24 protein-coding genes and 5 pseudogenes are annotated in these 44010 nt (G+C 67.4%); 13 read left to right on the top strand and 16 right to left on the bottom strand.

The genetic code is table 11. The features are described from left to right. Positions 1 to 14345: 14345 nt before the first annotated feature. The 14 genes and pseudogenes from ABD794_RS09385 to ABD794_RS09330 form a co-directional block, all read right to left on the bottom strand. On the bottom strand, positions 14346 to 15650 hold the full coding sequence (locus tag ABD794_RS09385) for an FAD-dependent oxidoreductase (protein ID WP_344962302.1): 1305 nt from the start codon (positions 15648 to 15650) through the stop codon (positions 14346 to 14348). Then, complete coding sequence (locus ABD794_RS09380) at positions 15643 to 19998, bottom strand: non-ribosomal peptide synthetase family protein (RefSeq protein WP_344962300.1); 4356 nt, start codon at positions 19996 to 19998, stop codon at positions 15643 to 15645. Before ABD794_RS09380 ends, ABD794_RS09385 begins: the two co-directional genes overlap by 8 nt. Before the next feature lies 1 nt (position 19999). Further along, on the bottom strand, positions 20000 to 20332 hold the full coding sequence (locus ABD794_RS18765; RefSeq protein ID WP_425585975.1) for an acyl carrier protein: 333 nt from the start codon (positions 20330 to 20332) through the stop codon (positions 20000 to 20002). Next, positions 20316 to 21440, bottom strand: a pseudogene (locus ABD794_RS09375) (AMP-binding protein); the annotation flags it as partial. The pseudogene ABD794_RS09375 and the gene ABD794_RS18765, both read right to left, overlap by 17 nt. An 85-nt stretch (positions 21441 to 21525) precedes the next feature. After that, a pseudogene (locus ABD794_RS18760) lies at positions 21526 to 21828 on the bottom strand (AMP-binding protein); the annotation flags it as partial. Positions 21829 to 21847: 19 nt separating this feature from the next. Continuing rightward, positions 21848 to 22702 (bottom strand): alpha/beta hydrolase, encoded by an 855-nt coding sequence (locus ABD794_RS09370; RefSeq protein ID WP_344962296.1) that lies wholly within the window; start codon positions 22700 to 22702, stop codon positions 21848 to 21850. Continuing rightward, positions 22695 to 23738 carry a methyltransferase gene (locus tag ABD794_RS09365; protein WP_344962293.1) on the bottom strand — a complete coding sequence of 348 codons (1044 nt, stop codon included), beginning with the start codon at positions 23736 to 23738 and terminating at the stop codon, positions 22695 to 22697. Before ABD794_RS09365 ends, ABD794_RS09370 begins: the two co-directional genes overlap by 8 nt. Before the next feature lie 125 nt (positions 23739 to 23863). Next, entirely contained in the window at positions 23864 to 24526 is a 663-nt protein-coding gene (locus ABD794_RS09360; RefSeq protein ID WP_344962308.1) for a tryptophan 2,3-dioxygenase family protein, read from the bottom strand. Between the two features lie 118 nt (positions 24527 to 24644). Next, complete coding sequence (locus ABD794_RS09355; protein ID WP_344962291.1) at positions 24645 to 25892, bottom strand: aminotransferase class V-fold PLP-dependent enzyme; 1248 nt, start codon at positions 25890 to 25892, stop codon at positions 24645 to 24647. Next, positions 25889 to 26485 carry a hypothetical protein gene (locus tag ABD794_RS09350; RefSeq protein WP_344962289.1) on the bottom strand — a complete coding sequence of 199 codons (597 nt, stop codon included), beginning with the start codon at positions 26483 to 26485 and terminating at the stop codon, positions 25889 to 25891. The genes ABD794_RS09355 and ABD794_RS09350 overlap by 4 nt, the downstream gene beginning before the upstream one ends. A gap of 238 nt (positions 26486 to 26723) precedes the next feature. Continuing rightward, positions 26724 to 26909 (bottom strand): hypothetical protein, encoded by a 186-nt coding sequence (locus tag ABD794_RS09345; protein WP_344962287.1) that lies wholly within the window; start codon positions 26907 to 26909, stop codon positions 26724 to 26726. Further along, positions 26851 to 27510, bottom strand: coding sequence for an LLM class flavin-dependent oxidoreductase (locus ABD794_RS09340; protein ID WP_425585974.1), 660 nt, complete (start codon positions 27508 to 27510; stop codon positions 26851 to 26853). Before ABD794_RS09340 ends, ABD794_RS09345 begins: the two co-directional genes overlap by 59 nt. A 105-nt stretch (positions 27511 to 27615) precedes the next feature. Next, entirely contained in the window at positions 27616 to 28404 is a 789-nt protein-coding gene (locus tag ABD794_RS09335; protein ID WP_344962283.1) for a hypothetical protein, read from the bottom strand. A gap of 112 nt (positions 28405 to 28516) precedes the next feature. After that, positions 28517 to 28990 (bottom strand): VOC family protein, encoded by a 474-nt coding sequence (locus ABD794_RS09330; RefSeq protein WP_344962281.1) that lies wholly within the window; start codon positions 28988 to 28990, stop codon positions 28517 to 28519. Positions 28991 to 29517: 527 nt separating this feature from the next. Here ABD794_RS09330 and ABD794_RS09325 point away from each other — a divergent pair. From ABD794_RS09325 to ABD794_RS09260, 12 genes and pseudogenes are all read left to right on the top strand, one after another. Further along, on the top strand, positions 29518 to 30201 hold the full coding sequence (locus tag ABD794_RS09325; RefSeq protein WP_344962279.1) for an FAD-binding oxidoreductase: 684 nt from the start codon (positions 29518 to 29520) through the stop codon (positions 30199 to 30201). Continuing rightward, positions 30198 to 30995 carry a hypothetical protein gene (locus ABD794_RS09320; RefSeq protein WP_344962277.1) on the top strand — a complete coding sequence of 266 codons (798 nt, stop codon included), beginning with the start codon at positions 30198 to 30200 and terminating at the stop codon, positions 30993 to 30995. The genes ABD794_RS09325 and ABD794_RS09320 overlap by 4 nt, the downstream gene beginning before the upstream one ends. A gap of 66 nt (positions 30996 to 31061) precedes the next feature. Beyond that, the gene (locus tag ABD794_RS18755; protein WP_425585972.1) at positions 31062 to 32207 is read left to right on the top strand and encodes a gamma-glutamyltransferase; all 1146 of its coding nucleotides are present in this window, start codon (positions 31062 to 31064) and stop codon (positions 32205 to 32207) included. A gap of 16 nt (positions 32208 to 32223) precedes the next feature. Next, positions 32224 to 32862, top strand: a complete 639-nt coding sequence (locus ABD794_RS09300) for a gamma-glutamyltransferase (protein WP_344962274.1) — start codon at positions 32224 to 32226, stop codon at positions 32860 to 32862. A gap of 141 nt (positions 32863 to 33003) precedes the next feature. Then, complete coding sequence (locus ABD794_RS09295; RefSeq protein WP_344962272.1) at positions 33004 to 33273, top strand: hypothetical protein; 270 nt, start codon at positions 33004 to 33006, stop codon at positions 33271 to 33273. Between the two features lie 118 nt (positions 33274 to 33391). Beyond that, positions 33392 to 33688 carry an SAM-dependent methyltransferase gene (locus tag ABD794_RS09290; RefSeq protein ID WP_344962270.1) on the top strand — a complete coding sequence of 99 codons (297 nt, stop codon included), beginning with the start codon at positions 33392 to 33394 and terminating at the stop codon, positions 33686 to 33688. 356 nt (positions 33689 to 34044) lie between these two features. Then, positions 34045 to 35235 carry a cytochrome P450 gene (locus tag ABD794_RS09285; protein WP_344962267.1) on the top strand — a complete coding sequence of 397 codons (1191 nt, stop codon included), beginning with the start codon at positions 34045 to 34047 and terminating at the stop codon, positions 35233 to 35235. Positions 35236 to 35305: 70 nt separating this feature from the next. Beyond that, the gene (gene asnB, locus ABD794_RS09280; RefSeq protein ID WP_344962265.1) at positions 35306 to 37174 is read left to right on the top strand and encodes an asparagine synthase (glutamine-hydrolyzing); all 1869 of its coding nucleotides are present in this window, start codon (positions 35306 to 35308) and stop codon (positions 37172 to 37174) included. A 406-nt stretch (positions 37175 to 37580) separates the two neighbouring features. After that, on the top strand, positions 37581 to 39446 hold the full coding sequence (locus ABD794_RS09275) for an MFS transporter (RefSeq protein WP_344962263.1): 1866 nt from the start codon (positions 37581 to 37583) through the stop codon (positions 39444 to 39446). Positions 39447 to 39507: 61 nt separating this feature from the next. After that, the gene (thiO, locus tag ABD794_RS09270; protein ID WP_344962261.1) at positions 39508 to 40731 is read left to right on the top strand and encodes a glycine oxidase ThiO; all 1224 of its coding nucleotides are present in this window, start codon (positions 39508 to 39510) and stop codon (positions 40729 to 40731) included. 111 nt (positions 40732 to 40842) lie between these two features. Further along, positions 40843 to 41277 (top strand): annotated as a pseudogene (locus ABD794_RS09265) (FAD-dependent oxidoreductase); the annotation flags it as partial. A 598-nt stretch (positions 41278 to 41875) separates the two neighbouring features. Then, entirely contained in the window at positions 41876 to 42286 is a 411-nt protein-coding gene (locus ABD794_RS09260; protein WP_344962259.1) for an FAD-dependent oxidoreductase, read from the top strand. Here ABD794_RS09260 and ABD794_RS09255 read toward each other — a convergent pair. After that, a pseudogene (locus ABD794_RS09255) lies at positions 42264 to 42782 on the bottom strand (helix-turn-helix transcriptional regulator); the annotation flags it as partial. The gene ABD794_RS09260 and the pseudogene ABD794_RS09255 overlap by 23 nt on opposite strands. A 51-nt stretch (positions 42783 to 42833) precedes the next feature. Beyond that, on the bottom strand, positions 42834 to 43259 hold the full coding sequence (locus tag ABD794_RS18750; RefSeq protein WP_425585973.1) for a helix-turn-helix transcriptional regulator: 426 nt from the start codon (positions 43257 to 43259) through the stop codon (positions 42834 to 42836). A 74-nt stretch (positions 43260 to 43333) separates the two neighbouring features. On the opposite strand from ABD794_RS18750, the pseudogene ABD794_RS09250 reads away from it, so the two are divergent. Continuing rightward, a pseudogene (locus ABD794_RS09250) lies at positions 43334 to 44010 on the top strand (excinuclease ABC subunit UvrA); the annotation flags it as partial.

Below are 44010 nucleotides of genomic sequence, written 5' to 3'. Positions count from 1 at the left end.
GTACAACAGGGGAGAGATAGACGACGGCACCGACCGGTTATTACTCCGGTGGGCGCCGACGACCGCGAACCCCTTCATCTGGCCAGAAGAAGTTCTTCGGTCCAGCAACCTGGTCAGCTGCCCTCCCACACGGGCCCACGCGGTGCACTGTGCCGGTAGGCCAGAAACCTTCCGGACCCTACGCACCAAATGATCGGACGCACCGCGTTGCTCTTAGTATCCATGCCCACGTGGGGCGGGCGCACCCGGCACCGGAGAGGAGAGCTCTTCTCACGACCGGGCTGGCCAGACTGATCCGGCGGAAGACACCGGGGTCGAGATTACCGACAATGGCGTTTCGGTTGGTGTACTCCACCGGGGATTCATGCACCGCCGCGCCGCGCGTTTGTGTGTTTTCACTGGTGTTGGTGGGTGTTCGCGAAGTTTGATGTGCGGCGCCGGCCGTTGGTACACGCTCGCTCCGCGTAACACGCTCCCTGCGCCCCGTTCTTCGTACTCGTCCACCGAGGCCGAAACCGTGGCCGGGATTTGAGAGTCATCTGCGGTGACCATCTCGACTATTCGTGGGTTCTGATCCGAGGCGTCGAGTGCGAATCTTTCGGAACGGGGTGACCGCTGCGCAGCGGGCCCGCGCGGATGTTGACATCTCTTCCGGTCCCGTGCACTTTACGGTCGATTTCGCTATTCGTGATTGTTCGCCGTGGCGGCGGGATGGTATGCGTCGGATACATCTACTATGCTGGGTGCTGTGTGTGGGATTGGGCTCCCGGATGCGCGGGGGGGGCGAGAGCTTTGACGGTTCGTAGACACCTTGAACAATTGGTCTGCCGACCCTGATTATAGGTGGTTTATTCCTCGGGGTCGTGTCAGGCTCCGTGTCAGGTGTGGTCTTTGATTTTCCGTTATCCTGTGTGCCGGGCTCGTTATGCGTCCCGCCCGCCGGGCGGGGCCGCATTCCGCGCAATACCATTGTTTTGGTTGTGGTACAGGCGAGGTATCATTTCAGTGCCAGCGGTGCCTGCGTTGTACCGTTGCGTAGATTGATGAGATTCTGGCATGTGTTGTTTTGTTGGGAGCTCGAGGTCCTCGTTAAATAGCTCCGGTGCGTGTGCACATTTGCGTGTCTGGTGCGGACTCATTGCGCTCAGCAGCGCCGCGTTCTCTCGTGATGGCCGAAGTGACTCCCACACGTGGTCAGGCGCTGGCCGCGGCAGACGGCTAGTGTGCGGGTCTTGGTGTGTCTTCAAGCGCCAGGACAGTCTAGTGACAGGGGGAGGGATTTTGATATGTTGTATAGTCCTAGCGCGGCCCGCCCTGTTGCGACAGAATTCGACATGGCAGTGGGGCGGCCGGTGCACGAGGGAACCTTGTGAGGCGCAGCAGTGGTTGTCTGTCCCGATTTGAGCCTGTGTCTACGGGGGTGCGATCGGTCCATCGGACAGTGGTCCGTTCCGTCAGCTGGACGGGGTCAGCCGCCGTTCAGCGCAAAAACGGAAGGGTGGATGCACGCGTGCCATCATTGTGCCTCCAGCGGTCGCCGAAGTGTTGCGGTTCTTTCCCAGGTTTCGGGCGGTCAGCGTGGTGAACTTGGCTGCCTGAACGCGGGTGATCCGCCGGGGGTAGGTCGATGTTGAGGTTGGCGCAATTAGGTGCAGGCACGAAAAGGGTTTCGCAGAGGCGGTCTCGGACGCCAGTGCACCGGCGGCAGTGGTCTGCGCGCGCTGCGGCGAGACGCGGAGTGCAGTTAACGATGTCGGCTACGGAAGCCGGAGCTCGGAACGGCGATGACGTGCCGTACCGCGGTCCACCGGCCAGCTCGTCCCGCTCCAGCGGCCGGCCTCCTTCGCCTCACGGGCACGGGGGGAGGACGGGCTCGAAGCGCGGTACCGTCAGTATCTGTCAAGGAACAGTGGGTTCGGTTCACCTTTCCGGTCCGTGCGGTAGATGCATGCCGGCCCATATAGAACCGTTCCATGCACCAGTATAACCGGAGGTCACCAGGTTCGGTAATCAAATCAGGCTGTCCCCTGGACGATAACGGGTCGGGCCCACATGGCTCCGCCGTTGTCCGCGTCGCGGCGTAGCCCGATTTGCCCGGGACGAGACCACCGGGTCGACCGTCGACGACACACTACTCCGCCCTCCTACTCAGTCCGAACGTGAAGCGCGCGTGCGCCGCATCGTGACGGGAATGTGGCGGAGTGTGGTAGTGCGAGCTATACGCCATACGTGACAAGGAGGACCGTGGCTGTGACCTACCCTGGGGGTTGCCGATCGACGGAACAGTGGGGGCGGTGCCAGGCGAATTGGTCGTGGTCCGTGGTCGGGAGCAGTCCGCGTGGTCGCAGCGCTATCAGACTATGGTGGTGGGCCCCGGACGGGCCATACGGTATGGCGGTTGTAGTCAGGCGGGTCTCGGGGGTTTCGGCGGCGGCGATACAAGTCTCTGAGCGGAGGTGTCCTGCGTGGTCACCTGTACTCTGTAGGCCGTTTCTACCGTGAGCTGGTACAAAACCTCGCTCAGATCCGGGGATGGTCCACCGGGATGGGTGCAACGGTTAAGCGCAGGTGCAAATGGTCGGGCGAAGCATGTTCGGCGGAGCGTCGACGTAGGGAAAGGTGAGGGCGGTCACTAGCTTCGCAATCCTTTGCTGTGTCTTTGTGGACTGCGGAGTGGTTAGTTATAACCCAACGTGCCTCCGGGTGTGGCTAGGTGCATGGTGGGGTCCCTGGAATGAGACGGGCGTTCCAAGGGTTAAGACTCCGAATGTGCCGGGGCATGTATGGATGGGTTCATGGCCTCGGCCGGAGAGAGAGATCGTCCATAGGTCCTTGGTTGCGGACAGCCGATTGCCGTAGTGTGTCATCTGCTTCATGTTGATATGGAAGGTGCACACAGGGCCCGTTGTGGGCCGTGCCCCGGTTCGTAGGTCCTGGGAGGTGTAACGTTTCGGAGGGCGCCTGTGCCCCGGGTATGACTTGCGCGTCCCGCCGTGGTGCCGTGTGGCCGCCCCGGTGGTGCTGGGCCCCCGTGTGGAGCGCGTCATGGAGTAGACTGGCGGTGAGGCTGTTGGTGTTAGGTGGGGATGGACGGCTAATGGTGTTCCACGCCGCCAATGTCGATTGGCGGCCGATGGAGGACACGCAGGAGTGCTCAGGTGTGGCCGGCCAGTCGGTGCAAGGTGTGGTTGGATAGCTCACGGACGCTCGCGTTTCGTCGTGCGCTGGATTACGGCGTCGGAGTAGCGTGTATTGTAGGCCGGTTGGTGCTAGGGGGGCTGCGTCGAGACCTTTATCTTCGTATGGCCACATAGGGGTGATTTACCTGATGGTACTCGGATCACAGGCGTACGGTATCTGTGGGTGACTGCGTGGGCAGGGGTTGACCGGGGGGGAGGTCGGAGCGACGGGGGGCGAATGGGCCGTCGCGGACCGAGGCCCCTGGTCCTGGCTAATGGCCTGCCTAGGGCCGCAGGCTGTCCCGTCCGTGGCCAGCTCTGGCGTATTGTGAGTCGCGTCGTCGCACGGCTCCGATCGCGCGCACGAATCGATGCCGGGGGCAGCAGTGTTGGGGGTTGTGTCCGGTGAGGGAGTTACGGCTGCCCGTATGGTGAACAGGTTGCGCCGGCAGGTCGTCGAATACGGGCCTGCCAAGGGGGCTGCGGGGGGGTGTAGGCGAGTCGGTGGTCCGGGGGGGCGTGCGATGGGTGTACTCTTATACTGGGCCGAGGCGTGACCGGTGCGTTTCGCGTCGCTGCCTCGTCAGGGGCACGGTGTCGGCAGGCGCAGTTGGTCTGTCAGGACCCGGTTGGTGTGGTCCGGTGCTGTGGCAGATAGGTCGTCATCGACCACGATTGTGTATCCAGCATAGGGTGGCGCCTGGGCGAGGTGGGGGCGTGACGGAGGGCCTGGGACTGCGCCGGGTCGGCCTTGCGGCCGACATGTGCTCGACAGCGACTCAGCGTGGTAGGTGTGTTCCGGGGGAGCGTCTCGTCCACCACGGAGTCGCACAGGGCCGATACTGTGCCCGGCCGGGCACGTGGTGTTACTTCAGGATGTCCGGGCGGCCCCCCTACGTGCGGGCAGGGGTGCGAGAGCCGTGGCGGTGTGCGAAGCCGTACGGCAGGTAGTCACGGGTGATCCATGGGTATTGAACGTAGGGATCGTGGGATCGGCGCCGCGAGTTCGGTGCCGTGGATGCACGTAGGTCGGCCTGATCGCCACCAGAGAGGGGCGCTCCAGCGGGTGGTGCGGTTGTCGGGGCAAGTGCCCTTTGCGCAGACGCGTACCTGGCATGTGGTGGGGTCCTGTGACTAAGGCGCGGCAGGAGGCACGATTCCACGCAACGGAGTGCGCATACGGCCGGGTCAACGGTGCCGGGGTGGGCACAAACGGTGTTGAGTGATATGAGCCTCGGCAAGCCTCGAGCATCAATCCGTCGTCCCGACGGTTGACCGGTTAATGCCCAGTGAGTACAGGTCGTCTCTGGTCGGTGGGTGCTGGCCTGTTCAGATGCTAAGACACGGTGAGGCCGAAGAGCGTATAACAAGAAAACATGGGGCCTAGGTTGGTGCGGGTGATGGTGCAGGCGTCCTACCAGCTGGGCGAACTACTGGCCGCTGAGACCGCAGTGGTGGAGGGGTTTACAGTTGTCTCATTCATCCGTCGGGGCATCGATGGCGGAGGTGTTAACCGATTAGAGGAAGTGAGGGTACGGGGGACGGATTGGGCTGCCGCCTCTGCCCTCGTGCGAGGTGTGAAATGTAAGATTGCACGAGCGTAGTGTCTTTGAGGTGGGTCCTAAGTTGTTGTATTCGGGTAGGAGCCGGGCCAGCGTTCTGGCCGACCAGTGGTCAGGTTACCCCGGTCAAGGAAGACTGTGGTCACCGCTTAGACCAGTGGGCGTGGAGGCATCACACAGCGGGTTTTGTCGCCGTGGGCCGGCCACGGGCCGGGGTTCGGCGCCATGGAACATGCCGTCTCAGCGGTGTAGGGCCTGCATTTCATGGAGATTGCGGAGGTAGGGGGGACTTGAGAGAGGACAATGGCGGTCCGAAGGACAGATGTGAGGTGTGATTGTTGAAAAATCGGCGGCAGCACGTGCCTCGGGCCCCAGGGCGGCGTAGGCGTGGAGGGTGGTGCCGGGGGGTGAGGCAGCACAGTAATCACGGCGTAGGAGTGCCCGCTATGTCAGGTGCGAATGGAGCGGGGGTGGCCGGCGACTTCCGTCACCTGCTACGGGGCCAACCGACGAGGCTCTTTGCGAGGAGGTCGGCAGATGACCGGGGTGTTGTGCGGCGGCACCTTCGTGACAGGGATTGCGGGGGATCGGAAGTACGCCTAGTTGCACGATTCTGGGCTGAATGTGAGGTCGCCGGGACAGCTGGGGGGGGTCCAGGGCTCGGAAGGGTGGTGGTGCGCAGGCGGCGGAAGGTGCGTCGCGGCGGTGCAGGGGCGGTGGCTGTCCGAGCGGCGGGGCGTGTGACGAAAGAGGCAGGGAGTAGATGTGTGGTTGAAGCCAGCGTACCATTTACCGAGGGGGAGAGGTGCCGTATAGGGGCGCAGTGTGCGACAGGTAGCTTGGGGTGTGTTAAGGCCGTGGTAGGGTCGCGTTGGCCCGGAATTGGCTCGTGCGAACCATGGATGCCGTTGGAGCTGGGGCCGGGTGGGGACTGGACAAGGGATGGAGACGCTGTCCGGGGGTCCCCGATCGTGGAGTTCGCTGGCTTGGAGCCGGTCGATCTCAGACACTCTGGACCAGGAAAGTCGTGCCTGTGGTGTGGGGGGCGGGTATCATTGTCGGCGAGCAACCAGCCGAGGCTGTAAACGAGGTGAGATATGCCACACTTGAGGGTGATTCGGTCTCAAACAACAACAGACATGCGGTAGGGAAGTGGTGAGTGGGTCGGAGTATGGGATCAGTGATCTCACTCACTGTGAGTTATAGATATCACGCGCGCGGTGTTCAGCGCCGACCGTTGATTCCGCACCAAGGGGTCGAGTCTGTGCGATAGCGGACATCCTCACTAACCGAGCGGACCATCGCGGATCGGGGCGGAGCGTATCCCTGCGGTGATCCCACCCGGCCCGGATCGCGCAATCTGGTTCGCGAGCATCTCGCGGGAAAGGGTCGGACCCCCGACCGCCTACAACCATGCCCTTGTGCTAGGCGGGGGTGGCGCCGACAGGGGCGTACCGGCTTGGGACGCACACCGCTGCTCGTCGCCGGGCGCCTGGGATGCATAGAGGCACCAGATGCAGAAGAGGGGCCGGGGGCGAAGCACGTCCGCGCTGCGCACGGGGTCAACGGCTGCGAACGCTGGACGCCCCGTGGGCGACTCGGTCAGCCCGATCGATAAGCACGGCGTCGTCGGGATCTCGATCTGTCGTGAGGAGTAGACGCGATAACACGACTAGAAGAATGGAGAAACGAGGGGGGGGGTGGGACCGGTACCGGAGACCCAGATGAGCTGTGGTGGACGTGCAACGTAGGGTCAGGGGGTGATGGAACGTGGTTATGTCGTCGTGCGGCTACAACATCCTGATCGTGGACCTCAATATGCGGGACTCGTTCTGCTCTGTGGTGCGTGGGGGCAACCACGGTTAGTCAAAAACGGGCCTCGAGCTCGGACTCGCCGTGGGCGCGGTGACGACGTGTGCATTGGTGTTTTAACATCCGACGCACAGACTGTCGTTGCGGCGATCGGTGATGTAGCCTTGCAAGCCCTAGCCTCCTGTGCGCGATACGTCTGAAGGGCGGCCTACAACCGCGCTGGCGGGATTCGCGCGACCGCCTGTGCGGGCCCACCGTCGCCAAGTGCTAGTGATGCTACGCCCCACTGGTCCAAGGCGTGGACCAGGTGCCTGGGTTAGCCTGACCACTGTCGGATGCAAGAACAGTCTGGCGGGACGGCCCCTCTCAGCCCTCCCCGAGTCGGTCGTTTCCGCGGCGAGGCCGGGCGCGCCAAAGTTGAACGGGCCGGCAACAGATCGCCTCGAGATGGGCCGTGGCTGTCGGAAGCGAGGTTAAAAGGGAGGCGAGTTCTTGCCGGCGTGAGGGATTCCCAGGTGTCACCGACCTGATAGCATGGGTGTCGTTCGGGGAGGCTTCTCGGCTTCGTTCTGCTGCACATGCAACCCCTGCCAGGGACGCTGTTAATAGACTGACCTGGGCATGGGGGCCCGTGTCACCGTGCGGTGGACGAGCGGTGAGTAGATGCTGAGGGTTGTACGGGCGAGTCTCTAACCACGACCGTTGTGCTCTCGGGCACACGTTTGGATCCGCCGATGGCGGACGCGGTGGGGGCGGGTATGTCCCTCGGGGCAGGAGTAAACTTGCGCGCGAGTCGTGAGGAGTTCAGGTCCTCGGGGCCTTGCAGACAACCGGTGCACACCACCGCTGGGGGCGGGTTGGTGTGGCCGTACCTCACGTGCATCGCGCACCGTGACAATGCTCGGCGTGGGCGCCGTGACGGGACCTGTTTTTCATAGTAACCGATGAATCAGCCCGTGAGTGGCGTGGGGTTCCGGGCTCGGGCGACCTTGCTTTAGCGGGACTGCGGCGTGTGAGTGGGGGCGACGTGTGGGACACCGTGGGAGGGAAGGGCGGAGGCGGTGCCGGGATCGAGGCCAAAGTGAACCGAACCTGGCGATCGTGTGTGGAGGCGAGACGCGGCGTGGGGGTGACGCGACTACACGGGCTGGTCGGATGCGAGCACGATAGATCGGGGCCTGACAGCCGACGGCACTAGGTGGGCTGTCACCGGGCGGCCACCTGAGGGAGGGGTCGCCCACGACGCCAGGTGTCGGTGAACGGAGAGCTGTGGTCGATGACCGCGCATGTTGGCCAGGCAGGCGGCGCGGGAACCACAGCGCGGTGCCGGCGAAAAGTGCGGGGGCTAGAGACCGACGTGGAGAGCGTGAGCGGTAGGAGCGAGGCGGTCGCCAGGCGTGGGTGGGTTCTGTGCCCGCCGGGGCCTGACGGCAGCCGGTTGCACGCTGCAGGCGTGTGCTCACATCAAAAGGACTTGAATGGGCGGACCTGTTCAGACGAAGCACGGGGGCGCCGGGAGGGCAACACCTGCTGTGTACCTGCGCGGGCGATATCGAGTGGCGTTGACGGCGTGTAGCGGTTTACTGGGACTACGCATGAACCTGTGTCATCGGAGGGCCGCCGGGCGGTGGCTGCAGGTGCCGTGCGGTATCCCGTGGGGTGTTCCGCGACTGCGCCCCGCGTCGGGCGGTAACTAGCGAGATGAAGGGCTGCCCAATGGAGTCCCGAACTCGGTTTGGCGGACGGGTCATCGTGAATGACCTTCCTGGGCCTGGGCGAGGCATGCTACATCACAGCTCGACAGCCGAGCCAGATCCGACGGGAGCGGTTGAGCTTCAACCCTGCACGCACTGGGCGGCGCGGGAGTACATCCTGGTGTCGCGCAGTCGTGCACGATAGGGAATCAGTACGATGGCGGGGCCGTGGAACTGCCCTAACAAGGGCCTGCGATCTCAGGGGGCTGGACGCGCCGCGGGGGGCCAGGGAGCCAGTAGCCGGTGAGAGCGGCACCCGGGCGGGACGTGGGGCGCAAGTCTCGGGGCGGGACAGCGGCGTACTCGTCTACACAGACCTCAGGTCGTCGACTGGGCGCCCGAAGGGGCGTGCACCCTGCCGGAGACTCACCTGGCCAGATCTGTTTCCGCAACGCAGGAGTATATGTCTCTCCTCCAAGGCCTGTACGGATGAAACACCCTCCAGTACATGCCCCGGTGGCCTTACGACGTCTTCGTGAACCTTAGGATGTGTCTTCGTGGAGCGACTGTGGCACGCGGATGGGCCCGTTGTAGTCATACCTCCGGCCATGCCCGCACCGACTTCGAGGGAACTGGGCCGCGATTCAATGGCGCGGACAGCGGATCGAGCGTAGCGTACTTTGCGCCTACGCGCGCTCGCGCGAGCTCTGCCGCTTGCACTGGTCGTTCATGTCGCGTTGGACCTCCCGGATCTGCGCGAGGTGTAGTCACTCAGGTAAGGAACGGGGCTTGGTGGGTGAGCGCGAGGGGACCTGCGGACAGAAGTGGTTCCGACGACCGGGGGAAAGACCCCCGAGACGCCGCCTGATCAACTCCTACGGGGAGACCGTCCGGTAGGTGTGCTACACCTGTGCAGTGGGGTCGCGAGCGCCGTGTCGGCCGCTGGGACACCGTGCCATGGCCCTGCCCAGTCGCACGTTTCGAAATTCGGCCTGGTGTGTATCGCCGGTGTCGAGTGCGTACGGTGCTCAGCGGACGGTGCGTAGGTGCTGGCGCGTGCGCGCTCTGCGTTCGTTGTGCGGAGGGGGAGTGTGATGTGTGCCTGCGGGACTCGGGTGGTTCGTCGCCCGTGGTGTACATGGCCTGCCGGAGCGGGACACCGGTGTGCGGCCTTGGTGGCCCGATCCCGTTCGTCGCGACTGGGCGAGCGTTGATGTGTCAGCCAGGAACGTTGCGGTGATACGCGCTGGTGGTGGCTGGTGCAAGGACGGGGATGGGGCGCATGCACAGTACCGGTCGGCCGTGTGGAAGGTGGAACGTACTGCAGATGGTAGGGATAGAGGTCCGGCGGGTTACCGGGCGGTGTCGAAGGCCGGGGTGAGGCTGGAGGAGCGCGGTATTTGTGGAGGCGGGGAGCGAGGCGGGTGTGGACGCGGGTGGACCGTGTCGAAATCGGCCGTTCCGGCCGAGGGCGGGGGGGGGTGACGCATCGTCCTAGCCAGACTGCGGTGTCAGCGCAGGATGAGTCGGACGCGTGCGCACTAGCTAGGGCCGGGTGGGGAGCCGGAACTGGGCGGCAGAAAGCGCCTCGTCAGCTCAGTGCTTGGGCCTGTGGGAAGTGCTACATGTGGTCCCGCCGGGCGGTCACCCGCGTTCGTGCCCATAGTTTCCCGCTGAGCGGGGTATGTGTTGAGGGTCCCGACGGGAAGGGGGGGACCGACCGCTTCGCGGCGCGGTGGAGATGGTGGCGACCGATGGCGTTGGGAACGCGTGTACACCGGTGGTCATTGTTGTGATCGGTCGCGTATAGCTCGGCTGCTGGGACGATGCGGGGCGAGAGAGTTTGGACGAGGGGTCCGGGTAGCTTTGTGATGTCCGTAGGTGGGGTGACCGGACGCCGAAGGCTAGAAGCGAAATGGGCCGACCTGTGCTGGCTCCAGGTCCTCGGGCACCAGCCGCCACGACCTGTATTTCGGACTTTCTCTGCTGACGAGTAGGTGCGGGGGCACATTGAATTGGTCCCGCTAGCAAGTCGCCGCCCGGTCCTGCACCTGAGTAACTGGCCACAGATGCACTGGGCGCTTAGTGCGCTGGCACGGCAGTGTCGGGGGGGCTGGTGTGCGCTGTGGGCTGCGGGTCGGTGCGTGGTTGGTAGGGGCGGGTAAACCTTGGTGAGCAGTGGCCGGTGCATGGGCAACAGTGATGGGACCTCGGGGCGGGCAGACCGTGTCGGGCGGAAGATACGTGTGGCTCGTGGGGGCCGGATATCTGAGGGCGGGTTCACGATCCCGGCCTGCGCGCTGCAGTGTGCGGTCGGCGGTGGGGGCGGAGGGGTCGGGTGTGCGCCTGACTGGCGCGGAATGTCGGGAACGGGGGTACTTGGGTAGTAATCGATGTGGGGGCGGGGGGGTCGTGACCTGTGGGTTCCATACTCGGGCGGAGCCTCTCCTCGACGAAAGGCTGCAAGCGCTGCCCAGTGTGGTGGCACCGCAGTGGTCCTGCCTGAGTCGGGCAGCGCGACAGTGCTGGGGGAGGGCGCAGGGCGGCCTGCGCGGCAGCGCGTTCGGCAAAACGTGAAAGTTTTGGCGCTACGGTCGACGCCTCCATATCGACGATGAGCGGGAGATTCGTGTCCCATGCGACCGTCCGGATCCGGCGGGGGGCGCGGGACAAGGGGGGATTTAGCGGGCTGGTGGCCTCAGGTGAATCGGAGTATAGTCAGGAAGGAGGATTGTCAGTAGATGTTGGGTGTGCGTCGCGGGGGTGAGCCTGGTGGTGGTACCAACCACGTCGGGCGGCGGGCACACATCGAGCTGGTGCGTCGCCCCTCTATCACAGCTAGTGAAACACACGGCGACCGTGCTCGACGGGCATGCGGCGTGACTGGCTGGATAATTTCTAGTGTTGGTCGAGTACCGTGCGATCGCCATTAGCGCTTCCTGTCTCGACCATGCTCGTGTGACTTGCGCCCGGCGGACTCCACGGCCCCGAGCCTCGGTTCGTAGAATGACTTCGGTGCCCAGGGTGAGCCCGCCTTCGCTGGTGGGCAGTCGTGGGTTGACTCGCAGAGCAAGTGGGTCGCCGTGAGCACGTGTGGGTGCGGGGCAGACGCGGAAGTTTCGTTCCTACCGGTCACAGTGCACCGCGTGGGGCCGTGTGGGCGGGCACAGCCGGACCTGTGGCGTGGCCGGACACACGGGACTTATCTTCTGCTGCAGATGGAAAGGGGTTCGGCGGGTGGCATCGCTGCCGACACCATGAAGGGGAGGGGCATCACAGAGGGGGATGCCAGTCGGTCGGAGTTCTGGGGCTCCGCGTGGGACGTGAGCGGGTGTGGCGCGGTGTGGCGGATCGTGCCGAACGTCCGAGGGCAATGCCGGGACCAAGCGAGAATTCTGGGCTTTGGTTCCACCCACGCGGGCTCACTTACTGGGGTGGGGCGATCCAGTGCCAGGAGGCGATCCGGGCGGAGGGATCAACCCGGCACGCCCGGTGCGCACCCGGCTGCCTGGATGGTCGCGCCTGGGAGCGGAGGGGCCCGCATTGCCGGGCGATCAGGTGGGGACTGGTCCGCTGGTGCCCCTTGAATGCGGGAGGGCGTGATGCGCCGTGTGGCGACATCTCGTCGGCCAACGAGAAGTCCGTCCATCCGCCGCCTGGGCCGGGGACGTGAGGATGGTCCGCTGCCAACCGGGGGCGCAGATCCGGTAGTGGGTGTCCATCAGATGGTTCGCGTACTGTCCGTGCACGGTCCGGGGCGCGGTGCCGCCGCCGTGTCGTGAGCGAGCCTCTTGGACGGGGGCATAGTGTCTGAGCTGGTGGACAAGCGCTCAGTGAGGTGATCATCGGCGCGCGGTCCTGAGCGGTCGCTGCGCGCTGGCCACGGCTAGCTCAGGAGTGCTGGCCGTGGTGTGAAAGGAGAGCCTGGAGGGGAGGTGGAGCGTCTTCGGAACGGGAGGGGAGGTTGGAAATGGCGTGGCCCGATCAGGGGTCGGGGGGGCAAGGGCGAGGATCGCTTCAACCGTCAACCCTCACGCCTCACGGCGATCGCTCGACTAGGCTTTCCGGGGGGCCGACGGAATGGGTTACAGAAGGTGGAGGGAGGCGAGAAGGCGCCGCCTGCTATAGGACCTGCAGGAGGGTTCGAGGTCGGCTGGTTTCGAAGGGAATCGGTGAATGCGTGGTCCACACACCATGATGACGGGGGGCGGATCTGCCACTTCATCCCTACGGCACCAAACGGGGACGTCCCAGACGCACTGCTGTTCCGTTGATACCCCGCGCCGTGGGTCCTAACAGGCGCCATCCGGGGCGGGACCATGCGCCTGGGAGCGGGTCGGGTGCCCCGATCCACTACGGGCGGGTGAAGGTGTGCGGTTGTGTGCTGTGGGAACACCAGTGTGGGCCCGTGTCCGTCGTGGCGTCTGGCTGGGGCTGGGGGATGTATGAGGAGGGCAGCGTGGTGATACGGAGCCCACGAGCGTGTCATGGGATGAATGGTGCGTGGAGGGCGCGCGACCTGAGTTGGTGGGGGGGGCTGTCACGGAATGACGGGGCCGAGAGAACACGGCCGCGTGTAGCGGACAGGGGCATTTATATACCGTACGCACGAAGACCTGTGAGGAACCATGTGAGGTCGACCCGAGAGCCGCGACAGAGTCCATCTGACCTCACAGGGGTATGCCGAGATCACGATGGATGTACGCGGCGCCTACCCGACCGGCATGCACCTGTGGCGCGCGGGTTGAAAGCAACATTTCCTTCGCAGGCGGCCAGCCGGAACCCGGGGACCAACGTTTCAGCCCGAGTCTGTTTCAAAAACGATGGAACGCCGGGGCGCTCCAGGGGCGGCAGTTCTCGCGTGCCTTCCTCACGAGGCCGAAGCGGTCGCACGCCTACTGGGCGCGCAGCGAGTTTCCCCGACGTGTTCGACCGACATGCCCGAGGTCGGGCCAGGGAGCTGATGTCACGCACGCCCAGCAGGCTTCCGCAATCATCAGAGTTGGAGTTTGCGGCCCCCTACATTCACGGGCGCTCGGTGGCTGTGTGGTGACAGTGGCCGCGCAGCCGTCCGTACCGTTCTTCGGCGCAGGGCATAGACCTGCAGCTTGCGAGGACGCGGCCACGCTGTCCGGGCTACTGGAGACAAATCTCCCGATCGGGGGGGCCCGTTACGCGGACAGATGCGCCAGGTGATGGGAGAACATCGTGGAGAAATACAGCGGAACGCGGGTTGTCGGCGGGGCACGCGTTGGCGGAACTGTCTCCTTTGCGAAACCTTCAGGAACTCTCGCGCACGTCACCATCCGTCATTTCACAAGCAACGCCGCGCACTGACGGCGGTTGCATGAGCAATATCCGGATTGTACAACCCTAATTGTACCAGTTGGTGGCATTCCACCCAGCACGCCCTTATGACGTGCACAGCAAACGCACGAGTGTGAGTTCGGCGCTCGGACTCATTGTGGCCGGGCCGGAGACCTTGAGAAAGTGAACAGACACCATTCAATCGCCGAATTCGTCGAGAAGGGCACGGTGCGGACTCGTGTGCGACGACAGAAGCGCACCGTGAATTCGTGGGGGTCCACAAAACGTCCTGGAGTGGTGCCCGTGGGTGCTGCCCTTGTCGCAGACGTGTCAACTCCGTTCCTGTAAGGGCCACTCTCGACTATGCCCTACATCGTGCCGCGAGCTTTCTTTCGCTGGACGGTAGGCTGGCGTGTGATTGGCTTGCGGTGTCTCGAGAACGAAATCAGTCAGATCACCTGCACTGCGGTAGGGATCTGTGTGTACATTGTGAGCGTGTGATTAAGGTGCCGTGTTCGTCTTTCGCAAGATCAGACATGGGTGCTGCGGACTGGTCCCTGGCTGGGATGTGTGAGCTATTGCAGAGATGAATCCACTTTGCATGCCCAGTATGGTGTCGTCTTAGGTGATTCGTGTGTGGTGTCGTGTTAGCACACGAGTGCCTTGGCATACTGTGTTTAGTGCGGGTCTTGTTTCTCGATCGAATTTCGGGGGAGTGCGATGCACAGGCTGGGTGGGTGGACTGGTTCCTTCTAGTGTCTCGTATGTCGTCGGGGCCATCACGGCATCAACTATAAAGTAGTCAAAGAAAAAAAGAAGAGCGCCGAACTCAACCTGCGGTGCGTTTGCTGTGCGACGTCATAAGGCGTGCTGGTGAATGCCACCAACTGGTACAATGGGGTGTACAATTCCGGATATTGCTCATGCAACCGCCGCTCCAGTGCGCGGCGTTCGTGAAATGACGGACTGGTGACGTGCGCGGAGAGTTCCTGAAGGTTTCGCAAGGACAGTTCCGCCAACGCGTGCCCCGCCGCAACCCGCGTTCCGCTGTATTTCTCCACGATGTTCTCCATCACGGCGCCGTCCGCGTAACGGGCCCCCGATCGGGCGCTCTCCAGTAGCCCGGACAGCGTGGCCGCGTCCTCGAAGCTGCAGTTGATGCCCTGCCCGAAGAACGGTACGACGGCGTGCGCGGCGTCCCCCACCAGCACCGTGCGCCCGTGATGGTAGGGGGCGCAACTGATGATGCGGAGCCTGCTGGGCGTGCGTGACATCAGCTCCTGGCCGACCTCGGGCATTCGGTCGAACACGTCGGGGAACTCGCTGGCGCAGTAGGCGTGGACCGCTTCGGGTGAGGACAGGCCCGAGAACTGCCGCCGTGGAGCGCCGCGTTCCATCGGTTTGAACAGACTCGTGGTGAACGTCTGGTCCCGGTTCGGCTGGGCCTGGAGGAAATGGTCACCCCGCGGCCACAGGTGCATGCCGGTCGGGTCGGCGTCCCGGTACTCCATCGTGATCTCGGCATACCCGTGGTCGATGGTGTCGCGGGTGACCCACATGTCCTCCGGGTGCGTACGGTAAATCGCTTCCCGTACCGCGCTGTTGGCCCCGTCGCAGCCCACCATCAGGTCGGCCTGGACCCATGCGGTGGCTCCGTCGCGCCCCTCCAGCAGTGCAGCCGGACGGGCGGTGTCCACAGCAACGCACTTACGCCCGTAGTGGATCCGGGCACCCGACCGCAGCGCATGGTCCCGCAGGATGGCCTGTAGGACCCGGCGCGGGATGGACAGCAGATGGTGGGAGTCCGTGGTGCCGTAGGGCTGAGTGGAGATCGCCCCGTCACGGTGGTGGACGATCCGTTTGACCAGGACCGAACCTTGCAGGTAGAGGCGGCGTCTGACCGGTCGGGGCAAGCAGTCGAGCCCGCGTGAGGTGAGGGTGAGGTTGAAGGAGTTGCCCGACCCCGATCCGGCCGCCTCCTCCTCCCGTTCGAAGACGTCCACCTCCAGGCCCTGCCGCCGCAGCAGCGTGGCCAGCGCGCAGCCGACCGGGCCGGCGCCGATGATCACCACTGAGCGCTTGTCCAGCTCAGACACTATGCCCCTCCAAGGGTGCTCCGCCCGGCGGCGGCACCGCGCCGACCGTGCGGAAGTACGCGAACATCTGATGGACCCATCCGGTATCGGCCGGTGGCAGCGGACATCCCACGTCGGCCAGGGCGGAGGCGGACTTCTCGTTGGCGAACGAGATGTCGCCCAGGCGCATCACGCCTTCCCGCATCAGGGGCACCAGCGGACCCAGTCCCCCACCCTGATCGCCGGCTTCGGCCTGCCGCTCCAGCGCGACCATCCAGGCAGCGGGTGCGACCGGGGTGACCGGGTATCCCTCCGCCCGGATCGCCTGGATGATCTCGACCCAGGTGAGCCCGCGTGGGTGGAACAAATGCCAGTTCTCGTTGTCCGGCTTGCCCTCGGACAGTCGGACGATCGCCCGCGCCACGTAGTCCACGGGGAGCAGATCGACGGACGGCACCCCTGTGATGTCCTCCGGGTGGCAGCCGAGCACCGCGAACCCCTTCATCTGCAGCCAGAAGAAGTCGTCGTGTCGGCAGGCACCGGTCCGGCTGTGCCCGCCCACACGGCCCACGCGGTGCACTGTGACCGGTAGGCCGAACTTCCGCGCCTGCCGCACCAAGTGCTCGGCGACCCACTTGCTCTGCGAGTACCCGATGCCCAGCGAGGCGGGATCACCCGGCACCGAGTCTTCTACGACCGGGCTGGCCGTGGAGTCCGGCGGGAAGACACCGAGGGTCGAGATGACGCGCAATGGCGTGCGGTTGACTCCACAGAATTCCAGCAGCCGCCGCATGCCCTCGACGTTGGTGTGTTTCACTGTGTGATAGGGGGCGACGAAGTTGATGTGCGCCGCCGCGTGGTACACCTCGCTCACCCCGCGCGCCCACGTCTCGTACTCGTCACCGAGGCCGAACCGTGGCCGGGAGAGGTCGCCGGGACAGATCTCGACCTCGTCGATCCTGGAGGCGTCGAGTGCGAACTTTCGGAACGCCGCGCGCAGGCGCCCGCGCCCCTCCTCCGCACTGTCGGCGCGGATCAGGCAGGACATGCGGTGCCCGGAGCGCTGCAGTTCGTCGAGGAGATGGCTGCCGAGGAACCCGGTCGCCCCGGTGAGCAGTACCGTCCCGTCCGCCGGCGGGCGCCGCTCCGCCACCGCGAGCTGCGGCAGGCGGGCCTCGTGACGCAGATCCGGCTGGCCGATGCCGAGGTCGCCGCCGAGGCTCTGTGCCATGCCGCGCACTGTCGGTACGCTCAGCAGCGCCGACAGCCCGATGCCGGAGCCGCAGTGCTCTTTGGCCAGCCGGTGCAGCCGGGCGGCGAGCAGGGAGTGCCCGCCCTGTTCGAAGAAGTCGACATCAGGTGTGGCGGGCCGGTGCCCGAGGACCTGGAGCCAGAGGTCGGCCATTGCCTGCTCGGCGTCGGTCCACTCGGCATCCGGTGCGTCAGCGCGGTCGCCGCCGTCAAGCACGGTGTCCGCGTCCAGCATGGCCTCCAGCGCCCGACGGTCGGTCTTCCCGTTCGGCGTCAGCGGGAAGGCGCCGACGCGGGTGATCCGCCGGGGGATCATGTAGTCCGGCAGCACGGTGCCGAGGCGTCCGCGCCAGTCCGGCGGCAGTGGCGCGTCGCTCTGCGCGAACGCGTGCAGGACGAGGTCCCCGCCGGCCGGAACGGCGATGACGGCCACCGCGTCCACCGCCAGCTCCCGCTCCAACGCCGCCTCCGCCTCACCCGGCTCGACGCGGTACCCGCGGATCTTCACCTGGTCGTCCTTCCGGCCGCGGTAGTGCATGCGCCCATCCGTTGCCAGCACCACCAGGTCACCGGTTCGGTACATCAGCTGCCCCGGGACGAACGGGTCGGGCACCATGGCCCGCCGTGTCCGCTCCGGCAGGCCGATGTACCCGGGCGAGACCACCGGTCCCGCGACACACAACTCCCCCTCCACACCGAACGGAGCGCGCTGCGCCGCATCGACGTCGCTGAGCACGTACGCATCGACACCGGCGACCACCCGGCCGATCGACGGGAGGGCGGGCCAGGCATCGGTGTCCGCGGGAAGCCGCTCCGCGCTGCACAGGTGTGCCTCGGACGGGCCGTAGGCGTTGATCAGGCGGGTCTCGGGGTTTCGGCGGAACATCTCGCGCAGGTCCTCGGTCACCACCAGCCGTTCACCGGTGACGTACACCTCGCGCAGATCCGGGAGGTCCACCGCGCATGAACGCAGTGCAGCGGCGAGCTCGCGGAGCGCGACGTAGGGAAAGTACGCACGCTCGATCCGCTGTTCGGCCATGAATGCGGCCAGTTCCTCGAAGTCGGTGCGGGCACTGGCCGGAGGTATGACCAACGTGCCTCCGGTGCACAGTGTCCCGAAGACCTCCAAGGTGAAGACGTCGAAGGCCGGGGGCATGTACTGGAGGGTGTTCATCCGTCGGCCGGAGGAGAGAATCTCCTGGTTGCGGACCAGATTGGCCAGTGTGGTCTCCGGCAGGGTGACGCCCTTGGGGCGCCCCGTCGAGCCTGAGGTGTAGACGATGTACGCCGTGTCCCCGGGAGACTTGCGCGTCCCGCCGGGTGCCGTTCCCCGGTGGCTGGCCCCGGGCGCGTCCAGGAGCTCGAGGCCTTGGGGCAGTTCCACGCCCGCCATGTCGATTCCGGCCGAGGACACCAGGATGCTCGCGCCGCAGTCGTGCAGGGTGAAGCTCAACCGCTCCGTCGGCTGGTCGGCGTCGAGCGTGATGTAGCTGCCGCCGGCCAGGAGGATTCCGATGACCGTCACCACGAGTTCGGGACTCGGGCGCATGAGTACCGCGACGGGGGCGCCGTCGCGGACACCCCGGTCCGCAAGGCCTGCCGCCACCGCGGCGGCCCTCCGTGCCAGCTCTGCGTAGTCCGTCGTCACGCCGTCCGCCACGATCGCCGGGGCAGCAGGTGTTGCCTCGGCGCCCGTGGTGAACAGGTCCGCAGTCAGCACGCTGCCCAGCTGCGGTGCGTCGGCCCGGCGGGCACAGAACCCGGCGACCGCTCGCTCCTCCTCGTCGCCGGTCCAGCGCATTTCGCGGACCGGTGTGTCCGGGCTGTGCAATGCGGTCTCGACCAGTGTCCGCAGGCGCTGGGCGAGGTGGGCGGTGAAGCCCTCGCCGTCGGCTGCGGCCGACATGTGCTCGACGACCAGCGTGTAGTGGTCCGGCGTCTCGTCCACCACGATCGCCAGGTCGTACTTGGCTCCTCCCGGCACGTGTTCCCAGGTGTCCGCGCCCCACTCGCGCAGGTCCAGGCGGCGCGAGCCGGACGGCATCACGGTGATCATGGTATTGAACAGGTCGTCGGCGCCGCCGAGTTCGGTGCCGGATGCACGTAGGTCGGCCACCACCGCCTCCAGCGGGGTGTGCCGGTGTCGCAAGGCCCCGAGGACCTGCTCCTTCACTGCGCGCAGCACATCCCGCACGGTCGCATCGGCGGTCAACCGGTGCCGGAGCACAACGGTGTTGGTGAGATGCCCGACAACCTCAGCATCTCCGTCGTCCCGCACGGTGACCGGGATGCCCAGGAGTACATCGTCCTGGCGGGTCTGCCTGTGCAGCAGCACGAAGCCGAGAGCTACGAAGAACATGCTGGTGGTGATGGACTCCGCCCGGCAGAACTCGCCCACTCGCTCCGACAGCCGGCCATCGAGGGCGAGTTGCCGGGTCACATGGCGCGCCCGGCCCTCGCCGGGAAGACCGATCGGGGAGGGGGCCGGGGCGTCCGCCAGCTTCTGCCGCCAGTGGTCAGGTACCCCGGCACTGGTCCACCGCTTGGACCAGTGGGCGTAGGCATCCACAGCTTGGCGCCGGGGCCGCACGGCCGGTTCGCGGCCATCCGCCAGCGCGGTGTAGGCCGCTTCGAGTTGGCGGAGGTAGGGCTTGAAGGACATGCCGTCGAAGACAGTGTGGTGGATGTTAAACACCAGCACGCTCCGGCCCCGGGCGGCGAGGCGGAGGTGCCGCACCAGAGCGAGAGGCCCGCTATGCAGGTCGAAGGCGGTGGCCGCGACTTCCGTCACCTGCTCGGCCACCCAGCTCTCGGGATCCGGACCGGTGTGGTCGCGCACCTCGACGATCGGATCGAGTACGCCGTGCACGATCTGGCTGAGGTCGCCACGGGGGTCCAGCTCGAAGGTGGTGCGCAGCGCGGAGTGCGCCCGGTGCACGGCGTCCAGCGCGGCGACGAGCAGGGTGTGGTCCAGCGGTACCTCCGGGCGCAGCAACAGGGGCTGGTTGTAGGCCGTGGGGTCCGTCCCGGAGATGCTCGCGAACCAGATGCCGGACTGGGCCGGGGACGCAGGGAGACGCTCCGCCCCGATCGGAGGTCGCTGGCTTGGAGCCGTCATCTCAGACTCGACCTCGCTTGGTGCGGATCAGGTCGGCGACACCGCGCGCGGTGCCGGCCTCGACGATCTCTCCGGGGGCCAGGGCGACCCCCACCACGTCCTCCAGCCGGGCACCGAGGTCGATCAGGTGCAGCGAGGTGACCGCGTTTTCGAGCAAGCCGTCGTCGAGGCCGATCTCCTCGCCCCCGCGCACCTCCGCCAGCGTGGAGGCCACGACCGCGGCCAGCTTGTCCTGCGCGTCGCCGCCCCAGGACCGTCCGGTGGTACGGGGCCGCGAGGCGCGAGGACAAGTCCTTGCGATCGATCTTGCCGTTCGCGTTGAGCGGGAAGGCATCGAGGACCAGCGCTGCCGAGGGGACCATGTAGTCGGGCAGACGCCCGCGCAGCTCCTCCAGCAGATCCCGCTCCACGAGGCGGTGGCCGGGCTCGGGCACGCACCACAACACGAGCTGGTCCGCCGCCCCGTCGCCGGGCGCGGCCTGGGCCACCGCCTGCGCGACGCCGTGCACCGTCTCGGCGGCCATCTCGACGTGCCGCGGCTCGACGCGGAACCCACGGACCTTGACCATCTGGTCGGTGCGTCCGGCCAGCACGATCTCGCCGTCCCCGGTCAGCTTGGCCAGGTCGCCGGTACGAAGCAGGCACTGGCCCTCGTGCCGGACGAACTTCCGCTCCGTGAGCAGCGGATCACCGTGATACCCCAGCGCGACGCCGTCGCCGGCGATGCACAGCTCACCGATCTCACCGGGCGGGCAGGGGGCGAGCGTCTCCGTCCGCACCGTCATCTCAACGGTCGGCATGGAGCGCCCGACCGGGATCTCGGCCGTGGACAGGTCTTCCGGGGTGATCTTGTGCACCGCGGTCAGTGCGGAATTCTCCGTACAGCCAAAGGCGTTGAACAGGTCACCGTCCTGGACGGCGGCCAACGCCCGCTCGATGTGCCGTGCCGACGGGAAGTCACCGCTGACGATCACCGACCGGACTTGGGCGACAACCTCCGGGTGATGCTCGACGAGCAGATTGAACAGATCCACGGAGAGGTTGAGCACCGAGATCCGCTCGCGTTCCACGAGCCGCGCGAGTTCACCGAGTTGCGGCACGTCCTGCGGAGCGACGGTGAGCCGGCCGCCGCGCAGCAGGCAGGTCCAGATGTCGGTGGTCGATGCGGCGAAGGTCGGCTGCGCGAGCTGCAGGAACCGGTCGTCGGGCCCGGGCGTGAAGCCGGTCAGGTGACGGGACACTCGCGCGATACCTCGATGGGCGATGACCACGCCCTTGGGCTCGCCCGTCGAGCCCGAGGAGAACAGGAGGAACGCCGGCGCCTCCGCGTCCACCCCGGACCGTACGGCCGCGCCGGACGCCGCAGCGGCTTCGGAGAGCAGGCTGTCGAGCGGGACGCACGTTCCGGCCGGAATGCCGTCCGCCGCCCGGGCACCCGTCACCGTCAGGGACGGCCTTGCGACATGCACACATCCGCGACGTGTGTTCCGCGGGGTGACGGGGGTTGAACGGGACCACCACGAGGCCGGCCTTGAGGATGCCGAGGAAGACCTGGTAGGTCGCAGGGCTGCGATCGAAGTGCACCCCGATGTACTCACCCGGGGTGAGCCCGCGGTCCTGCAGTACCCTCGCGATCTGGTTGCTGCGGGCGTCCAATTCGCTGTAGGTCAGGGTCGTCGTCCCGCCGTCGGAGAGCGCCTCGTGCGCCGGGTACTCCCGTGCCGTCCGCTCGAACGCGCCGGCGATCGTCTCGATGGTGGTGGCCTCGGTCGCGGTGACGGCGTCCGTCGTCGCGGTCCGGAGCGGCGTGGTGGTTGCTGGGTGTCTCATCGCGTGAAGTCACCGTTCCTTATTCGAGGTGGGATTCCGCCAGGCCCAGGTGACGCAGGCTGATACGGCCGAACGGCGTCGCCGGGTCAGCCAGGTCCAACGGCAGGTCGAAGTGGTCCCGGCCGGGCACCGTGTGCGTGCTCACCGGGACGCCGAGGGCGGCGAGGTGCGACGCGTACTCCTTCTGCTGGCGCAGGTACGTCCCCGTCTCGTGCTCGCCGGTCGCGAGCAGTACCTCGGTGCACCTCGGCGCGGGCATTGCCAGCGGGCTGCACTCGCGGGCGAGCCCCGGAGTGAGGCCGACGGCGTCGTTGACGTAGGTATGGGGGATCTCGCCGAGGTCGTACAGACCGCTGAGCAGGCAGGCGCTGCGCACCCACGGAGCCGTGCTGTGCGCGAGCGCCGCCGCGAGCAGGTGGGCTCCCGCACTGCTGCCCGCCACGTGTATGCGGTCCGGGTCAATCCCGTACAGCGGTCCGAACGTGGCCAGCCACGACAGGGCTGCCCGCACCGAAACGATCATTTCCGGCACAGTCCGAGCCGGTGCCAGCCCGTAGGACACCGCCACAAAGGCACACCCGTGCGCCACGGTGTGCTCTGCCGCGAAGCAGGCGTCCTCGATGCCGGACTCCTGCCAGTGACCGCCGTGCACGAAAACGAGGGCCGGCACCCCGGCCGCCGTCCTGGAGGCCGGGGAAGCGGGGAACACATGGCAGCGCTCGACGGTGGCAGGCCCGTACGGTACCGCCGCCCGTACCTCGAGGCGTGCCCGTGCGGCGTCGCTCCGCGCCCGGTACCGCCGCAAGGTCCCGGCCGCGTCACGGGCGACGGAACTCGGCGAGTACTCCCGGTCGAGCGGGCTGGGCTCATTCACCGGGCTTGCGCCCCTCGATAACTCCGTGCGGTGTCCAGCCGTGGTGATGAGTACGTGTGATGTCCACGAACCCGGCGGTGGCGAGCCACTCCTCGTGCTCGCACCAGGGATAGATCGTGGATTCCTCGAACGGCAGCACGGTGAAATACACATTGTCCAGCGCGGTGTACAGCGGTCCGGCACCGTCGTCGTCGGCGAACGCGTTGAAGACGACCACCCGGCCACCGGGGGACAGCGCCTCGAAGGCCCGCTTGAGCAGGGTCGCGTTCTGCTCCGGCGACCAGATCACGAACTGGTGGGCAAACAGCACCAGGTCGTATCCGTGGGGCATCGGCTCGGCGAACATATCGCCGGCCACCACGTCGATCCGGTCGCCGAGAGCGGCGGCCTCGACGTTGTCCCGGGCCACCTCGACGGCGCCCTCCAGGTCGAACACCGTCACCTTCAGATGCGGGTGGGCTCGCGCCAGGGCGATCGCGTTGACCGCGTCGCCACCGCCGACGTCCAGCACCTTGGTCACCGACCGGTAGTCCACCTGGTGCACCAGCACCGGGTTCGACAGTTCCGACCAGGCATGCATGCCCCGGTAGAACCGGTTCCCCAGCTCCGGGTTCTCCTCCAGCCGGGTGTAGAGATCGCGCCCTGTGCCGGGCAGGTGCTTCAGACCCAGGTTCTTGCCTGTCCGCAGCGACTCGGCGTACTCCTGCGCAGGCAGATAGGACACTCTCTGCTGGAAGTCGATGATGCTGCGAATATGAGGCCATGTGCCGTCGTCGATCGCGGCACGCAGTGTCTCGCTCGGCGTGTACCGGTCGCCCGTGCGCTCGGTGAGACCGAGCGCCGTCGTGCCCAGCAGCAGTGTTCGTGCGGACTTGGGAGGCAGCCCCAGCCCGGTGGAGACCTCGTCACTGCTGGAGGGGCCGTTCAGCGTCAAATACTCGAACAGCTGTAGTTCGGATGCTGCTCGCAGCTGCTGGAAAGCAGCGAATCCGAACAACACCGGGACGAGCGAACTGAGATCAACCGGCTTCCTCATCAGGCGGCTCCCAACAGGGTGGTGTCGTATTCCTTCAACGTGTTCCTCCGGCAGTCGTGTTGGCGTCACGCGCCGCGGTCAGAGGGTGTCGCCGGTTCTCGGCGGCGACGCGGCGCGAGCGCTGCCTAGAGACGGGTGCGGAAGGTCCACAGCTCGGGGAAGAAACGGTGCTCGTTGATCTCCCGGAGCCAGGACGCGCCGTCGCTGCCTCCCGTCCCGCTCTTGCCGCCGATCATCCGTTCCACGACGAGCAGGTGGGCGCCGCGCCAGTACGAGAACTGGTAGGCGACCTCCAGCAAGGACTCCGCCAGCCGGTGCTCGTCGGAGTACTTGTGCGGATCGTGGTAGATCTCCAGCCAGACGTCCTCGATGAGGGGGTCCGGCTCGTGCTGCTGCCACGGCACTTTCTCCACGCAGCGGGCCGGGACCACGAAGCCCCGCCGTGCCAGGTAGGCCAGTGTGGCGTCGTACACCGAGGGCTTGGACAGCTCGATGCGCAGTGACTTGTAACCGTCGGCATAGGCCGACTCCACGTGGTGGGGTGGCCGGTTGCCCATCGCGAACTCCAGTCCACGGTAGGCGAAGGACTGCACACCTGAGGCGTCGTTCAGCACGTGCCGGAAGGCCACGAACTCGTCGACCGACATGCCGTTCATCGACTCCCAGCAGGCCACGAGCACCCGCTGGGTACGGGTCGCACGCATCAGCGCGACGCAGGCGCCGACCGCGTCGTCCTTCTGGAGCGCCTGGCGTGCCTGGTCCAGGTCGTCGTACACGGCACGGAACAGCAGCTCCTTGACATGACTGATCAGGAGGAAGTTCAGCTCGCCCGGGCATTGGTGCGCGGCTGCTGGAGCTCGTGCAGTTCATCCATGCGGGCATAGGCGACGTATTCATGTGCCCGGGTCATCGTGCCTCCTTCACTACGTCGGACAGGTGGTGGACCGCGTGCCGCACCTGCTCGCGCGTCACGTACAGCGGAGCGAAGGCGAAGCGGACCAGGTCCGGCGGCCGCGAATCGACGAGTACGCCGCGCTCGGCCAATGCCTCCTCGACCCCCTCGGCGCCCGGAATCCGCAGCGCGAGGTGCCCGCCCCGGCGGTCGGCGTCCCGAGGAGAGACGAGCTGCTCCAGCAGATCAGGGCGGCTCAGCTCAAGGCATTCCAGGAAGAACTCCGCCAGCTCCCGGCTGCGGCGGTGCAGCGCGTGGATGCCCACATGGAGCAGAGGATCGAGGGCGTGGTTCAGGGCTACGAGGCTGAGCAGCGGGGGAGTGCCGGTGCGCCCTCGGTCAATGCCGGAAGCCGGCTCGAACGTGGGCGACATGGCGAAGGGCCGGGCGTGCCCGTGCCATCCGGACAGTGGGAGGTCCACCGCCTGCTGGAGTCGGAAGGGGACATACAGGAATGCCGGCGCCCCTGGGCCGCCCCCCAGGTACTTGTATCCGCACCCGACGGCGAGGTCCACGTCGTTGGCGTCGAGATCGACCGGCAGCACGCCCGTGGCGTGGCTGAGGTCCCACACCGAGATCGAGCCAACGGCGTGGCACAGCGCGGTAGTCGGCCCGATCCCGCGCCGCTCCCCGGTGCGGAAGTCCACGGGCGCGGCGACCGCCGCCGCCACCCGTGTGCCGTTCTCCTGCAGAAAGAGGTCGAAGCCCCCGCCAGATTCGGTGACGACCTGGCGCCCCAGGAGCCGGGCCACCGAGTCGGCAATGTACAGATCGGTGGGGAAGGAGGACGTCTCGACGAGCAGCACGGGCCGGTCCTCGCGCAGACGGCACGCGGCGATCAGCGCGTTGAACAGGGTTGTCGAGGTCGTCTCCCCGGCCACCACGATCTGCCCGGGCGCCGCGCCGAGCAGGGCCGCGAGTTTGTCCCCGATCGTCCGGGGCAGGTCCAGCCATCCGTCGCGAAACCAGCCCTGGACCTGACGCGCGGACCACTGGCCGTGCACGACGTTCTCCAGCTCGCCGGTCAGCCCGTCCCGCGGCGGGCCCAGCGAGTTACCGTTGAGGTGCACCTTGCCGTCGGTGGCGAAGCCGTGCGCGGAGGAGAAGAACGGGTCGAGACCTTCGCGGCACCGCGCCTTATCCTGAGGGTGGTCCCCGCCCGTGGGTCTCGTGGACGTGCTGGACTCCGGCTGTGTCGTCATCCCCCGGTCACCCTCCGGTCGTCGTCGCTGCCGTCCCCGCCGACCCAGACCCGCGCGGTGACCCGCACCTCGGCGGTGCCGCTCCGCACCGAGCCGGTGGAGCGCAGAACCGACTCGGTGCCGCGCCGCGTCACTTGGCGGATCGTCACCGGCGCGTTGCTGCCGTCGCCCAAGCCCAGTGGGACGAGCCCGAGCGCGGCCGCCGCCGGGAGGCATCCGGGGTCCTCCGGGAGCCCGAACCCGGGAGCGAACACGCGCGCCAGGATCTCCCGGTGCTCCGGGTCCCATCGGAAGAGCGTGAGGTCGGTGAGACCTAGCTCCGCCATGGCGCGCGGCGTCCGGAGCGGGCAGAGCCCGAGGATCGTCGGCGACCCGGAGGAAGGTGAACCCCTGCTGATCCCGCTCACCCGAGGAATGCCGCCGTAGGAACCGAACACGGCGGGATCGGCCGGAATCTCATGGTCCACGACCGGCCCGCTGAACGGTACTTCGACCACGTGGCCGTCGGTCCGCAGCCACTGGTATCCGGCCCCGGCCGTACGGCCCACTTCACCTGGGTCGAGGTAGCCCCTGCTGACCAGGAGGGCGGCCACGCCTGCCAGCGAGTGTGTGCCGAACGGCGTTTCTCTCCGCCGGTGTTGAAGATCCGCGACGCGAAGGTCCGCTCCGCCCGGGAACACTCGCTGACCAGCGCGCTCTCGACCGCCTGGTCGGTCGTGCAGGCATGCGCGGCGGCGTGTGCGACCGCCTCGTCGTCGCAAGGGCCGTCCGGCACGAGCACGTTGAGCACACTGCCTCGGCCGGGGGCGGTGCCGAACATGTCCACCGTCGTCACCTGCATCGTCCCCCCAGCAGCTGCTTTTCGGCGAAGGCGACGATGACCCGTTCGTCGCCCTGGTACGGAGGTTCGGGGCGGGGCCAGTGCACGACGAAGTCGGTGAAGCCGACCTCCTCCAGCTCACCGGCGGCGTCCTCGTAGGCGGCCAGCGACTTGGTGATCCCGCCCCACTGCGGCATCGGCCACGAACAGCCGGCGCAGCGTGGCCGGATCCCGGCCCGCATGCTCGCAGGCCGCGTCCACCCGGTGCATCTGCTCCCTCAGCACCGGCATGACCTCGCGCAGTTGCCGCATGCCGAAGTCGGCGGGCGGGCCGGAGGTGATCCAGTACTGTCCGAAGCGCGCGGTGAGCGCCATGCCCCGCGGCCCGGTCGCGGCCACCGCGAACGGCAGCCGCGGCCCGTTTCCGGCACGCGGATGGAAGGCGACCCCGGACGCGGTGTACCAGGGCGACGTCGCATCGACGTCGCCGCGGACGAGTACGGCGTCGAGCAGCTCGACGAACACGTCGAACCGGTCGGCGCGTTCCCGTGGGCGAAGTGGTGTGCCGCCGAGGACCTTCGCGTCGTAGCCGGGGGCACCGGCGCCCAGCCCGCAGATCAGACGCCCTCCCGCGATGTCGTCGACGCTGACCAGGTCCTTCGCCAGCACTGCGGGGTGGCGGAAGTTCGGGGTGGCCACCAGCATGCCGAGCCCGATGGTGTGGGTCACCATGGCGGCGGCGGTGAGTGTCGGGATCGAGCCGTACCACCGGCGGTCGGCAAGCCAGCGCCACATCAGGTGGTCGTAGGTCCAGGCGTGGTCGTACCCCAGTCGCTCTGCGACCCGCCAGCGTTCGGGCCGCCGCTTTCCACTCGTGCTCGGGGAGTAACACGACGCCGTGCTTCATGCGCCGACGCCCTGGACCTGCTGTGCGGTCACCAGCCCGATCGCCTCGTCGAGGGCCCGGAGCGCGCCGGGGACCAGTGTCATCATGAGGCCGCCGGATTGCCCGGTGACGACCGGATGATGGTGACCCCCGACGTTCGGGTACAGGCCGTTGCGTGCGAGGTCCGTACCCACTCCGGCGACGCGTGCGCGGAGCTGATCGACGAACTGGACGCGGCTGACCGGGCGGCGCACCGTGAGGAAGAAGTTGTCGTACAGCTCTTCCTTTTCCCGCGAGACGGTCACGCCCGCCGCTTCTATGGACTGCTGGAGGAGGGAAGGCCCGTCCGGCACGAGATGGTCGGCGATGTAGTCGTGGGTCGCGGCGTTCCGCGCCACGGCCTTGCCGAGAGCCTCACACGATGGATCGCCCTGCCAGGGCAACTTGCCCCGGAAGATGCGGCGGACAGGCCGGTAGTCCGGGGCCCAGGTGCCACTGATCGCCGGGTGCTGGAGTGCCATACGGCGCCGGATATGGCTGTGGTAGTGGCCTCGGGGCACCGTCGACGAGTAGATCAGCATCGCGCTGTACGCATCGACGCAGGCGGCCAGCAGATCCAGTTCAGGAGGGCTCGGCACCGTGTCGGGGGAGTGCCCGACGACCTCGTACATCGCACGCCACAGAGCAAACGAGAGCTGGTGCCCGACGATCCACCGGTACCAAAAGGTCCGCTCCACTTCGACCGGATGGGAGCCGAACACGTTGTATTCCGGGACGGCTTGGTCCATTGCGCCACTGTCGAGCACCTCGTCGGCCGCCGGTTCGAACTCGTGGCCGGCATCGGTAGGAACAGGGGCCGTAACTGGAGTACTTGAAGATCGTCCTGGCGGGATCCCGTCCGCCGTCCCCGGGCGTCGTTCACGATGCCTCGCCCGAGAAGTGGATGAACTCCATTTCGAGGCCGTTGGGGTCCAGGATGTAGAGACTCTGCATCCCGTCGTCGTCGGTCACTATGTCCGACGGTTGCTCCTCCCGGCTCCACCTGATGTCCTGGCGTTCTTCGCGGAGCCGCAACCAGCGGTCGCGAAGCACGACCAGGTCGTCGTGGCTGTCCACGGTGATCCCGATGTGCTGGAACTGGTAACCGAGAGGGTGGGGCCCCTGCCGGGTGTGACCGGCCCGGTCGAAGATGTGGAACCGCACGTCCCCCACTTTCAGTTCGATCAGCTTCCTGATCCCGGGGAGGCGCGAGTGGGTGAGCGGAGAGAACCTGGTGAGCGACCACTCCGCCGTAGCCCCGAGGAATTCCCGGTACCACGTGATCGTGGATTCCACGTCATCGGTCTGTATGGCGACGTGGTGGAATTTAGGGGCGATGGCAAGCGTGTTCATCGGTGCCCTTTCGTCGCGAAGAGTCGGCTGGCGCATCCGCCCCTGCCGCAAAGCTGGCCGGTGCCTTCGGAACCTTCACGATGAGGCGCCCAGGCCGGCATGGAAATGTTCTTTCGCCGATGGCGTCCGAGACAATCAGAGGATGTTCAAGACAGTCTCAAGTCCCTGTAGGGCGTCGTTGTTGCGCGATCTTCGATCGGATGTCCCGCTGATCCGCGCAGCACCGCCGTGCGGTGGTCATCGGGACACGGAGGGCGAAGAGGGAGCGTCGCCGGCCGCGAGTGCTCCGGTGACAATGCATCCGTGTGCCCCGGATGATGCTCCGTACCCGGCCCCAAGTGATTTAAAAAACCTCTGACAGTAAGTTTAGGGATCTCCGAAGGTTTTCCGTGCCGCCCCCGGCTACGATTCTCGGCGGTAACGGAAAACGGCAGGACAAGTGTTGTCCGACAGGGAGGGTCGAGACGCGCATGACGTGTGGAAGTCATCGGCAGTCGAACCGGCATCACAGGTCAGGAGAATGAGAAATGATTCGCCCGGATTCCCCGGGGAATGCCGAAGTCACGGGATTCGATCCGGTCGAGCGACTCTGGGTCTCGTCCCGGGAGCGCACGACGAGTGAAAAGGCCCGGCCGTTCGCCGCCGTACCCGCCCTGGAGGGTGATCTCCTGGTCGACGAGGCTTCCCGGCAGGCGTACTCCACCGACCTGGGCAACATCACTACGAGCAGGCCTGGTGCGGTGCTGCTGCCCCGCTCGGCACGGGATGTCGCCGCGCTGGTCCGCTTCTGCCGCGCACACGGCATCACGGTGTCGGTCCGGGGCCGGGCCAGTACGACCCTCGGCCAGAGTCTCTCCGACGGACTGGTCATCGACAGCCGGTCCCTCGACCGCATCCACTCCATCGGTTCCGGCATCGCCGAGGTTGATGCAGGGGTCCTCTGGAAGGACCTGGTCACCGCTGCCCACCGGCACTCGCCCGAGGCTGACGCCGCCCGTGGTCACCGCCTACACCTCGCTGAGCGTGGGCGGCACGCTCTCGGTCGGCGGTCTCGGCGGGATCGTCGGCGCGTTGCACACCGGCCTTCAGGGCGACCACGTACGCGAGTTGGAAGTGGTGACGGGCACGGGCGACATCGAGCGCTGCTCCGCGGATCACAAGGCCGACCTGTTCGAGGCGGCCCCTCGGCGGCCTCGGCCAGTGTGCTGTGATCACCAAGGCTGTCCTCGAACTCGTCCCGGCGAAGGAACGTGCCCGTACCTACACGCTGGGCTACACCGACAATGCCGCGTTCTTCCGCGACCTGCGCATGCTCATCGAGCGGCCGTGCATCGACCATGTCTACGCGACGTTGCAGCCTCCGGGCGCCGAGCCAACACACCAGCTGTACGCGACGGTTGTCTACGACCCCGCCGACCCGCCCCGTGACGAGGTGGCGGTCGAGGGCGTGTCAGCCCCGCCGGCCGTCGAGGACAGTTCCTACCTGGAGTACATCTCCACGATCGACCGCCTCGTCGACCAGATGCGGGACACCGCGGACTGGGACATGTTCGCCAATCCCTGGTACGACGTGTGGCTGCCCGGCAACGCCATGGAGGACTACATCGCCGAGGTTCACCCGACACTCACCGAACTCGACCTGGGGCCCTGCGGTATCAGCCTCATCTACGCGCAGCGGCGGGCTCACCTCGGCAGGCCGCATCCCCCGCGGCCGGAGCCGGACGGATCGCCATGGGTGTACGTCCTCGACGTCAACACCACGGCCGGCTCCCGAACGCCTGACCCGGGGTACGTCGAGGAGATGCTGGACCGCAACGACCGCTGGTTCGCCCGGGCACGCGATCACTATGGCGCCGTGCTCTACCCCATAGGCTCCGTGCGGTTCACGGCGCAGGACTGGCGCGCCCACTTCGGTGACGCCTGGCCCGCCTTCAGCGCCGCCAAGAAGCGCTACGACCCCGATGGCATCCTCACGCCGGGCCCCGGAATCTTCCGGAACGGCTAGCAGTGCCGTGGCCGCGCCTCACGGCTCCTACCCGAATACGTCATACGAGCAGTTGGGAGTAGCTGCATGCTGCCGTCCAAGCCGGAACTCCGTGGCACCATCGGTGCCGTCGCCAGTACCCATTGGCTCGCGTCGTCCGCGGCCATGCGCATCCTCGCCAACGGCGGCAACGCCTTCGACGCCGCCGTTGCCGCCGGCTTCGTCCTCCAAGTGGTGGAGCCGCACTTCAACGGCCCCGGCGGGGATGTGTCCATCCTGGCGCACCAGGCCGGACACGACGACGTCCAGGAGATCTGCGGGCAGGGCCCCATGCCGCAGGCCGCTGACATCAAGGCCTTCGAGCGGCTCGGCCTGAGCAGCATCCCCGGCTCCGGACTCCTGCCCGCCTGTGTGCCGGGCGCGTTCGGGGGGGTGGATGCGGCTGCTCTCCGAGTTCGGGACTATGCGCCTCGCCGATGTCCTCGAACCGGCGATCGGCTACGCGTCGGACGGCTTCCCGCTGCTCCCCGAAACAGCACTGGCCATCACCACGCTCGCCCCGCTGTTCCGGGACGAGTGGTCCGGATCCGGCCGGGCCTACCTCACCAGCGGCCCGGCCCCCGCGGTCGGCAGCCGGTTCGCAACCCCACGCTCGCCCAGACCTACCAGCGGCTGCTGAAGACCGCCGAGTCCGCGTCGCCGGACCGCGAGGCGCAGATCGAGGCCGCCCGTTACGCCTTCTACCAGGGCTTCGTGGCGCAGGAGATCTCCGACTTCCTCGCCTCGGGGCCGATGCTCGACGCGACCGGCCTACGGAACCGGGCACTGCTGACCGGGGAGGACCTGGCCCGCTGGGAGCCGACTGTCCAGGCCGCGACGAGCCGTGCCTACGGCCCCCACCAGGTCTTCAAGCCCGGGCCGTGGTCGCAGGGTCCGGTGTTCCTGCAACAGATCGCGTTGCTGGAGGGGTTCGATCTGCCGGCCATGGGACAGGGCAGCGCCGACTACCTGCACACGGTGGTGGAGTGCACGAAGCTCGCCATGTCCGACCGTGAGGCGTGGTACGGCGATCCCGCCTTCTCCGATGTGCCGCTGGACACCCTGCTGGGCGAGGAGTACACGCGGCAGCGGCGCGCTCTGGTCGGTGATTCCGCTGTGCTCACCCTGCGGCCGGGTTCCCCAGATGGACGCACCCCGTTCATCCCGTCCCTCCCCCACGCCGGACGACACTGAGCCCGACTCCGAGGTGATGTCCCAACTGCGCAACGGCCTTCCGACCATCCTCCGGGCCACCACCGCCAAGGCCGACACGTGCACAGTCACGGTGGTAGACCGGTACGGCAACGCGGTGGCGGCGACGCCCAGCGGCGGCTGGATGAAGAGCTCGCCGGCCGTCGGCAGCCTCGGATTCCCGCTCGGCACCCGCGGCCAGTCCATGTACCTCGTCCCCGGCCACCCGAACTCGCTGGAGCCCGGGAAGCGGCCACGGACGACGCTCAGCCCCACCATCGTGCTCCGGGATGGCAGGCCTCTGCTCGCCTTCGGAACCCCCGGCGGCGACCGGCAGGACCAGTGGACGTTGCAATTCTTCCTCAACGCGGTCGAGTTCGGGCTCGACCTCCAGCACTCGACCGAGACCACGGCCTTCCACACCGACCAGGTCCCCGCGTCCTTCACCCCGCACGCCTACCGCCCCGGGGTGCTGGTGGCCGAGGAGACCTGCGACCCGGAATCGGTCGATGCGCTCCGGCGACGCGGCCACGAAGTCGAACTCGTGCCGGCCTATTCGCTCGGACGGATCTGCGCGACCGGGCTCACCCCGGACGGGGAGTTCGTCCGCGCGGCGGCCAGTCCCCGTGGGCGACACGCGTACGCGGGATGCGCATGAAATCCGACTTCCTCCCATCCCTGAAAGGACGGTAGCTCGTGACCCTCGTCAACGGCATGCCACCGGTCGTCGAGTTGCAGGACGCGGAACAGCGGCGGGAATGGCAGAAGTTCACGCTGTCCGACCTGCCCGAGATGATCAGTGCCATGCACGTCTGCCACGCGGTGCACGCGTTGTCCACCCACACCGCTGCTGGAGCGGCTGCGCAACGGGCCCCGGCAGCCCGGCAACGGCCTGCTGGACGGGATCACCCCGGACATCGGGGCCGGCCTTCTGCGCTACCTCGTGAATCGTGGCATCCTTCAGATCCAGGGTGAGGAGTACTTCCTGACCCGGCTCGGGGAGTTCCTCACCACCCGACATCTCGCTGGCCCGCCTCGGGATCTACGTCGAGGCCTACGGCGGTGGTGACCAGCCGGATCGGTGAGCTGCTGACCGGTGAGGCGGTCTACGGCAAGGACGTCGTCCGTGACGGAGGTGCGCTCGGGGCGCACTGCGCACGCTGTTCTCCTTCTTCCACACACCGGTCGTGCTCCAGGCCATGCAGGGCCGCAAGGTCAAGCGCATGCTCGACGTCGGCTGCGGTGGCGGGCAGTTGATCGTGGACGCCTGTCTGCGTGACCCGTCGCTCACAGGCGTCGGCATCGATATCGACCGGAACGCCATCGCCTGGGCGAACGATCTGGCCCGGCGGTCCGGGGTCGCGGACCGGGTGGAGTTCGTCGTGGGGGACGCCTTCGCCCCCAAGACCTGGCCGGCCGTCTGCACCGAAAGCCGACGGTCTGTGCATGATGAGCGCGCTGCACGAGCACTTCCGGCATGGTGAACAGGCCGTCGTGGACCTCCTGGACGAGATGGCGACGATGCTGCCGCAGCTGAAGGTCCTGCTGATCGGTGAGCCGGAGCTGCGTTTCGACGGCCGGGAGAACGACGACGACTTCTTTCTGATCCATGTGCTGAGCGGACAGGGCCTTCCCCGGGACCGGTCCGCATGGTTCGAGGTCTTCGAGAAGTCCCGCTTGCAGTGCCGTCAGGTCTACACCCCGCCCCGGCGCAGGCCCCCGAATCTGCTTCTACGACCTCGCGGCGCGGCCGAGCTGAGCGCCGGCGCCGATCAGAGGCACCCCGGCCTTCCGCGCGCCCTCCGGACCGCTACTCACACCATCGGGAGTGAGCCCAGAGATGACCACAGCCCCGTCGGGCCTGGTACCCAAGAGCGATGTGGAACTCTTCTCCACCGCAACGCTGATGGACCCGTATCCCCACTATGCGGCGTTGCGCGGCCTCGGCCCTGCCGTCTACCTGACCCGGTACGACCTCTACGGCCTCTTCCGGTACGAACACGTCCGCCCGGCCCTCGTCGACTGGGAGCGGTTCAGCTCGGCCGAGGGCGTCGCGATGAACCCGAGAACGAACGAGCTGATGGACGGTTCGATCCTCGGGATGGACCCGCCGCGGCACAAGGCGGTACGGAAGGTCTTCGACGAGGCCCTCCGCCCGAAGTATGTGCGCCAGGTCGCCGGTGACCTGGCGCACCTCGCCGGGAAGCTGGTCGACGACCTTGTACGGCGGGGGCAGTTCGACGGTGTCCGGGACTTCGCACGCAAGCTGCCGGTGGACATCGTGCTGGACCTTATCGGGTTCCCCCGTGACGACCAGCGGGAGGAGATCCTCGACTGGGCACTCGGCGCGTTCAACTTCATGGGACCCGCCGGTGACTTCCAGGCCTCCTCGCTGCCCGACGTGCAGGACCTGATGCAGTACCTCACCACCAAGGCGACGCCCGGGAAGCTGCTCCCCGGCAGTTTCGGCCAGATCGTCTGGGCGGCCGTCGAGCGCGGTGAGATCACGGAGAGCGAGGCGCTGATGACGATGAGCGCCTACGCGTGCGCCGGGGTGGACACGACCATCGCCGGTATCTCCAGCACCTTGTGGCTCCTTGCGCGGAACCCGGATCAGTGGTCGGACGTCCGCCGGGACCCGGAGGCCGTCCCCGGTGCGTTCCTCGAAGGACTGCGCATGGAGGCCCCCGTCCAGTCGTTCGCCCGCGTGACCACGTGTGACGTGGAGCTCGACGACGTGACGATCCCCGCGGGCGCCAGAGTGGTGCTCTCCTACGGTTCGGCCAACCGGGACGAGCGCCATTACCCGGCCCCCGACTGTTTCCGGGTCCGCCGTAACCCCTCGGACACCGTCGCATTCGGCCTCGGCGTCCACAACTGCCCCGGTCGTGCGCTCGCCACGATGGAGGCGCACGCCCTCTTCCGCGCGCTGGCCGAGCGGGTGGAGAGGCTCGAGCTTGCCGGTGAGCCCACCCGTAGCCCGAACAGCATCACGCGGGGCCTCGACACACTGCCGGTCCGCGTTGCCTGACGCCCGCCATTCCAGCCGGGATCCGGCGGCCGAATGCGTCCACGTTTCAGATACGTCAGAGGAGAGTGTGATGTGCGGAATAACCGGCTGGGTTGATTTCGACCGCGATCTGACCACCGAGGGCCACGTCGTCCAGGGGATGGTGGACACCCTGGCCCTGCGTGGGCCGGACGACGAAGGGGTGTGGCTGAGTCGGCACGCGGCTCTGGGGCACCGGCGCAAGGCGGTGATCGATCCCGCCAACGGTGCCCAGCCCATGGTCACTCCCGAGACGACGGCTGACGGAACGCCCGTGGCCGCTGTCTGCTACAGCGGCGAGGTGTTCAACTTCCAGGAACTCCGCGGAGAACTCCAGGCGCACGGCCACGAGTTCCGCACCCGGTGCGACACCGAGGTGGTTCTCCGGGCGTATCTGGAGTGGGGGCCGGACTTCGTACAGCGGCTGAACGGCATGTTCGCCTTCGCGATCCGGGACGACCGTACCGACGAGGTGCTGCTGTACCGCGACCGCCTGGGCATCAAGCCGCTGTTCTACTACCCGACCCGCAACGGTCTGCTCTTCGGCTCGGAGCCCAAGGCGATCCTCGCCCACCCGGAGAGCAAGGCCGTACTGTCCCTGGACGGGCTGCGGGAGATCCTCTCCTTCCTCCGTATCCCGGGCCAGACGCCCCTGGAGGGGATGTATGAGGTTCGGCCCGGTCACCTCCTCCGGGTCGGCAACGGCCGGCGCCGTGAGGAGAAGTACTGGGAACTGTCGTCCTGGGAGCACACCGACGACAGGGCGACGACCGTCCGGACGGTGCGCGAGCTGCTGGAGGACACCGTGGCCCGGCAACTGGTGGCGGACATCCCGCTGTGCAGCCTGCTGTCCGGGGGACTGGACTCCAGCGCGCTCACCGCCCTCGCGCAGAACGCCCTCGACCCCACCGGGGACCGGCAACTGCGGACCTTCTCCCTGGACTTCGTCGGCCACGTGGAGAATTTCAGGCCGGAGCCGCTCCGCGCGGATCCGGACGCGCCCTTCGTGGCGGAACTGGTCGGGCACGTCGGGACCAGCCACCGGAAGGTGGTCCTGAACACCGCGGCGCTCACCTCCCCGGACACGCAGTCCGCGGCGTGGAAAGCCCTGGACCTGCCCTATGGCATCGGGGACCACGGCCCCTCGATCTACTTGCTGTTCCAGGCGATTCGCGAGGAGTGCTCCGTCGTCCTGTCCGGCGAGGCGGCGGACGAACTGTTCGGCGGATATCTGTGGTTCCACGACCAGCGGGCCGTACGGGCGGACACGTTTCCCTGGCACGCTCTCGGAGACAAGACGGTCGAGGAGCAGTCCACCGCCTTCCTCAACCGTGACCTGGCCCGGGACCTGAACCTTTCCGAGTACATCACCGATCAGTACCGGACAGCCCTCGCTGAGGTCCCGCGTCTGGAGGGCGAGAGCGACACGGAGCGTCGGATGAGGGCGGCCACCTACTTGAACCTGACACGGTTCCTGCCGATCAACCTGGACCGCAAGGACCGGCTCAGCATGGCCAATGGCGTGGAGGAACGCATCCCGTTCTGCGACCACCGCCTGGTCGAATACGTCTTCAACGTGCCCTGGTCGATGAAGACTTTCGACGGCCGGGAGAAGAGCCTGCTGCGTGCGGCGACGGAGGACCTCCTGCCCCGGTCGATCGTGGAACGCCGCAAGGCCCCCTACCCGTCCACCCAGGACTTCGGCTACGACCTGGCGATGCGTCAGGAGCTGCAGAAGATCGTCGCGGAACCGAACTCGCCGGCGCTGCCGCTGTTTGACCTCGACGCGGTGCACGCACAGCTCGACGAGTCGCCGGGCGAGCCGTCGTCGATGACGAAGCGAGCGCTCCGGGACGAGACTCCTGTGCGGCTCAACTTCTGGCTCGAGACCTCCCATGTGAGCCTCGATCTGACGCACTGAGCCCCCGGATTCCGGTTCTCTTGCATGCGACGCCTCGGACACGGTGCCCCACGGCGTAGTTCGATGACCGATTCCCATGTCATGAACCCGGACCGCAGTCCCGCAGAAATCGAGGCCATTTTCCGACCTCATCGTGCCCTAAGGTCCTGAGCACGCCGCGGCACAGCATCCAGATCCGGTCAACCGACCCTGTGCGGGCGGCGATTGATCCGGTCGACCGTCACGTAACGCAACGGGCCGCGGAGCGCAGCAGCCCAGGAGCGCTCCAAGAAGTCAGGAGAGTTGATGAGCACGTCGAACGCGCACCCGGCGAGGGTGGATTGGTTCGAGATAACCGCCACCGAACCGTCGCTCAGCCGGACGTTCTACCGGGAGCTTTGCGGCTGGGATTTCGCCTCGTCCGGGAGTGGGGGACGCATACTGCACGATCACCGCACCCGGCGCCGGGACGAGCATGGGGGCGCTGCGCCGCGGCGATCAGGACGCGCTGTGCATCAGCGTCCTGTGCCCGGACGTCGCGGCTGCGGTCCGCGCTTTGGAGCCGCTCGGCGCCACGCTCGCCGAGGGGCCCGGGCGCACGCCGGCGGGCGACGTCCATGCGGTGGTCATCGACGTGCGGGGAAACCGGCTCGGGCTGCTGGAACCCGCGGCCCCGAGCATCCCGGCCGTTCCCGGCGCGGCACCGGGCCTGAACGCGACCGCGTTCTTCGAGATCGGGACCACCGACTTCGCCGCGACGCGGAAGTTCTACCAAGAGGCGTTCGGCTGGACCACCGAACGCGACGAATCAGCCGAAGGCGTGGCCTACTACAGCATCCTGGTGCCCGGACTGCCGGGTGAGATCGGCGGCGTCCTCGACCTGTCCGGCATGGACGGTGCGACCGACTACGCGATCCCCACGCTGCGTGTCGCGGACGTCCCCGGAACTGCTGGAGCGCGTCGCGGCGGCCGGCGGAAGCCGGCTGATGGGACCGGTCTCCGACGCCAAGGGCCTGGTGATCGGTCAGTTCCTCGACCCCGTCGGCAACCGGTGGAGCGCGTTCGCCCTGCCGACGGCCAAGTGAGCGCCATGCCTGTCGCCGTGTATGTGCTGGGGATCGCGATCTTCTCCCTCAACACCACGGAAATCATGGTGGCGGGACTGATCCCGGGGATCTCCGGCGAACTCCACGTCTCCGTCGCCGCCGTCGGGTACCTGATCTCGATCTACGCCTTCGGAATGGTCGTCGGCGGCCCGCTGCTGACCGTCGCCATGCGCAGGATCCCGCCGAAGCGGTCGCTGATCTGGCTGCTCGTCGTGTTCGTCGTCGGCCAGATGATCGGCGCACTGGCCCAGGACTACTGGGTGCTGGTGGTGGCGCGGGTGCTGACGGCGCTGGCCGCGTCGGCCTTCTTCGGGGTGGGCGCCGCGGTCTGCGTACAACTCGTCGGCCCCGAGCGCCGTGGCCGGGCGATGTCGGTCCTCTACGGTGGCATCACGGTGGCTCAGGTCGTCGGTCTTCCCGCGGCGACCGTCATCGAGCAGCACTTCGGATGGCGGGCAAGCTTCTGGATCGTCGACGCCCTGGCCCTGCTGTGCATCGTCGCGGTCGTGCTGAAGGTGCCGGGCGGCCGGGAGAGCCAGACGCTCGACCTCCCCTCGGAGATGCGGGTGTTGCGCAACGGGCGGCTGTGGGGCGCGTATGCGACCAATGCCCTCGTCATCGGGTCGGCCGTCACCGGGTTCAGCTATTTGTCCCCGGTCTTCACTGACGCCGGCGGCTTCTCGTCGTCTGCGGTTCCCGTGCTGTTCGCCATGTACGGTGTGGCGACCGTGGTGGGCAACACCCTCGTCGGGCGCTTCGCGGACCGCTACACGCGTCCCATCCTGCTCGGCGGGCTCATCGCACTGACCATCGTCCTCACCGGTTTCGCGCTGGTGCTCCACCACCAGGTGCCGTCGGTCGTCGCCACCGCGCTGCTTGGACTGGTCGGGCTGCCGCTCAACCCTGCGATGGCCGCCCGCGTCATGTCGGTGTCCAACAACGGCGCACTGGTCAACGCTCTCAATGGATCGGCCATCAACGTCGGCGTGGCCATCGGGCCTTGGCTCGGCGGTCTGGGCATCGATACCGGGATCGGCCTGGCCGCACCACTGTGGATCGGCGCCATCATGGCGTTCGTCGGGGTGCTGACCCTCGCCCCGGACTTCCGGCAGCGTGCCGCGCCGTCCGGTCAGCCCGTCCCGGTCGCGTCGGCACCCGCCACCAACGATGCCGGGAGGTCGCCCTGATGTGCTGAGCAACCCCCCACTCCGCATTCGGTGTTCCGGTTCCTCCGACGAAAGGACGACCGTGTCCCGGCCGACGCAGAACGAGACGAAGGCCGCCGTGGCCGAGGGCCTCGCGCCCCACGGTGGGATCCAACAGCTGTCGGCCGCGGCGGCACGGGACCGGTTGGTCGTCGTGGGCGCGGGCGCGGTCGGCGCCGCAGTGGCCTGGGCCGCGGCGCGGGAGAAGGTGGCCGGTGAAGTGGTGCTGGTCGACCCCGACCCCGGCTCCGGGGCATCGCGCGTGGCCGGAGGCATGCTCGGGCCGGTCACCGAGGCGTGGGCGGGGGAGCCCGAGATCCTCGACCTGGGTTCCGCGTCGGTGGCGCGCTGGCCTGCATTCGCCGAGGCGGTGGCGGCGGACGCCGGCCGCCCGGTGGGCCTGCGGACCGAGGGCATGCTCCAGGTGGCCCTCGACTCCGCCGATGTCGCCTCTCTGGAGCGGATGGCGAAGCACTTCCAGGACCGGGGACACCACGGGATCGAGCTCCTCACCGGGGCCGAGGCACGCCGCCGTGAGCCCGCCCTCGGCCCGTCGGTGCGCGCGGGCCTGTCCGTCCCCGGCGACCTCGCCGTGGACCCCCGCACCCTGCTTGTGGCGCTCGCCGCCGCCGGCGCGGCCCGGGGCGTGGTGACCTGCCGCGCGCGGGTCACCCGAGTGGTGGACGACGGCGAGCGGGTGACCGGTGTCGAGGTCGAGGGCGGACAGCTCGCCGCCGACCGCGTGGTGGTGGCGGCCGGGGCCTGGTCGTCGGCGCTGCACCCGGTTCTTGCGGACCGGGTGCGGCCGGTGAAGGGCGAGATCATTCGGATCCGTGCCCGGCGGTCGTCGCCGCCGCCCCCGGTGCACACCCTCCGCACGGCGGTCGAGGGACGGCCCGTGTATGTGATACCACGCACCGGAGGCCGGCTGGCGGTCGGGGCGACACAGTACGAGGCCGGTTTCGACCCCGACGTGCTCGTCGGTGGGGTCCGCAACCTGCTCGCCGACGTGGAGAAAGCGCTTCCCGGCATAGGTGATTACGCCCTCGAGGAGACCGCTGCCTCGTTCCGGCCCTGCACCGAGGACAACACACCACTGCTCGGCCCCGTCGGCCCGGAAGGCCTGTTCGCGTCCACGGGGCACGGGCGCAACGGGATCCTGCTCACTCCCCTCACCGCCGAGGCCCTGACCGCGGTGCTGCGCGGCGAAGGCCTCCCCGGTGTTGCCGAGCCCGCGGCCGCGGCCCGGGCCACCGCCTGCGTGTGACATCGGCTGTGCGGCTGGTGTGAACCGTAGCCGGCCCCGGGCTGGTGTGCTCCGGGCACCTCGCGCAACACCCCATCCGGCACCGGACGTTCCGGCGCCTTCGACGAAAGGACGACAGTGACCGGGCCGACGCAGAAAGACACGAAGAAAGCCTTCGACGACGGCCTCCCACCTCACAGCGGTATCGATCACGTCATCGTCGTGGGTGCCGGGCTCGCCGGCCTCGGTGCCGGATACGAACTGATCAAGCAAGGCACGCGCGTCACGGTGCTCGAGGCATCCGACCGCCCCGGCGGCCGGACCAGGACCCTGCGCGCGCCGTTCTCCGACGGCCTGTACTCCGAGGCCGGCGCGATGACAGTGACGAACCAATGCGATTACACCGTTCGATACCTGCGGGAGATGGGTCTTGAGACCGAGCCCAGCGACCTCGTGGACACGGATTTCTCGTACTACCACGGCGGTGTCCGAATACGGCCGGACAAGACGGCCGACCATGCCTCCCTTCTCGGCCTGAACCCGACGAGAAGGACTGAGCATCGATGAGATGGTGGCCAAGTACTCACAGGGCCGAACAAGGAGATCGGCCCGAAATCCAGTCGCCGACCTGGAGCATGTCTCCTCAACTCCTGGAACTCGACCGCTGTCGGTCCGTGAAGTGCTCGAGGAACGGGCGCCTCCGCCGCCGCCATCGACCTGATCGAGCCGCTTCTTCCTGGAGTATGCGCGGGGAGAAACTGGGCTCCGCGTCGGCGAGGGCGTGGGCCCGCTACGAGTCGGGTCCACGGTCCCTACTCGACAGGGATACCGAGTGGAGCAAGATCAAGGGCGGTACCGATACGCTCGCCCGCGCGCCCTGGCCGGCAGATCGCGTGACCACGTCGTCTACCGGCGCCCTGTGGTGCGGATCGCGCAGGACGATCATGAGGCACAGGTGTACTTTCCTCGATCGCAACCGGCTCGCAGACGATGACTGCGGACCGCGGTCATCGTCACCAACTAGCGCCGTTCGCGCGGATACGGCGCATCAACCTTGCGATGGCCGGTCTGTCAGTGGAGAGACGCGTCTGCGCCGGCTGCGATATGCGTCGGCCAGCCGTATCTCCCTCAGATGCGTCGGCAGTTCTGCCGGAGAAGGCAGCTGATGCTGTCCACGGACGGCCCGATCGGCACGGTGCGGGACGCCACGCCGCGGCGGACGGAGGGTCGGAAGATCCTTGAGTGCTGGACCAGCGGCTGGTCCGCCCAGGCGGTGGCGAGCATGGGCCCGGAGGAGCGGATCGATTTCGCGCTCGGCGAGATCGAGCCGATCCTCCCCGGGGCGCGGGAGAACTTCGAGCTGGGGACGTCGATCGCCTGGGACGACGAGCGCTACATCGAAGGCGCGTACATCCTCCCGGAGAGGGGGCACCACGAACTCATGGAGCACGCGCGGCGTCCGGAGGGTCGTATCCACTTCGCCGGTGAGCACACCGCGTACGAGCCCAACGGTGGGTCCATGAACTATGCGCTGGAGTCGGCGATCCGGGTGGTCATCGAGCTGTCGGGCGCGTGATGCTGCCGCTGCCGGGAGGCGGGACGGGGGGTCGGTCGCGGACGAGGTGGGCTCCGAATTGCCGGAGTGCCGCGCGGAATTCCTCGGGTTCCTCGACGGTGAACTCGACGTCGAGGAAGGCGAGGGCCGGTAGCAGCCACTGCCAGCAGTCGAGCATGAGCACGGCGCGGGTCCCGCCTCCGGCGGACGCGGTGAGAACGACGTCCTGCCGGGTGAACGCTTCGGCCACCGCTGTCATGGGGGCGTCGATGGTCAGCACCACGCGCTGCCGGTGCTTGTTGATGCCCTCGCGGAGGTAGTCGATGCCGGTCCCGGCCGGCAGCGGGCGGAGCGAGAACCTCCGGCTCTGTGACCGGAGTTCGCTGAGCCGGTCAAGGCGGAACACACGCCAGTCCTCCTTGTCGATGTCCCATCCCAGCAGGTACCAGCGCTGGTGAAGATGGACGTGGCGATGCGGCTCCACCAGACGAGTGGTGGCCTTCCCGGTCGCCCCGGTGTAATGGAAACGTCACGATGTGCTCGTGCGCGATCGCCTCGGCAAGCGTGCTCATCGTCGCGGCACTGGGGCTTGGGGCGGGCGTCGGCATCGTCTCCAGGCTGGCACGCAGCGCGGCCACGCGAGGGCGCAGCCGCTTGGGCAGGTACTGGTCCACCTTGCCGTAGGCGCGGACGGCCCGCCTCGTCGATACTGCCCTCGCTCGCGCTGCCGGTCGAGCCGAGAGCGGCCAGGCCCAAGAGGGTCGCAACGGCCTCGTCGTCGTCGAGTAGCAGCGGGGGCATGGCCCGCCCGGCCACGAGCCGGTAGTAGCCGCCCGGGCCCGGTTGGGGTCTCGACCGGGTACCCGTAGTCACGGAGCCTGCTGATGTCGCGCCGCAATGTGCGCGGGGGAACGTTCAGCCGGGCCGCCAGCTCCTCACCCGTGAACCTCTTACCCGACTGCAGTAACGCCAGTAGTGCGAGGACCCGTTGCATGACGTCGGCCACGTCCACAGTCTCGCAGAAATCGCGGCCACTTTCCGGCCGCGTCCTGTCCTAGGGTCCTGACCATGCCGCAGCACAGCATCCGCATTCGGGGAGCCCGCACCAACAACCTCCAGCACCTCGACATCGACGTGCCTCGCGCGCACGTCGTGGCCTTTGTCGGAGTGTCGGGCTCGGGCAAGTCGTCGCTGGTGTTCGACACGATCGCCGCCGAGGCCGGCTACCAGCTCAACGAGACCTACCCACCTCACACCCGCAACCGCCTGCCGAAATGGAAGCGTCCAGAGGTCGGTCACATCGAAGGGCTGTCCCCGGTGGTGGTGATCGACCAGCGGCGGCTGGGCGGGAACGCCCGCTCCACGGTCGGCACGATCACCGACATCTGGACCTACCTCCGGCTCCTGTTCTCCCGGGTGAGCACCCCGCACGTCGGTGAGTCCACCTGCTTCTCCTTCAACGACCCGGCCGGAATGTGCTCCACGTGCTCGGGCCTCGGCGAGGCTATGGCCAGCGCCGTCGATCGCTTCGTAGACCTGGACAAGCCCCTGAGCGAGGGCGCTGTACTGCTGCCCGGGTTCGCCACCGGCGGCTACTGGTACTCCCACTTCGCCGACATCGGAGTGTTCCCTCTCGACACGCCGCTGCGCCACTGGACCCAGGACGAACGGGACGCGCTGCTGTACGGCACCGGGTCCGCGGGACCACTGGCAGACGAACTTCCCAAGGACTATGAGGGTGTTGC

The organism is Streptomyces thioluteus (assembly GCF_039535865.1).
Note: the sequence above shows the minus strand (reverse complement) of the source record. Positions and strands in the feature narration are given on the sequence as shown.

Excerpts from the sequence above, each read along its gene's own strand:
- ABD794_RS09365 (WP_344962293.1), bottom strand. The coding sequence starts at position 23,738 with ATGAGGAAGCCGGTTGATCTCAGTTCGCTCGTCCCGGTGTTGTTCGGA.
- ABD794_RS18750 (WP_425585973.1), bottom strand. The coding sequence starts at position 43,259 with ATGCAACGGGTCCTCGCACTACTGGCGTTACTGCAGTCGGGTAAGAGG.
- ABD794_RS18765 (WP_425585975.1), bottom strand. The coding sequence starts at position 20,332 with ATGCCTTCCCGCTCAACGCGAACGGCAAGATCGATCGCAAGGACTTGT.
- ABD794_RS09325 (WP_344962279.1), top strand. The coding sequence starts at position 29,518 with ATGATTCGCCCGGATTCCCCGGGGAATGCCGAAGTCACGGGATTCGAT.
- asnB (WP_344962265.1), top strand. The coding sequence starts at position 35,306 with ATGTGCGGAATAACCGGCTGGGTTGATTTCGACCGCGATCTGACCACC.
- ABD794_RS09260 (WP_344962259.1), top strand. The coding sequence starts at position 41,876 with ATGCTGTCCACGGACGGCCCGATCGGCACGGTGCGGGACGCCACGCCG.
- ABD794_RS18755 (WP_425585972.1), top strand. The coding sequence starts at position 31,062 with ATGCTGCCGTCCAAGCCGGAACTCCGTGGCACCATCGGTGCCGTCGCC.
- ABD794_RS09345 (WP_344962287.1), bottom strand. The coding sequence starts at position 26,909 with ATGCCGCAGTGGGGCGGGATCACCAAGTCGCTGGCCGCCTACGAGGAC.
- ABD794_RS09330 (WP_344962281.1), bottom strand. The coding sequence starts at position 28,990 with ATGAACACGCTTGCCATCGCCCCTAAATTCCACCACGTCGCCATACAG.
- ABD794_RS09380 (WP_344962300.1), bottom strand. The coding sequence starts at position 19,998 with ATGACGGCTCCAAGCCAGCGACCTCCGATCGGGGCGGAGCGTCTCCCT.
- ABD794_RS09355 (WP_344962291.1), bottom strand. The coding sequence starts at position 25,892 with ATGACGACACAGCCGGAGTCCAGCACGTCCACGAGACCCACGGGCGGG.
- ABD794_RS09285 (WP_344962267.1), top strand. The coding sequence starts at position 34,045 with ATGACCACAGCCCCGTCGGGCCTGGTACCCAAGAGCGATGTGGAACTC.
- ABD794_RS09300 (WP_344962274.1), top strand. The coding sequence starts at position 32,224 with ATGTCCCAACTGCGCAACGGCCTTCCGACCATCCTCCGGGCCACCACC.